This is a genomic window from Parabacteroides chinchillae, from assembly GCF_900108035.1.
GTDB classification, from domain to species: domain Bacteria; phylum Bacteroidota; class Bacteroidia; order Bacteroidales; family Tannerellaceae; genus Parabacteroides; species Parabacteroides chinchillae.
In genome coordinates this window covers 115,344-173,014 of sequence record NZ_FNVS01000005.1, presented here as the reverse complement: position 1 = coordinate 173,014, position 57,671 = coordinate 115,344, and the positions used below count along the sequence as shown (strand labels likewise).

Sequence of the window (57,671 nt, the reverse complement as noted above, 5' to 3'; positions counted from 1 at the left end):
CCTACATTTGTGTCCAATACAAAATAGGGAGCATGGATATTTTAACAAAAGCGATTTCACTATTTTTTCTACAACGTCAGAAAAATATTGAGAAGTTTGGGCAGGATACCGATATAATCCAGCGTAGACAGCTGCATGCTCTTCTAGCCGGTGCCAGATGTACCGAGTGGGGAAGAAAATACGATTATAAAAGTATACGCAGCTATGAAGATTATCGTCAACGGGTACCTTTGCAAACGTATGATGATATCAAACCTTATGTTGAACGGATGATAAATGGAGAAAGAAATATTCTTTGGCCCTCTATCATTCGATGGTATGCCAAAAGCAGCGGTACAACGAATGATAAAAGCAAATTTTTACCTGTAACAAACGAAATACTGCGGGGATGCCACTATAAGGGAGGTTTTGATTGTGTAGCCCTCTACCTTCGCAATAATCCCGAAAGCCGCTTTTTCTCTAAGAAAGACCTGATACTAGGAGGCAGCCATAGTCCGTCACCACTTAATGCACAAGCTCATTGTGGCGACCTGTCGGCCGTTTTATTACAGAACCTTAGTCCGCTTGTCAACCTGATGCGGGTTCCGAGTAAACGCGTTATACTGATGGACGAATGGGAAAGCAAAATAAAAGCAATTGTAGAAAACACCTGGAATAAGGATGTAAACAGCCTTTCCGGTGTACCTTCATGGATGCTGGTACTGATTAAAGCTATTCTTCAAAAAGCAGGAAAAGAAAACTTAACCGAAGTATGGCCTAACCTGGAAGTCTTTTTCCACGGCGGTATCAGCTTCGAACCTTACCGCGACCAATACAAGGCATTGATCCCTTCCGGCAAAATGCATTATGTTGAAACCTATAATGCGTCCGAAGGTTTTTTCGGGATACAAGACGATCCCGATAACCCCAGTCTGCTGATGATGCAGGATTATGGTATATTTTACGAATTTATTCCCATGAACGAAGTAGGAACCTCTAATCCCACCGTTTTGCCGCTGGAGGCGGTAGAGACCAACAAAAACTATGCAATGGTTATCTCTACAACCGGAGGATTATGGCGTTATCAGATTGGAGATACCGTACGCTTCACCTCGCTTTTCCCTCATAAATTCGTCATTTCGGGAAGAACCAAACATTATATCAACGCATTCGGTGAAGAATTAATGGTTGATAATGCAGACAAGGCTCTTAGTCTCACTTGTAGAGAAACCGGAGCTAAAGTAAATGAGTATACAGCCGCTCCTCTTTTTATATTAGACAAAGCCAAAGGCCGTCACCAGTGGTTTATCGAATTTGAAGAAATGCCTCCATCAATCAGTGAATTTGCAGCATTGTTGGATAAACACTTGCAGGAACTCAACTCAGACTACGAAGCAAAACGGTATAAAGACATTTCCCTCCAGCCTCTGGAAATAATAATATCAAAAGAAGGCGTATTTTACGACTGGCTCAAGCAGAAAGGCAAACTAGGAGGGCAGCATAAGATTCCACGCCTGAGCAACGACCGTACTTACTTAGAAGAGTTGCTGGAAGTGAACCAAAGAGAGCACTATAATTAGTCCAAACAGTTTGGAGTTATGCTTGCAAAGTGTCTGCAGGCATAACTCCATAGCGTATGCAGCGGTAACTCTACAGACTTTACAGCGATAACTCCAGACACTCTGCAAGCATAACTCCAAAGTCTCTGGAATCCGGTTTGCATTTAAAAGGAATAAGAAAGATACAAACCTCCCCCATATTCATTCACGACGGGCGACAGCACCAGGCTATTCGTCTTTTTAAGGTTAATTTTACGGGCGATGGCATTCCGTATCGGAAAATAAATCAAATAAGACAACTCTACAGATAAGATTCCAAATCCGGCACCTGCCACCACATCCGCCACCCAATGACGATTATTGTACAAACGGGAACATGCTACGAAAGTAGCCAGGGCATAACCGGAATAGGCCAGCCAGGCATTACTATCCTTAAACTCCTTATATGCCATATGTGCCCCTAAAAAAGCATTTGCCGTATGACCGGACGGGAAGGAGTAAGCTCCTCCGTCGGGGCGCGGTTCTTTCACCGTATATTTCAGAGTACGGGTCATACCGGCATTTAAACCTTCGGCCAGCACAACAAGGCAAAGCTGATCTGCCCAGTTATGCTTCTCTTTTCCCATCAAGTCACATAAAAAAGGCCAGGCCAGCATCCCCCACTCCATATAATCGTCTATATGTATCTTCTTCACCGACTCTTTGCGGGTAAACAGATGGAAGTCGCTCATGCCGTCGATAGCCGTACCAACGGCACCTACTGTTATTAAAGAGGCCGGAAGGATCAATGATTTGGGATTGAACTTATACTCTACAACAGGAATTCTCTTCCCGGCACTATCACACACAGCCACATTGTCCTGCGCCGTCATCTGCAAAATGCAAGATATCATCAAAAATAAAACTGTCAATGCACGTATCTTCATTCTCTATAAAAAACGATTACATGGCAAAGGTACCACTTTAATTTCAACATCGTCTGCAATACGGTTCCGGCAGCAAACTAAATTAACGTAATACCGCATAAACAGGTTGCCATACAGGGAGATTATTCCTATATTTGCGACTCTTAAAAACGTATAGATATGGAACATCCATTGCACATTTACAACACGCTTACACGAAAGAAAGAACAATTCGTACCCCTGCACGAACCGCATGCAGGCATGTACGTTTGCGGTCCTACCGTATATGGAGATGCTCATCTGGGACATGCGCGTCCGGCTATCACCTTCGACCTCTTGTTCCGCTACCTCACCCATCTGGGCTATAAGGTACGGTATGTGCGCAACATCACCGATGTAGGCCATTTGGAACATGATGCCGACGAAGGCGAAGACAAGATTGCCAAGAAAGCCCGTCTGGAACAACTGGAGCCAATGGAAGTGGTTCAATATTATCTGAACCGTTACCATCACGCCATGGAAGAATTAAATGTTCTTCCGCCAAGCATCGAACCACACGCCTCCGGGCATATCATCGAACAGATCGAACTGGTAAAGAAAATACTGGACAACGGCTATGCCTACGAAAGCCGGGGTTCTGTTTACTTCGACGTAGAGAAATACAACAAAGACCATAACTACGGTGTACTCTCAGGACGCAACATCGAAGATATGCTCAACACAACCCGTGCACTGGACGGACAAGACGAGAAGCACAATGCGGTAGACTTCGCCCTCTGGAAATGTGCGCAGCCCGAACATATCATGCGCTGGCCCTCACCCTGGAGCAACGGTTTCCCCGGCTGGCACTGCGAATGTACAGCCATGGGTAAGAAATATCTGGGCGAGCACTTCGACATACATGGCGGCGGCATGGATCTGATCTTCCCCCACCACGAATGCGAGATTGCACAAGCCGTAGCCTCGCAAGGCGACGACATGGTACACTACTGGATGCACAACAATATGATTACGATCAACGGGCAAAAGATGGGCAAATCGCTAGGCAACTTCATTACACTGGAAGAATTCTTCACAGGCAACCATAATATGTTGCACCACGCCTATTCTCCGATGACGATCCGCTTCTTTATTCTCCAGGCACACTACCGCAGCACGGTAGACTTCAGCAATGAAGCGTTGGAAGCATCCGAAAAGGGGCTAAGCCGTCTGATGGAAGCTTACAGCCATTTGCAAAAGCTGCAACCATCGGCCACCTCATCCGTAGACGTAAAAGGACTGCGCCAGAGATGCTACGAGGCGATGAACGACGACCTCAACTCACCAATCGTCATCTCCAACCTCTTCGACGCCTGCCGCGCCATCAACTCCGTAAAAGACGGCAAAGCAACCATCTCTGCCGAAGACCTGGAAGAATTGAAAGATGTATTCCACACATTCATCTTCGACATTCTGGGAATGAAAGACGAAGCGTCTGCCGGAGGCAACAACTACGAAACGTTTGGCAAAGCGGTAGACCTTTTATTATCCATCCGCCAACAGGCCAAAGCAAACAAAGACTGGGCAACTTCGGACAAGATACGCAACGAACTGACCGCCCTCGGCTTCGAAATAAAAGACACGAAGGACGGCGCAGAGTGGAAGCTAAGTAACTGATTTCGCAGCTGCGGCTGCGAAGCCTCCGTAGGGCTACAGAACCTTCACCGGAGCTCCGGCGGATGTTTTGTAGCCCTACAAATGTTTCACCCGAGCAGCTGTGAAGGCTTTGTAGGCCTACGAAAGGACTACCCACGCGTTGGTAACGGTTTTGCAGGCCTACGGAGGCTTCACCGTAAGGGCGGTAATGGTTTTGTAGGCCTAAAAAGGAAATATCAAAGCAAAAACATTTCAAAATAACACTGAATAAACCATATAACATATCAAAATGACAATAAACGAATTCCTTCAAGGAGATAAATTTGCCCTTCTGGCAGGTGTAGAATTGACAGAAACAGGCAATGGTTACGCTAAAGCCCGTATGGAGATCAAACCGGAGCACCTGAACGGAGGCGGAGTATGTCAAGGCGGTGCAATCTTTACCCTGGCCGATCTGGCCTTTGCAGCAGCCACCAACAGCCACGCCCGGCTAACGCTCTCCATCACCTCCAGCATCAACTTCTTCAAAGCCGAGAGCCGTGGCTACCTGTATGCCGAAGCACGTGAAGTGTTCAGCCACAAACGGCTGGCCAATTGCGAAGTCAGCATCACTAACGAAGCCGGCGAACTGATTGCCACCTTCAACGGCACCGGCTATCGCAAAGACACAGAACTCCCCTTCCCCCCCTATTGAATAATATACAGAAATGAAAACAGCAAAAATACTTTTCCTTCTCCTGCTACTCGGAACCATGCCCCATCTTACGGCACAAAAACAGGCAAAATACGCAGATCGTGGCGATGCGCTTATCTATTATGAAGTATCCGGGCAAGGAAAACCTGTTGTCATATTACATGGCGGCTTAGGAAACATAGACGGATATACTTCTCTGGCGGACAGCCTGAAAAAGGCACACAAAGTAATTGCAATTTCATTTCGCGGACATAACAGGTCTACGTTAGGAAACCGCCCTTACTCTTTCGGCTTATTTGCAGAAGACATAATAGCCGTATTAGACAACGAGAAAGAAAGAAAGGCTTCGGTTGTAGGATTCAGTGACGGAGGAGTTACAGCCTATTGTTTAGCCGCCCTTTATCCTCAACGTATAGACCGTATTATTTCGCTGGCCGGTTGTTTCCGCTATTCCGACTACAAACCGGAAGGCGTAAACTGGATAAAAACGGTAACAGGCAAAGACCGCTTGGGAGCGGATGCGTCCCCTAATGACCTTGCAAGAATGGATTCCCTGATAACTTACATGCGCCCATTATGGCAAACAGAAGTATATCTTTCCAAAGAGGCGGCGGCAACTATCCAATCTCCAACCCTCATTATAGGAGGAGATAAAGATTTCTTCTTCGAAACAGCTTGTTTCGAAGAAGCACACTGCACAATTCCCAATTCGGAATTAGTAATCTTGCCCAACACCGGGCACAATCTGAACCAGCCGGAAATTATACATAAACATATAGTACCGTTCCTGAAAGAATAATGCTTTCGTCTGTACATCTTCTGTTGTGAAGACCATGGATAAATTCTCTGTCTTAATCATATTCTGTTTTTTATTTAATTATTCATTCCTTAATATGCACATCGGACGCAGGCGGACAACACGCCATACCTGACGGACAATCGTAATAAAAGTTAGCCACCTCCACACCCGGCACCGCCCCCGAGACAGAGACCTTGCGTACGTCCGGTATCTTTTCCAGTTGCTTCTTAAAGCTCTCCATCTTGGCCTGTATATCTTCCGTATATGACGGATATAAGCCAGTGTAAAAAAGATTTACACCCGGGCGTTAGCCTGGATAATGGGAAATGTTACTCTTTTTATCGGCATCTTCTATATTTTTCCCCTCGAACTATCAATCGTCCTCTGGACGTCGGACAGTCGTTCACCGTCCAGAGGACGATCGTTCTACGGGCGGCGGACAATCGATTTACGTACGTCGGACGACTAGTTGTTAAGGAGAAACGGGCTAACCATTGCCGGACATTCGGCTACTAGTATACGATGCAGACATCAGGATGATGAATTTCTTTAATTCAGGGCATAGGCGTTTGCTTCCGCTGCAAAGCACCGGAAGAATTATGACCGTATATGAAGGGATGGGAAGGTTTTCGGTTATTTGAATTTATCTATAAGGCGGATTGGGTTTTGGCAGCAATCCCACAACATGGCAATCTTCACCACATTATTTTTGATATAGTAAAAAACCTTATAATCTCCGCATACTAAATAACGATACTGTTGGGATGGCCTTTTAATTTCAACCGCATCTTTCCCTAAAAAAGGGTTCGCTGAAAGACAAGAAATAGATTCCGTAATCTTTCGTATACGCTTACCTGTACTAATAAGCCCGGCATTATCAGTATAATAAGCCCGTATCTTACGTAAATCATCCAAAGCAGGTTTTAGCCAAAAAATCTTCATTTCTACCACAATTCCATTTCTTTAAGTACATCTTCATGAGTTACATAATCACCTGCTTTATCTGCCTTTACAGCTTCATCCAACCGCTCCTCCACTTCTTCAAGCGTATAGGTGCAAGGACGTTTTGCAGCAGGCGAGGCAGACTTCTTGAGGCGCTTATAAGCAGCTTCCAGACGGCTCATCAGCTCTTCATTATCAATGGTGTTGATGATGTCTTGTATCAGGTTGAGTTTCCGTGCCTGTAAATCTAATTGCGTCATAATAAATCTTTTATTGATAGTTACTACCCTACAAAGATATGGAATCGATATTAATTCCCTACTGCAACCGTCAAATATTTTTACACTTGCTTGCTAAGTAAACGGATACCTGTAGACATACGCCTCATAGCGGCAACCAACCGTAATCTACCTGATATGGTAAAGCAGGGACTATTCAGAGAAGACCTCTTCTACCGCATCAATACGATACAAATAGAGATACCACCTCTCCGCAACCGCAAAGAAGAGGATCTATTTCCATACATACCGGCAATCAGGGAAAAAACATTTCGCTAGCGTTTAGGAAAAACGACGCGACAGTCTAACGGATAGCGTAAATTATAAGATGAATTATAATAGACTTCGGCTGCCCCTATCTTCAGTTTTGCCCGTATTTTAATGGGAAGATGATTCTGATCGTCGCCTATCCAGACTTCGGCTGCTTCTTTATTCTGAGTAAAAGCCTCATCAATAATATCAATATAAAAATGACGGGTACGGTATTTGGCATCGCCACGTTCTACAATCTGTTGTCCGGAATAACGGTAACTCACATTAACCAGATCGCGCCCGATAGCTATCAAAAAAGGAAACGTATCACCATAAGACATCTTGTCCCAATCCAAAGCCCGCAAATACATGGTCGCCCCAAGCATATCGAACATACGTCCCTGAGCTGTTAATATGGTATCAATCTTCGTCGTCTTCAAATTATATCTGTGCGAACGGACAGATACATTTCCTTCATTATAAGAGAAACTCAGATTATCAATTAAATAATAATCACCTTCATTTGTCCGTTTGGAACTAAACAATAACCTAGCATCATCATAAGAAAAATGGCAATCTATCGTATCACGCATCTTAAAAACCTTTTCCATCATACCCGATGTACGAAAAAGTAACCGATAATGCCACGATGAATTTCCTTCATACTTGGAATCTTTAATAGAAAGTGTTGCAAGCCCCGCTTTTGGCATCAGAATGCCCCATTTAAAATAGAGATCATAGTCTACCCGTTCACCATGAGTGAAATATCTGTTTGTAGGTAAACCCTGTGCCCGGATATAACCCACCCCTCCTATCAGCAAAAGAAGCAGTATATAAAGATAAACCCTAGAACGGCATTCCGGCACGTCCTGAGTTTTGCGATGACGATTGTCTTCCTTCATTCTTGTAATCCCTTTTCTTCTTGGTTAATTCTTTCGGCTTATTCTTCGTTATATCCAAAGGTTTCTGACGATTAAAGGGAGCAGCATGGATATCCCAGGTTTCTTCTACTTCCCAATTTTGCATAACATTAAGTTGTTTCGGACAATAGAAGACCATTTCAGGCTGCTGTTTATCGGAATATTTTCCTGTATCCCATTTCCCGTTTCCATTCACATCCAATACTAAACGGGCGTAATACTTATCTGGTTTCAAGTCCATAAATAAAGCACCTCCGTCTTTTACTTTCGCTTTCCGCACAGGTTGGTCGTTACCATTCAAAAGCTCTACATAAGCCGTTGTGTCTACTCCGATTATATTTATATACAAATGTCCATATTCATCTTTCTTCTTAATTTTAAACTCACCGGTAAAGAAATCATTCCACTTGCCATATATGCTTTGTATGGTAGCAGAGTCTATTTCCAAACGATATTCTTCTCCATACTTCCAGGGGCGGTTAATAAAGAAACCGAGCGCATTGGTCGTATCGGGTACAAAATCAAACTCCACCGGCTTCCAGAGCGTATCTACTTTCTGATCCAAGAAGAAAACCTCTTTCTTTAAATCGACAACCGGTTCATCAAATACAACGGATATTGTATCGAATAAGTTCATCGAGCCTTGTAAATTAATGTTTAGGCCAAGAAGAGGAGGCGTATCTGCATCGTCACCTTTTTTCTTCTTTTTCTTATCAGGACGATGGCGCATCAAGAATTGAACCGTATCTGTTTGTGCCTGCAAAACATTTACCGAGTCACTTTTCGGATAAGTTACGGAAACAAATAAGGTATCTTGTTGCCAGACAAGAGGATCCGTCAGCCAATAATGAATAGCCGTTTTTCCATCTGCCTCCTGTACCAGATACCAACTGCTATCAGCCGGAGCAAAATTTACAGGTACAAGAGCCGGAATTGTATCCAAAGCAGAGTTAAAGCGCAATGACAGTTTATTTTCCTGTGTACGCTCAGGTTTAAGCATATATTGCCGGCCGAACTTTTCTTTGAAAAGACGAAGCTCTATATTATCGGGCAAGAAGTGCGTATAACCTACGGTAAGTATAGTATCAATCGTCAAACTGTCTTTCCATATTGTATCTTGCCGGGAAGCAAATTCAAATGTAGGAACAATAACGGAATCGAGAAAAGCAATATCTTCTCCCGGCTGATCAAATTTATAATCGCGGTTCACATCATTTAAAGCAAATACGTGATATTTGCCCGGAGAAATATTCCGGATTGTAAACTGTCCTTTATCGTTTGTGCGCGAAGTACGTACAAACGGAAGTTTCACAAATGCAGAATCTTCAAGATTATCATGCAAGCCTATCATTATGCCAGGCATAGGTTCCAGATTTTCAGCATTCAATAATGTACCGGCAACCTCTAATGTATCGATTATATCTCCGGTAGAAAAAGCAAAAGAGAAGTTCTCGAATACGTTCTTTTCGTTATTATCGGAAATAGAGTTGGTAAAGTCTATCGTGTACGTCGTGTTGGGCTTTAATGTATCCATCAATTCAACCACAGCCTTACGGCCTGCAGTACGTACAATAGGCAGTTCCATCTGAGGTGGGGTGATGATTACGTTTTCGGAAGGTTTATCTATCTGTATCAACTCATCAAAAAGGATTTCTACCTTCTTGCCTTTATAGTTGGTCTGATTCGGAACAGGTGTACTACTTATAAATTTAGGAGGATTCTCATCATAAGGACCGCCGGTAGGCGTAGCCATGTTCGCACATGAATAAATTGCTACCAGCAGGAACAAACCGGCAAATAGCTGTAAACTGTTTCTTATATATTTGTCATTCATTTGATCTGACTGTTTATAGCGGGGACAAAAATAGGCAAATTACTCCGTTTTATCAAACGAAAACCAATCCTGCAATACAGGCATTTCTTTTTCTCACAATATTCCCGTTTAAGTTGGATAAGCGCCTGTGTATCTCCTGCATTACGAACTAACATTCCCGCATTCGTAAAAATTGCAACAATATGGTTCCGTTCCGGAGGAATGCTTTCGAGTAAACGCATTGATCTTTCACAGTATTCAGGAAGTTTATTGCGCTTTCCGTATGCAAACAACATCGGGACAACCGTATTGATCAAAAGAATATTCAGTGCATTTTCGCCCATCGGTTTCTCTTTTTCAGGAGAAGCATAACGGAAATGATAATGTGTCCTCCAATAATCAGACGGACTAATACGGAAGTATTTTTTTATTTCTCCGGTACTATATGCATCCAATATTGCTGAGAATAAAGTATCATGTTGTACCCATATTGCCGCGAGTTGAGCAAGTTTCAGATGAGGGAAATTAACCGGACGGATACGTAAACTCTTAAACAATGATTCGTCTAACGGTTTCAATCCGAATTTATGTCGCAAAAAACGATATTCCCTTTGCAATAACCGGTAATAATGGCAATCATTATCCTCCTCCAACATTCCTGCCTGGCCAAACAACAAGGCTTCGATCTGTGAACTGCTACTCCTTTGTTTTTGAATATAACGTAACGGCAAGCTCTTTGCCAACCATTCAAAGGCATCGTTATTAACCCCAAAGCCGAAATTACGCGTTAAAGTAACATAAAAAACTTCATTCCAATCATTATTATGTTGTTCCAAAAGCAACTCTATATCACGTGTTTTACGCTCTAAACGTTCACTAAGCAAAGCATCCGTCCAAATCGAAAGATGCAAGGGTTCTATCATCTGTATACAGGAAATACAGGGAACCGGAATATCGCGAAGCAAAAGCCATTCTATATTTTGCCTGACATTATCCGGAACAGATAAAACAAATTGAGGGACAGGTTCGCCATTCATACGATATATAGTCGCATCATCACAGGCCGTTACATGAAGAATTACCGAATCATAAGCCTTATCCTTATCATGCTTATGAAGAAACCAATCGGAAGCTTTATCGTGTATCTCAACACTTCCTGCCCAAACAGTATCATCCATTTTCACTTTGGCATTGAAAAAATCTGGGCCGGCATTTGTATTAAGAGTACCGGGGTCTAGTACCTCGATGGAAACCCCACCGGTAGTAACTAAAGGAGCAGAAGGATATAGCTTATATTTCCAAACATAGTGTAATAAACGTTCCATATTCTTTCAGAGTTAAGATTTATGCTACAAATCTAATCCATTTTCTATATATTTGCAGCATTAATTATCAAACATTTGACTCGAATAGTTTCAAATACAATTACCAAAATATGAAAATTGCACTTATCGGTTACGGCAAGATGGGTAAAACCATTGAACAGATTGCACTTGACAGAGGACATCAGATCGTGTCTATAGTAGATGTAAACAACCCTGAAGAAATACATTCGGACGCTTTTAAAAGTGCAGACGTGGCAATAGAATTTACCACTCCGGCAACTGCTTTCGATAATTACATGAAATGTTTTGCAGCAAATGTCCCGGTTGTTTCGGGAACTACAGGCTGGCTAGACCACATAGACGAAATAAAAAAGATATGCGCCACAGAAGGCAAGACTTTTTTCTACGCTTCCAACTTTAGCATTGGCGTGAATATCTTCTTTGCATTAAATAAATACCTTGCCAAAATAATGAACAACTTCCCTTCATACGATGTTAGCATGACGGAAACTCACCACATTCATAAACTGGATGCACCGAGCGGTACTGCTATCACTCTGGCAGAAGGCATAATTGAAAACATAGATCGTAAAGAACGTTGGACGTTGGAGACTGCAGAAAAGCCTTCCGACCTCCCTATCCATGCCATCCGGGAAGGCGAAGTACCAGGCATACACGAAATAGTTTACGATTCGGAAGTAGACTATATCAGTATCAAGCACGATGCCAAGAGCCGTGCCGGTTTTGCTTTAGGAGCTGTAATAGCTGCTGAGTTTACTGCAGGCAAACAGGGTTTTTTAGGAATGGACGATCTGTTTAAATTTTAAATACCGATAATAATAAAATGAAGAAGTTCACTAAAAAGCAATGGATTAAATTCGGCATTGCAACCATATTATACGCCTTATTTTGCCTTTGGATGCAAAATGCATGGCTTTTATTGGGTATTATCGTACTAATCGACATATTCCTGACACAATATATTCCATGGGGTGCCTGGAAACGTTCCAAGAATCCGAAAGTACGCAATATATTAGAATGGATAGACGATATACTGTTTGCTTTAATTGCTGTCTATTTCATCAACCTGTTCGTTTTCCAGAACTACCAGATACCTACATCTTCACTTGAGAAATCATTGTTGGTAGGCGACTATCTATTCGTTAGCAAACTGAGCTATGGCCCCCGTGTACCAAATACCCCGGTTTCTTTTCCGTTAGTCCAGAATACATTGCCAATCCTGAATACCAAGTCATATCTGGATTGGCCGGAATGGGGCTACAAACGGGTAAAAGGTTTCGGAAACGTAAAACGTAACGATATCGTAGTGTTTAATTTCCCGGCCGGTGACACTGTTGCCCTGAAAGTGCAGAATCCCGATTATTATACATTGATAGAAGAAGTAGGACGCGATCGTATACACCTGGACAAAGCTACTTTCGGCGATGTCATCTATCGTCCCGTAGATAAGCGGGAAAATTATGTGAAACGATGCATCGGTATGCCGGGTGACACAATTGAAGTCCGCAACAACCAGGTATATATAGACGGCAAAGCTGCGAAGAATCCTGAAAAAATGCAGTTTAACTACTACGTTGAAACAAACGGATCACCCATTACCGAAGATCAGTTCCGTTTAATGGATGTCAGCAAAGACGACCGGATGATTGTCTCCAACGACAAATTGCTTTCATTCCTTGGCTTCACACCGGGCCAGGGCGGACAATACAACCCGGTTTACCATTTACCACTTACAAAGAAAGCGCTGGCCATTGCAGAAAAACTTCCGAATGTGAACAAAGTTGTTATTGAACCGGATGATTTAGGTGGCTCTACTTACTATCCGGCAGGATATAACACAGGATGGACGCGCGATAACTTCGGCCCGTTATGGATACCGAAGAAAGAAGCTACAATTCCTTTGACGGAACGTAATCTGGCATTATACGGCCGATGCATCAAGAACTATGAAAACAATACGCTGGAAGTAAAAGACGGCAAAGTATATATAAACGGTAAACCGGAAACATCTTACACCTTTAAGTATGATTACTACTTCATGATGGGCGACAACCGTCACAACAGTGCCGACAGCCGTTCATGGGGCTTCGTACCCGAAGATCATATTGTTGGTAAGCCTATCCTTATCTGGTTATCTTTAGACAAAGACCGTAGCCTGTTTGACGGCGGTATTCGCTGGGACCGTCTGTTCCGCTGGGTACATCCGGATTAACAGAGAAAGAGCAAAGCACATATGAAACATACGATCCTTTCCATCCTGAAATGGCTGGTAGCCTTTGCACTACTGGGAGGGATTGTTATGTTAATACGTTTTTACTGTATCGGATCATACCGTATATCGACCGATGCCATGGAGACATCGCTTCATCAAGGCGACTACATACTCGTAAATAAATTGCCTGTAAAAGGCAATCCGGGACGCAATCGGGTAGTATTATTCACCAGTCCTTTGCTGCAAGACACAACAACGTCTCCTCTTTTTATCAGCCGTTGCATAGGAATGCCGGGCGATACGATTCATGTAAACTACGACAGCTACAATGTAAATGGTAAACAAATACCCCGTTCTCCGCGGACGCTTACTACTTATTTTGTTACGGCAAGTGCGGAAAATGAATTTATACAAGCTTTGCGAAAGCTGAACATTCCTCAAAGAGACCTGAAAAAGGAGGCGTATGGATTCACGCTACGTCTTACCACTTTTGAAGAGTATCAGCTTAGAGAAGAGCTGACCGACGATACAAACCTCCGGTTTATAAACGAGCAGACCGACAACTATACGCTCGTTGTTCCACAAAAAGGGCATGCTTACCGTTTGAACAATGCAGCCCTGACGGCTTGCAAAGAGGCCATTTTAAAAGAAACGAGCGGAAAAGCCGTATTCCGCAACGGCAAACTTTACATCGACGGAAAAGAAACCTCTTTCTTTTTCTTCAAACAAGACTATTATTGGATGCTATCCGACAATACAAATGATGCGGTAGATTCACGCCACTTAGGCTTCATCCCGGCAGACCATATAATAGGCAATGCCTTAATATGCTGGTATAGCCAGGACAAACAACGAATATTAAAACCTGTAAACTGATGCAATCCGTATATCTTTCGACATCCTATCTGGGGCCAATCCAGCAATATTGCAAAATGTATTCTTTTCCTGAAGTCCGTCTGGAAATATTCGAGAACTATTTAAAGCAGACTTACCGTAACCGCTGTACCATTGCTGCAGCCAACGGGCCTTTGTCCTTATCAGTCCCCATAATAAAGCCTGACACGCTTAAATGCCTGACAAAAGACATCCGTATTTCCGATCATGGCAACTGGCGCCACCTGCACTGGAATGCAATCGTTTCGGCTTATAACATGAGCCCCTTTTTTGAATATTACGAAGAAGATTTCGCCCCTTTTTATGAAAAGCGATACGGCTTTTTACTCGATTTCAACGAAGAACTCCGGCAAACGGTCTGTAATCTGCTGGATATACAACCCAATATAATTTATACCGAAGATTACTCTCCCGTCGTACCCGTCGATTTCCGCGAATCGATCCGTCCGCGCCAACCAATGCCCGATCCCACATTCGATCCTAAGCCTTATTACCAGGTATTTCAGGCTAAATCCGGTTTCCTGCCCAATCTAAGCATCATAGACCTGCTGTTCAATATGGGGCCAGAAAGTATTGTGATACTTCGCAACTCTTCGCTTAACATCGAGCTTTAAAACGGTTTGAAACAGAAACCGGACGTCCGTTTTAACAAAAAACTTTCATGCGGTAAGGTGGAAGGAAGTCATCTTATAAGGTGAGAATGCATCACGCGGTAACGTGGTACACTCTCACGGCATAAGGTGGAAGACTGCCACGCGGTAACGTGATACACTGTCACGGCATAAGGTGAAAGACTGCCACGCAGTAACGTGATACACTCTCACCTTATCCCTTCCCTTTTTTCCGTAGGTTATTCTTTCTGGAACTTGCGGCTCACTTTAATAAGATTGCCGGTGAAAGCTACAACGTTCTGCACTTCCTGCACCATATTGAGGTATAACATACTGACTTTTGTGCTTCCGCTCTGCCCCTGAATACGTTTTAACTCTCCTTTCTTTAATGCTGTAAGTTGGTTATGCAGGCTTACCGATTCGGCAACCAATGCTTCCATATCCGTATAGTCATTCTTCTCGACCATAAGGGCACAACGGTTTTCAAAATCTATCACTTTCTTTGTCACAGCACCAAACTCTTCCTTCTGGATAGCGCCAAGAGGCGGGAAGTTGTTATCTATATGGTCTTTCAGAGGCTCGGTAAGACGGTGGATGCTAAAGATTATTTCACTGGCAAAATCATTGCACTGATAATAATATAAACCTTTCTCTACCGCTATATCATGTTCCAGCTGGGTAACACCAAGAGTACCTACACGCTTTACCTGCTTCAGGTGTACTTTCTTTTCGGCCACAGCCGCTAAAGTCTTCTTTAAATCACGCAGGTTCTCATTCATAAAACCATAAATTGCCTGCGATAACATCCCGGCAGTGAAAGTAAGATCGGTTTGCACCTCTTCGCGGCTATGTTCGCGGAATAAAGCTAACGCTTCGCGTGCATCGGTAGATTTACGTAATTTGGCAACCGTAGAGTTCACCTCTTCCTTTAAAGCCTGTTTACGCATCTTCTTCTTATAGGCAATCTGGCTGCGTACCAAAGAGTAAACAGCCAATCCTACCATACACACCATAGCCGGTATGCCTCCGAAATAGATCATCAATGCTACGACGAAACAGATCGTAAAGGCAGCTCCCGCAGTGATAAACCAACCGCCAATAACAGAAAGCACCCCTGTGATACGGAATACGGCACTCTCGCGCCCCCACGCACGGTCGGCCAATGAACTACCCATCGCAACCATGAAAGCCACATAAGTAGTAGACAAAGGCAGTTTCAAAGAAGTTCCCAAGGCTATCAACAGACCTGAAAGTACTACATTGACAGAAGCACGCACAAGGTCGAAGCTGGCACGGTCTTCCAGAATCATTTCATTTTTATTAAAACGGCTGTCGATCCAGTTTTTTACCGATAAAGGAGTAATGCTATCAATCGTAGAAGCGATGTTGCTGCATGTACGAACCAGAACACGTGCTACAGGAGAGGTTCCAAAGTTTTCATCACCTTCTGCCTGGCGGGAAAGATCGAGAGAGGTTTTTACTACGTTATGCGCTTTTTTGGATGTGGCCAAAGCAATCACCATAACCATGCCTGCGCCAATAAGGAAATAGATAGGAGTCTGTGCCGGTTCCAGCAAGGAAGACATCAGGAAAGTGTCGGTTGTTGTTGTTCCGCCCTGCGCTACATAGTCCATATAAGAAGAATAGCCAACCAAAGGAACACCGATAAAGTTAACCAAGTCATTGCCGGCAAAAGCAAGGGCAAGAGAAAATGTACCCATCAATACAACGACTTTAAACACGTTTACCTTTAGCCAGTGAAGTATTTGCATCAAAATTGTAAATACTACAAAACAAATCCAGACAATAGTTGCAGTATTACTATACACCATATTCTTAACATCGCCATCCATAAAGGAACTTTCCTTCAAACCTTTTATAAGCATAAAGTAAACAATGGCAGTTGCGGCAATACCTCCGAAAATGGCAGCAAAATACTTCATTTGCTTCTTATAATTAAAGGTAAACATAAGCCGGGCTATATATTGCACCAACGTTCCAAAAAAGAACGCTATAGCCACCGAAACGAATATGGCAAGAATCACAGTAAACGCTTTATCTGTATTCAGCAAATCTCCAAGTTGCAAAACTCCGTCGGAGTTAATTATTTTCATCATGGCAATGGCAACCGTACCTCCCAATAATTCAAAAACCAACGACACGGTAGTAGAAGTCGGCATTCCTAACGAATTAAAAATATCCAGCAGCACTACATCCGTAAGCATCACAGCCAATAAAATGCTCATAATCTCGGAAAAGTAAAAATGCTGCGGCTGATAGATACCATGACGTGCTACATCCATCATACCGTTAGAGAGTGAGGCTCCTACAAAAATACCGATGGCGGCAATTACCATAATAGTTTTAAACGAAGCTGCTTTGGAACCAATCGCCGAATTGAGGAAGTTTACCGCGTCATTACTGACCCCGACAGAAAGGTCAAACACAGCCAGAATGAACAGGAAGACCACCAGAAAAAGATAAAATGTTTCCATAAATAATTTATTCTTAATTTTGCACAAAGGTCTGAAACAGTTATTTCACTCCAATTACACACATGTTACAAACGTGTTACAAGTCCATCTGATATGTTAACTGAACAATTTGCATATAAATAAAGTTAGGCATTCGTATGGTTTTCTGAAAATATCTCTATTTTTATGCAATAAATAAGGAATATAACGTGGACAATAAGGATTTCGACAGTATCTATAACCGGAATTATAGACGCTCTTTTCTGTTTGCCAAATCGTATGTACACGATGACATGGCAGCAGAAGACATTGTTGCCGAATCATTGGTAAAATACTGGAAGCTGATTTCTTCCGGCGAAACCGATATTTCCGATGCTTTATTACTAACCATCCTAAAGAACAAGTCTTTGGATTATCTTCGTCATCAAGCCATCCAACATAATGTAATCGAGAATATGGCGGATATCATGAATAGAGAAATAAATCTCCGCATATCAACGCTGGAAGCTTGCGATCCATCGGAAATCTTTTCAAAAGAGATTAGAAAAATAGTCAAAGAGACACTTCTTACTTTACCTGAACAAACTCAACATGTATTCCGGCTAAGCCGTTTCGAAAACAAATCCGTAAAAGAGATAGCAGAGATTACAGGTCTTACAGTTAAAGGGGTGGAATACCACATCACCAAATCACTGAAAATAATGAAATCAAACCTAAAAGACTACATGCCATTATTAATGTTTTTAATGGATTAACCGGATAAAAAAGCCCCCAACACATAAATGCGCCGGGGGCAAACGGGGATGCAAAGAGAGCATCCATGTGCGGAAGGTGTATTATTTAATAATACTACGTCCTATCCACACTTGAGGCTGTTGCAGGCCAAAAATCCATGCGACGGTGGAGGCTACATCGAACTGCATCATACTTTCTTCAATGACATGTCCTTTTTTAATGCCTTTACCAGCAATGATAAATGGGGTTTCCATTTCCTGCATGGTTTTACCTCCGTGGCCCTTTCCAATACCACCATGATCGGCGGTTACAATTATAATAGTTTCATCCCATATCCCAGCATCTTTCACAGCCTGCACAATTTGACCTATATAACTGTCTAGCTCTTTCAATTTTGTATAATACGCCGGAGTATCATGGCCTACTGCATGGCCTACATGATCGGGCTGATCAAAAATAACAGCTAATAAATCCGGCTTTTCCTGCTTGATGTACTCTACTGCAAAACGGGCAGTAGCCGTAGAATCAGCCGAAGCCTCAACAACATGTTTATCATAGCTCAAAGCCAATGTATCTACTAAATAACGAATTCCATCCCATTCGTAAATACAACCAATCTTTGCTTTCGGATCAGCACGATGTAATAAGCCAAATACAGTCGGAAAAATACCATCCTCATCTACAATTCTCGATGGCAACTCCGGTACCTGCGAACCCCATTCCGTATATCCGTGCAACTCGGGGCCTGCTCCCATAAACATAGAAGCCCAATTCACTGCACTTGATGATGGCAAAACAGAACGTTTATTCAGCGTATAACACCCTTCTGTCATCATTTTTTTAACATTAGGCATTTCGGCCTTTCCGATACTGTAAGAACCCCAACCGTCAAGTCCGATCAATATCACATGCTTGGCATGATTATCAACAGCAGACAGGTTGTTAACTGCAAATATCGTACAAAAAACAATTATAAGAAGATTTTTTTTCATAAAGCTATATTTTTAAGGTTAATTTCCGAAATCCCTTATTTTACAAGTTTCAATTCATCAATAAGACGAGAACATTTGCCCCACTTATCCACGACAAATAAAACATAACGGATATCTACACCTATACAACGCTGCAAATCCGGTTCAAAAGCAATATCGCCACTCATAGCTTCCCAGTTCCCATCAAATGCCAATCCTATCAAGCGGGCATTCTTATCAAAAACAGGGCTACCCGAATTTCCTCCGGTAATATCGTTATTCGTAAGGAAACAAAGTTGAAGATCTCCATTTTCATTCGCATAAGGACCAAAGTCTTTACTGCGTATCAGATCAAGATACTCGGGTTGTACCCAAAACTCATCACTGGCAGGATTCTCTTTTTCCAGGATACCTTTCTCGGTAGTATAAAAATCATACCAACCCGCATCATAAGGTTTATATCCGCCAATTGATCCATAGCTCAGACGCATAGTAAAGTTCGCATCAGAGGACAATGCTTCATCCGGATGCATTTCTTTCAAACCTGCAAAATATAAACGCTCTCCTTTGGATATATCATATTCCGCATCACTCATGAATTGTTGTAATTCAAAAAGGGAAATCAAGACAGAAAGGCTTAATTCGGCCGCAGGATCTTTTTTAAACTTATCGTATTGTTTACGATTTTTTATAATAGACTCGATTTGATCGTACGAAAGCAGTTTCGTTTTCTTAAAAACATCAGCCGTATATTTTTCGTAATCTCCTTTATACTTCTTATCTATTTGCTTATAAATATCAGGAAGGAATTGTTCGGGTACACGCTCTTTTACTACTTTCATCATAGCGGTTAATACCTTTTGATCGAGAGCCGGATCATAATCCTTAAAAAAAGACTCAATACGTTCTTTCATAAAAGCGTCTTTCTCTTCGGAAGTTGAGCCATCCACATCTACTGATTGTATCATACGGGCTAAACGTACAATTTCAGCTCCACTGGAGAAAGCCTCCATCAAATAAGTAGCCGCTTGTCTATATTCGTTTGTAGAGGTATAACCTTTCTCTAACAGTTCAAGTACATTACCATATTTTTCTTTACGCTGTTCATCTTGTGCAACCCATGCAGCAAAATCCGCTTCTTCTTTCTTCTTACGTTCAATTACATTCAGGTTTGCCAATCCCCGATTCATTCCAATCGAATTTTTCCAATAATTGGAACTTCCCGCATATTTCGATGCATATTTAATACGGATTTCATCGCTAGCCAACATAGCATCTTTCCAGATAGCCTGTTTGATTCCACGCACTTCTATGCGTGGTTTATTCGAATTTTCAATACGTTGCTGTACTCCCCACGAACTAAGATAACGGTCTGTACTTCCCGGAAAGCCTATAGTCATGGCATAATCTTTATCCTGGTAGCCCTGCAATGAAACTTCTGCTACATATTTAGGCTGATAGGGTTTATTGTCCGCATTATACTCAGCCGGCTTATTATCCTTACCGGCATAAACACGGAAAATAGAAAAGTCACCCGTATGGCGCGGCCACATCCAGTTGTCTGTATCGCCTCCAAATTTTCCAATTGAGCTCGGTGGAGCAAATACCATACGCACATCACGGTACACATCATATACAATCAAAAAATATTTATTATTATTATAAAAAGGGATTACATCGGCCGATACAAACTCAGTATTACCGATAGAATCGCAAATAACACGTCCAATTGAGTCTGCTGCAGCCAAACGCTTAAACTCATCACTGATCCCTGATATTTCACTATTGATACGGTCGCTTACATCTACCGTTTCATGTAAATAACGAACCGATAGTCCCGGAACCGGCAATTCTTCAGACAAATTTTGCGAAACAAAACCGTCTTTCAAATAGTCATGTTCCACACTACTTAATTGCTGGATAGCACCAAATCCACAATGGTGGTTCGTAAAAATTAAACCTTGGTCGGAAACAGTAATACCTGTACATCCACCGCCAAAAATAACAACAGCATTAGCTACGCAAGGGTCTGTTTCACTATAAACCTGTTTGTACGAAGGAGTAAAACCCAGTTCCTTCATACGGGCTAAATTCTGTTTATTCAACTCCTTAAGCACCCACATCCCTTCATCAGCATAAGCCTGTCCCGCAACAACAAAAAGCAGCAACAAGGCACATACTCTCTTCTTCAAATTCATTCTCTCTCTTTTATTCAATTAATAATTTTACATTACCAACACCCGCTCGTGCAGATAACCATTCACGTATTTTTTTCTTTTCTTCAGCGTTAATGCGTTCTCTATCCTTACATTTCAAATAAACTAACATTACAGTATCTTGCTTTTCTGTCGATGCTTTCATGATGTATGTATTAGAACATGATGCCTCTTCCACAAAAGGGAAAAGAACTTTCATCTCCGGCATAACCTCTTCAGTAATACGCGATGAACTACGGCAAACATCAAGTTTATGCTTCAGCGAATCTATTTGTATTGCCTGTACACGCAATACCTCTTCATGATTCTTATACAGGTCTTGCATAAGCAAACTTTTTAACTCATTTATATCGGTAGATTCTTGCCCGAATCCTTGCTGTACAACAAGTGAAACATCTTTCAACCCGTACTTAGGCATTTTTGAACGGACATTTGCAATCATCGTTTCAGGAACAGTTTCACCGATCAATACGACTTTTACTTCTTTTTTATCACTCGTATCGGTAATTGTTTTACTCAATATCTGGGTATTCGGAAAGTTCAGTTCTTCGGATACAAACGAACGTACTCTTTCATTAAAGTAACTTGTACGGATTAAATTATAACTAAGAAAGAGACTCGGAACAATTGTAAAAAAAACGATTATACCGACATAACGGGTTACTATTTTCTCACGTTGTTTATCAAGAAATACTTTTTTGGGGTATTTCAGCAGCCTTACAACCACATAAGTAGCCAAACTGATAAAAACCGTATTGATGAAATACAAATAAAACGCGCCGAAAAAATAATACAAATTGCCACTGGCTAATCCAAAGCCTGCCGTACATAAAGGAGGCATCAATGCTGTTGCAATAGCAACACCCGGTATCACATTTCCCTTACTTTTGGTAGAACTCGCTACAATTCCGGCCAATCCACCGAAAAAGGCAATCAACACATCATAAACGGTAGGTTGCGTACGTGCTAACAATTCGCTTTGAGCTTCACTGATCGGAGAAATCAAAAAATAGAGAGTAGAAGTTATAACACTAAATACAGTAGCCGTAGCAAAATTACGGAAAGAACGTTTGATTAACTCGAAATCGGATATGCCTAATCCTAAACCAAAACCCATTATCGGCCCCATAAGCGGAGAAATAAGCATTGCACCGATAATGACAGCAGTAGAATTCGTGTTCAACCCTAAAGAAGCCACAAACGTGGCAAAAATAAGTACCCAAAGATTTGTTCCTTTAAACTCTACACCCTTCTTAATAGATTCAATCGTTTCCTCTTCGTCTTCTTTCTCCTGACGAACATCGAAATTTCTAATAAAAAAATTCCTGACCAGTATGTACAATGCTCCTTTTGCCATATTTCAAAACTATCTATCTATTGCCTACAAAGATAGGAATAGAATAATTAATACTAGAAGATTAGAAGCATTTGTTTGCAGTTGTTATGAAAAATGATACATTTACAGAATCTCAAGCACACTCAATGGATCTTCAAGCTCTGCATCTTCTTCTAATAGCTGAATTACATTTACGTATGCAAGCTTTTTCATGATAATTTGATTTTCATTCTACAGTAAAATAAATTCTAAACTTCATTTCATCCGTGATGGCATTTTTGTAATACTCATCTTTAGTATTTGACAAGTCAAATCTGAAAGTAAAACCTATATAATAATTACCGGGAGGCAATGGATGTTGTTCATTTATATCATCTCTTATCCACGGAAAAACACCTATATTACTTCTTCCCGGATAATATATAGAAGGTATATCTACCCAATTTATAGGAAATCCATCTGCCACTCCAACAAATGTACCATCAGATTTATAGACTTTACCTATTTCATCAGGAGGAAAATGATCGTACATTAAGAACTCTGTTTCTCTAAAATTCTCTATCGAACAACAAATAGAAAAGTTTTCTCCTTCTTTAAAGGTTGTAGCTGGCTCTCCTTGTTCGTTCTGCAAGTAGAATTTAAGACCAACATCGTACATTTTCACTTCAATTACTTTTTCATTACCTCCTGGAGATATCAGTATCAAGTCCTCCTTATCACAACTTCCCATACAGAAAATAAAGGAAAACAGTAATAAATAATAGAATGTCTGATTCATAAGCACATAGATTTAAAGTTAATTTTAAACAAACACAAGTATTCGTTATTAAGAATACGACAAGAAAAATCTTAATGACTAAGATAAGAATATATACTTATTCTAAACTAATAATTATAATATTTTAATGACATTTCCTAGCAAAATATCAGAAAACTATAATACTCTATATTTTTGCGCTATTTATACCATTTACAATAATCAACCATATTTCAGTATTTATAAAAACATTCTCCCAAGCTACCGGTTGGCATAAATATAAGTACTCTCCAGACTGTCATAGTTATGATTTTTACAACTCATAACTATAAATTTCTAAAATCATAACTATGACTTCTTTACTTCTTTATTCTCCTAATTGGTATAAGAATAAATTATTACCTTTGCCTGTCAAGATAAAAAGATATTATGGAAGACGATTTTGATATACGCGATGCAAAAATACCGGAAAACGAACGGGAGTATGAAAACGCTCTCCGGCCTCTTTCGTTTCATGATTTTAGCGGGCAGGCAAAGGTTGTTGAAAACCTGAAAGTGTTCGTTATGGCGGCACGTATGCGGAAAGAGGCATTAGATCATGTTCTATTACATGGACCTCCGGGACTAGGCAAAACAACTTTATCAAATATTATTGCAAATGAGCTGGGCGTAGGTTTTAAAGTAACCTCCGGTCCTGTTTTAGATAAACCGGGAGATTTAGCCGGCATTTTGACCTCTTTAGAGAAAGATGATGTCCTATTCATCGATGAAATTCACCGTTTAAGTCCGATTGTTGAAGAATATCTTTACTCTGCAATGGAAGATTACAGAATTGACATCATGATTGATAAAGGTCCGAGTGCACGTTCCATCCAAATTGATATCTGCCCTTTTACACTTGTAGGGGCAACTACCAGAAGCGGCTTGCTTACAAGCCCCCTTCGTGCCCGGTTTGGTATCAACATGCACCTGGAATATTACGATGTAGAGACATTAACAAAAATCATTCTTCGCAGTGCCGACATACTGAATGTCAAATGTGATCTGAGTGCAGCCCGCGAAATCGCGTCCCGCAGCCGGGGAACACCACGTATCGCAAACGCCCTGCTCCGCCGCGTAAGAGATTTTGCCCAGGTGAAAGGATCAGGGTCGATAGACAAGGCCATTTCCTGTTACTCATTGGAAGCCCTGAACATAGACCGTTACGGACTTGATCAGATAGATAACAAACTGCTTACAACGATTATAGATAAATTTAACGGTGGTCCGGTGGGGTTGACAACAATTGCAACTGCACTGGGAGAAGATCCGGGAACTTTGGAAGAAGTATACGAACCTTTCCTTATCAAAGAAGGCTTTATCAAACGAACACCGCGGGGACGTGAAGTCACAGATTTAGCTTATACCCATCTGGGGAGAAACAAAGGAAGTGAACAGGGGTTCCTATTCGATTAATAAACGGAGTAGCCGTCAAAGAATAACGGCTTAAATCAAATTATATGGCGCAAGGAATGAAGCGGTTGGCTAAAGAGACAGCCGTATATGGAGTTAGCAGTATTTTAGGCCGTTTCCTCAACTGGATGCTAGTGCCTATGTATACGCGCGTATTGGCAAGCACTGCCGATTTTGGGATTGTAACCAATGTTTACGGATGGATAGCCCTGTTGCTTGTATTACTTACTTACGGGATGGAAACGGGTTTCTTCCGTTTCATCAATAAAAAAGAAGAACAGGAACCGATACGTATTTATTCGACCGCTCTATTCAGTTTGGGCATAAGTTCTATTGCATTCATTCTTCTGTTACTGCCATTCTATGGAACCATTAGTAACACGCTTGGATATGCAAACCATCCGGAATATATCCTGATGATGGGAATCACAGTTGGAATAGATGCTTTCTGCTGCATCCCTTTTGCCTACCTCAGATACAAAGGCAAGGCCATACGCTTTGCTTTCCTTAAACTGCTGGCCATTTTCCTCAACATTGCACTGAATATCTTTTTCCTTATCATCTGCCCGTGGCTTATGAAACATTATCCTTCAGCGGTGGATTGGTTCTTTCATGCAGATTACAGTGTCGGTTACATCTTTATTTCAAATGTGATAACAACTGTTGTAACATTACTTATGCTGCTTCCCGACATGATACCCGGTTTCCGGCATAAACCCGACCTGCAAGTCTGGAGGCAGATGCTGCGTTATTCATTCCCGATCCTGATATTGGGAATAGCCGGAATCTTTAACCAGACGGCCGATAAAATCCTGTTTCCTTTTCTATTTGCCGACAAAGAATATGCAAACGAGCAGCTCGGCATTTACGGTGCCTGCTTCAAAATAGCGCTGGTTATGGTTATGTTCACCCAAGCCTTCCGCTACGCCTACGAACCATTCATCTTCGCCAAGAACAAAGAAGAGGGGAGTAAAAAAGCATATTCGGAAGCGATGAAATACTTCGTTATCTTCACGCTCTTTATCTTTCTCTTCGTTACGTTCTACATAGATATTTTCAAGTATTTCGTAGACAAAAGCTATTACCCCGGTCTACGTGTCGTCCCGATTGTAATGCTGGGCGAACTTTTCTTCGGTATTTATTTTAATCTTTCATTCTGGTATAAGCTAATCGACCAGACACAATGGGGAGCCTATTTTTCAACTATCGGATGTATTGCTACCGTATCCATCATACTCTTTTTCGGGCCAACTTACGGATATATGGCTTGTGCTTGGGCATCCTTCTGTTGTAATCTGTTAATGATGCTTCTTTCATACTTCATCGGACAAAAGAGGTTTCCGATACAATACGATTTAAAATCGGCAGCCCTGTATGCAAGCCTGGCTACAATTCTATATTTGGCAGGAATGCTCCCAAAAATAGATTCGGAAATTATACGATTAGTTTACCGCAGCACATTATTACTCATTTTTATCGTATTCACCGTAAAAAGAGATTTGCCGTTGAAAGAACTCCCGTATATCGGCAAATATTTCCAATAAATATATTCTTGCCAAATAATTCCGGAATCCATGCTTTAGAAATTGTACGGCTATTAAAGCTAAATAGCCGCAAATTTACGGGTATTTTTATCCCAGGAAGGCATAGAATAAATCAATTCAACTGCCTGTTCGGCTGTTTCGGCTACAGCCCACATGGCAGCGTGCTGAGGACGCATAAAATGTTCGTCCATACATCTCTGAAGCATTTCAAGCAAAGGATCAAAATAATGATTGGTATTCAAGACCACAATCGGATTGAGATACAAACCTAATTGTTTCCAGGTTATCACTTCCAACAGCTCTTCCAATGTACCACAACCACCCGGAAGTGCAATCACCGCATCAGACGTATCAGCCATCAGTTGCTTACGCTCATGCATTGTATCGACCTCGATTAATTCGGTCAATCCGGTATAATGCCAATCCTGTTCCACCATAAACCGGGGAATTACGCCTGTTACTGTACCGCCGGCTTCCAATGTGGCATCCGAAACAGTACGCATCAATCCTATAGAACCCGCACCATTAACCACCCTAAGTTTCCGTTCACCCAACAAAGTCCCTAATTGCTTCGCTGCCTCAAAATAGACAGCATCTATTTTTGTACTCGATGCGCAATACACGCATACGGAAGAGATCGTATTCATCTGTTCTTATTTATTAATATCATATCCAAACAAAGCAAAATCACCCAGACAAGGGTCACCGGGAAAGACTGTATTCAAGGCTTCTGTAATCTCATAGGCTGCCTTCATAGAAGCTGTCTTCTGCTTTGTCAAGCCCAGTTCTATCGATATCTGGTAAACATGTGTATCTAAAGGAATAAGCAATTGGTGTGGCTTAACAGCAGATTGCCATATACCAAAATCTACGATTCCATCCATCCTAACCATCCAGCGCAAAAACATTGCCAATCGCTTGCAAGCCGAATTGCCACTTATTACAGGAATGCCATTCACATTATAAAATAACTCTTGTAGCCTGGGAATAGGTGCAAGATGCGGAATGTCGTGCAAGGCATCTTCCAAAGAGTCATACCTCAAATATATTTCTCTCAGACGCAAACAAAGCCCCTCTAAGTCCGAATAAGTATAAAAGCGATAGAAAGTATCACGTATGGCCGGATCATTCGTTTTAAACGATGAAATGGCAGATATACCGTCATTCATCAACCATTCATATGGACTTGATCCCATAATCAGATGTAATTCTTCGGCCTTCTTCAGGATATTCGGCCTTCTACCATAAGAAATCCAGGCAGTGAGAAAGGCCGAAATCTCAATGTCTTGCTTTTTGTGGAAGCGGTGGGGAAATTGGACAGGATCATCCGTTATAAATGATTTTGTATTATATTGCTTTGCCCACTTTTGGAGTTGCTTTTTCACCGTCTCGTTCATTTAATCATTTCTTCTTCAAAAAATATTGCCGCTGATCTTCCGGATAATGCTCGATTGCGTAACGCAAAGCTGTACGGGGTAAACAAGTAGCATACTTTTCCAGGAAATCGGTCAATGTATTCCGGTTTTTCTTACCAACCTCACGCAACATCCAGCCTACAGCCTTATGCATCAAATCATGCTTATGTGTCATTAATCGTTCCGCAATAGCCAATGTATCGGTGAATTCGCCTTTGCGTATAAATGCAACAGTAGATACCATGGCAATACGTTGTTCCCAAAGGTTATCGCTCTCTGCCAGTTCATACAGGCGCGAACGGTCTTTATCCAACAAATAGACACCAACCACATGAGGACAAGTTACATCCACCAAATCCCAATTATTAATATAACGGGCATTCTTCAAATAAAACTTATAAAGAGCATCCCGTTCTGCCGGAGAAGCCTTCTTAAACCGTTCCACTACGATCAATAGGGCACAAAGACGGGCTTCATGGTACTTACTTTCCACTAGTACCTGCAATTCGGACAAAGGGGTTTGTTTATTTGCCTTAGCAATATTCCGGGTAAGAGGAACCACTAACCCCAGAAAGATATCACCTTCGGCATACTGTCCGGGGCCTGTTTAAAAAAATCGTTGTAAGAAAACGGCTTTCTCAGGGTTTGCAACAGACAACAACTCATTCAACACAAATTCCGCTGTCATGGTTTCAATACCCGTGACACAGGGCGGTCGCCTTCCAGAAATCCGATTACATTATCCGACACGGCACGTGCCATCTCTATACGGGTAGCTGTTATCTGTGTCCCGATATGTGGAGTAAGTACTACATTATCCATCCCGAGTAACTCAGGTAACGGATAGTCGCCAAATTCAAATACATCCAATCCGGCACCATAAATAATGCCTTCCTGCAGCGCCTTCACCAAAGCATGTTCATCCACCAAAGGGCCGCGCCCCGTATTAATCAGGATAGCAGTAGGTTTCATTCTTTTTAATGCGGATTCATCGATGATATGATATGTTTCAGGAGTATACGGTGCATTCAAAGAAACAAAATCAGATTGTGCCAGCAAGTCTTCAAACGAAACATAAGTCACCCCCAGTTTGGTTTCATCCTCGATACAAAGCTGGCGGCGGTTATGATAAACGACCTCCATACCACAAGCCCGGGCACGCTTAGCCAACGCTTTCCCGATTCGTCCCATACCTACTATTCCTAATGTTTGTCCGGTAATAGGCATTCCGAGATTCTCGAGTACACCAACTTTCATCTCTTTTCCCAATGTACGCAACTTACGATCGCATTCGGTAATACGACGGGCTGTATCTAATATTAATCCCAAAGCAATATCAGCAGTTGGGGCCGTCACAGGACCGGGAGTATTAGACACGACAATTCCTTTCTCTACCGCATAAGCTACATCTATATTATTATAGCCAACAGCATAATTGGCAACCATCTGTAACTTCGGTGCATGATCAATAAGTTCCTTATTCACCGGAAAATCGAACATGGAACAAAGCACGTCATATTCAGGTATCATTTCAAACACCTCTTCATACGTAAAGTCCCGTCCATCAGGAAAGGTAACCTCGTATTTGCTCTCCAGCTCCGCAAATCCTTCGCGAAACATGTCATAGGTAACTAATATCTTCTTCATACCTCTTACAATTATTAGGTAGCAAAAATACAAATCTATTGGCAATTAATTCGTATTTTTGTCAAATGCAACTTATTTTAGGTTCTTATTTTATCTTCCGAAAAGATAAAGATTAACATTTCTATTTCAAACTATGGTACTAAACTATATCTGGATTGCTTTCTTTCTTATTGCATTTGTAGTTGCTTTAGGTAAACTGCTGATAGGTGGAGACACAACAATTTTTACCGAAATTATTAATGCTTCCTTCGATTCTGCCAAAACAGGATTTGAAATATCGCTGGGACTTACCGGCATACTTTCCTTATGGTTGGGAATAATGAAGATAGGAGAAAAAGGCGGATTAATACAATCTTTTGCACGGATGGCATCGCCCGTATTCAGCAAACTGTTTCCTGATATTCCGAAAGACCATCCCGCTACCGGATCTATATTTATGAATCTGTCAGCCAACCTGTTAGGACTAGACAACGCCTCAACTCCCATGGGATTAAAGGCTATGCAGCAGCTACAGGAACTAAACAAAGACAAGGATTCGGCCAGCAATTCAATGATTATGTTCCTCTGTGTCAACGCATCAGGTCTAACACTTATCCCTATAACCATTATGATGTACAGGGCACAACTCGGGGCGGCCAACCCTTCGGACGTGTTCCTGCCTATCATGCTGGCAACATTTACCTCCACATTAGTTGCAATACTGGCTGTTTGCCTGAAGCAACGCATTAATATCCTGCAAAAGAACCTTATACTATTCTTTGGCGGAATGGGCCTATTCATCGGAGGATTAGTGTGGTTATTCAAGTCATTGAACCAAGAACAGGTGTCTCTCTATTCCACTTTATTTGCCAACACATTGCTGTTTACCATTATCTGCGGATTCATTATAAGCGGCATACGCAAGAAGATAAACGTATACGATACCTTTATCGAAGGAGCAAAAGAAGGATTTCATACGGCTGTTACCATCATACCTTATCTGGTAGCCATTCTGGTGGGTATAGGCGTATTTCGTGCATCAGGAGCAATGGACTTCATAATTGAAGGCATTCGTATAGGAATTAATTCATTGGGGATAAACACCGAATTTGTAGGAGCTCTGCCAACCATGCTGATGAAACCGCTCAGTGGAAGCGGAGCCAGGGGAATGATGCTGGACGCAATGAACACATACGGAGCCGACTCTTTTGTTGGGCGTCTGTCATCCATTGTACAAGGTTCGTGCGATACGACTTTCTATGTCGTTGCTCTATACTACGGAAGTGTAGGTATCCGGAATACGCGCTACACCGTACAGTGCGCTTTACTGGCAGATTTGGCCGGAGCTATTGCCGCTATCGCAATGGCATATCTGTTCTTCGGGTGATTGCAGGGCAATAAAACGGCATTGCGTATAACCGAATCGGAAGAATATCGTACTTTTGCAAAAAAAGAAACAATGATAGCTTACTTTGCCGAAGACATAAATTTGCCATCCATCCATCAGGAAGCCGTAAGCGGATGGGTGCGTGAAGTTGCTAAAACATATGGTAAAACCGTGGGGAATATCAGTTATATCTTTTGTTCGGACGAAAAGATACTGGAAGTAAACCGCCAATTCCTACAGCACGATTACTATACCGACATCATAACATTTGACTACACAAACGGGAACCGCATATCGGGAGATCTGTTTATCAGCCTCGATACGGTCAAGACAAATGCAGAAACTTTCCACACCAATTATGTAGAAGAACTTCACCGGACTATTATTCACGGGATACTGCATCTTTGTGGCATCAATGACAAAGGGCCAGGCGAGCGCGAAATCATGGAAGCCAACGAGAATAAAGCACTGGCAATCCTGCCCAAGGAATGTCATATTTCATAACCTAACGTCTCTTTTATACAGCAACTACTTCTTTATAACGGCTAAACAAACCGGTATAGCCTTCTTACACTGTTGATTATACTCACCGTTACGATTTACTAAATTAAAACACAGCACTATTTAAGAAAAAGATCCTGTATAATTATTCTTTTGACCCGGGTCAAAATTAATTTCTTCCCAGGACAAAATTAATTATTAGCTTGGTAGAAATTAAATTCCGGCTGCTCAAAAGAATAAATTATCCTATACTTTGAAATAGATTCTCCTATATGCAAAAAGAAAAGTATAGATGTCTAAACCTACCCGAATCTGACTATCTTTGCAAAAGAAATATAGAGATTTACGACAATGACTTTTAATTATGACGTAATTGTAGTAGGTGCCGGACATGCAGGCTGTGAAGCGGCGGCGGCGGCGGCTAATCTGGGATCGAAAACGCTGTTGATAACAATGGACATGAATAAGATCGCCCAGATGAGTTGTAACCCTGCAGTAGGAGGAATAGCCAAAGGGCAAATCGTTCGCGAGATAGATGCCTTGGGTGGACAAATGGGAATAGTGACGGACAAAACCGCCATCCAGTTCCGCATGCTGAACCGAAGTAAAGGACCGGCAATGTGGAGCCCACGCGCTCAAAGTGACCGTGCACGCTTTATAGACTGTTGGAGAAGTATTGTTGAGAATACCGACAATTTGTTCATTTGGCAGGATATGGTAAACGAACTCATCGTAGAAAACGGGCGTGTATGTGGAGTACGCACCGGCATGCATGTAGAATTTAAAGCAGGAGCGGTAGTCCTTACAAACGGAACCTTCCTGAATGGCTTATTACATATCGGCCGTACTCAGATAAGAGGAGGACGCATTGCGGAACCGGCTTCAAAAGGTATCACCGAACAACTGGTATCGTTAGGCATAAAAGCAGAACGAATGAAGACCGGCACACCGGTACGCATTGATGGCCGGAGCATACACTTCGATGAAATGGGCGAACAGCCGGGCGAAACCGATTTCCATAAATTTTCATATCTTGACACGCCCCACCAAGTATTAAAGCAACTAAGCTGCTGGACAACCTATACAAACGAGGCTTGCCACGAAGTACTTCGCCAGGGGCTTCCCGATTCGCCACTATACAACGGGCAGATTCAAAGCATAGGGCCGCGTTATTGCCCCAGTATCGAGACAAAGATCATTACTTTTGCGGATAAAACGCAACACCAGCTATTCCTGGAACCGGAAGGAGAGACAACACAAGAATATTATCTGAACGGTTTCTCATCCTCTTTGCCTTTGGACATTCAGCTACGTGCTTTACAGCAAATACCGGCTTTCCGCGATATACAGATATATCGTCCGGGATACGCCATAGAATACGATTTCTTCGATCCTACACAGCTTAACCATAATCTGGAAACGAAGCAAATCAAGAATCTGTTCTTTGCCGGACAAATCAACGGAACCACCGGATATGAAGAGGCAGGCGGACAAGGGCTGATAGCCGGGATCAATGCGCACATCAACTGCCACGGCGGTGACTCGTTTATATTGGGACGAGACGAAGCCTACATTGGCGTTTTGATCGACGATCTTGTAACCAAGGGTGTAGACGAACCTTACCGCATGTTTACTTCGAGAGCAGAATACAGAATCTTGCTTCGTCAGGATGATGCCGATATGCGCCTTACCGAAAAGTCGCATAAGTTGGGACTGGCTACGCAGCACCGCTACGACCTGTTAAAAGAAAAGAAAGACAGCCGGGATGCTATTATCCAATTTTGCGAGAATTATTCCGTAAAGCCTCAATATATAAATGAGGGATTAGAGAAATTGGGGACAACTCCCCTAGCCCACGGTTGCAAACTGATCGATCTGATTGTGCGTCCTCAAACGACATTAACCAATATTGCAGAACTGGTTCCTGCTTTGCGTTCCGAATTGGACAAAGTTCCTGCTTCACGAAAAGAAGAAATTATCGAAGCTGCCGAAATATTAATTAAATACAGCGGCTATATCAAACGCGAACAAATCATAGCAGATAAAATAAACCGCCTGGAAAACATTCGTATCAAAGGTAAGTTCGATTATAATTCCATACAATCTCTATCCACAGAAGCACGCCAGAAGTTAACAAAGATAGATCCGGACACCATTGCTCAGGCAAGCAGGATTCCGGGAATATCGCCAAGCGACATCAATATTCTGCTGGTGCTTTTGGGAAGATAAGAAAAATATGCAAATTGTTCCACGTGAAACATTACTTCAGCAAACGTAGCTAAAAGACTGGGTTTGCGGAAGACAAAGGCAATAACAATGGCAATAGATAAAGAAACACATATTAAAACGATCCTCTCTGTCATCCCGGAAAAACCGGGATGCTACCAATACTTTGACGAAAAGGGAACTATAATATATGTAGGCAAAGCCAAAAACCTGAAACGCCGCGTATCTTCTTATTTCAACAAGGAACACGACAGCAACAAAACACGCGTACTTGTAAAGCAAATACGCGACATTAAATATATAGTGGTAGATACGGAAGAAGATGCTCTTTTGCTTGAGAATAATTTAATCAAGCAATATCGTCCGCGCTACAACGTTTTGCTGAAAGACGACAAAACCTATCCTTCTATCGTAGTAAAGAATGAATATTTTCCACGCGTATTCCAAACAAGAAACATTATACGTGACGGATCGCAATACTATGGCCCCTATCCTTCCCTGTTTACGGCTAAAGTAATGCTGCAAATGCTAAAGGAACTTTATCCGATACGCACCTGCAAATATCCCCTTACACCGGAATCTATTCGCGAAGGACGCTATAAGATTTGCCTGGAATATCACATCAAACGCTGCAAAGGCCCTTGTGAAGGACTACAAAGCTGGGAAGAATACCAAAAGAATATCTCCGAAATAAAAGAAATATTACGCGGAAATATTTCGCAGATAAGCAAGATGCTATATGAAGAAATGCAGACACTTGCCGGAGAATTGAAGTTTGAAGAAGCTCAGAAGGTAAAAGAAAAGTACGAAGTTATAGAAAATTATCGGGCTAAGTCTACCGTTGTAACACCTATGTTGCACAATATAGATGTATTTTCTATTGCAGAAAACGAAAATTCGGCTTATATCAATTTCATGCATATCGGCAACGGTGCAATAGTCCAAGCTTACACATTTGAATACAAGAAGCGGCTGGATGAATCGAAAGAAGAGCTTCTAAGTTTAGGCATCATAGAAATGCGGGAACGATTTAAGAGCACAGCACGCGAAATAATTGTACCTTTTGAATTGGAAATGGAGCTTGGCAACATAACCTTTACTATCCCACAGCGGGGAGACAAGAAGAAACTGCTGGAACTATCAGAAATGAACGTAAAACAATTCAAGGTAGACCGCCTGAAACAATCCGAGAAACTAAATCCGGAGCAACGTACTACGCGCATTTTAAAGGAGATTCAGGATGCTCTGCATCTGCCCAAATTACCTGCACACATCGAATGTTTTGACAACTCCAACATACAAGGAAGCGATGCAGTTGCAGCTTGTGTCGTATTTAAGATGGGAAAACCTTCAAAAAAGGATTATCGTAAATACAATATCAAAACAGTTGTTGGCCCGGACGACTACGCTTCCATGAAAGAAGTTGTACGCCGCCGTTATCTACGTGCCAAAGAAGAAAATACTCCCCTGCCCGACCTGATTATAACAGACGGAGGCAAAGGGCAAATGGAAGTTGTACGTTCCGTTATTGAAGACGAACTACAGCTTACTATTCCAATAGCAGGATTGGCAAAGGACGGAAAACATCGTACATCGGAACTGTTATTCGGATTTCCACCGGAGACGATAGGCATGCAGCTAAACAGCCCTCTGTTTCATCTTCTGACGCGCATGCAGGACGAAGTACACCGTTTCGCCATCTCTTTCCATAAAGATAAGCGAAGCAAAACCCAGGTCGCCTCAGAATTGGATAGTATAAAAGGCATCGGTGAAAAGACAAAAACCGTACTTTTACGTCAATATAAAAGTGTAAAACGCATCAGGGAAGCCGATTTTGAGGAGCTAAAGAAGCTAATAGGCGAAGCCAAAGCAAAGATTTTAAAGGAAGGATTATTCGTAAATCAATAAAAAGAGAAAAATATATAAGATGAGAACAGTAACACAACGCGTACAATATGCTTCGGTAACGATTGACGGGCAACTGAAATCGAAAATCGGAAAAGGATTGCTAGTCCTTGTAGGCATTGAAGATCGCGATACGCAGGAAGACATTGAATGGCTTTGCAAAAAGATAGCAAACCTGCGCATATTTGATGATGAAAACGGAGTAATGAACCATTCAGTAACAGAAATTCAGGGAGAAGTCATGGTAGTAAGCCAGTTTACACTGCATGCGTCTACAAAAAAGGGAAACCGCCCCTCCTACATCCATGCTTCCAAACCAGACTTTGCCATCCCGATGTATGAGGCTTTCTGTGCCGAAATGGGTATCCAACTGGGCAAAGAAGTAGCCACAGGGACGTTTGGTGCCGACATGAAGATTGAACTATTAAACGACGGGCCTGTTACTATTCTTATAGACTCGCAAAACAAAGAATGACAAATGGCGGAAATAACTATACAAGAAGCTCAACAAAAGGTTGACAATTGGATTAAGACTTACGGAGTTCGCTACTTCAATGAGCTTACCAACATGACGATTCTTACCGAAGAAGTAGGCGAACTGGCACGTATCATGGCACGTACTTATGGCGAACAATCGTTTAAGGAAAGCGACAAGCACCGGGATCTGGGCGATGAAATGGCCGATGTTCTTTGGGTACTACTTTGCCTGGCCAATCAAACGGGCGTAGATATGACTGCAGCCTTCGAGAAGAATTTACAAAAGAAAACCAATCGCGATAAAGAACGACATATCAACAATAAAAAATTATAATTTATGGCACACGAACATACCCACGACTGTGAGTGCGGACACGATCATGAAACCTCTCACGCAGACAAGTATCACGAAGCATTCAATAAGTTTGAACCGGCTCAACCGGAGGAACAGATTAAAGCAACTATAGATAAACTGATTGAAAAGAATTACAAAGCCAACTTCACCCCTGAAGTGTTAAAATTCATACACGGTTGCATCGATCTCACCTCTCTTACAAGCTTAGATACAAAAGAAAGCATCTGGCAGATGGTAGAACAGGTAAATGATTTTGAAGGAACCCGGCCCGATGTTCCGAATGTAGCAGCCATCTGTACCTATCCCCTGTTTGTTGAGACTGTAAAGCAAGCACTAACAGCACAAGAGGTAAAAATAGCTTCTGTAGCCGCTGGTTTTCCCGCTTCACAGACCTTTGCAGAAGTAAAGATTGCAGAGGTTGCCATGGCCGTTATGGAAGGAGCTGACGAAATAGATGTAGTACTGAATCTGGGGTATTTCATGGAAGATAATTTCGAGGAACTAGCAGAAGAACTGCAAGAAATAAAAGAAAGTTGCCGAGAAGCTCATCTGAAAGTTATTCTGGAGACTGGTGCTTTGGCAACAGCCGATAACATCCGGAAGGCATCCATATTGGCCATTTATAGTGGTGCTGATTTCATTAAAACATCAACAGGCAAAGGATATCCGGGAGCAACCCTGGAAGCTGTATATACGATGTGCAAAGTCGTAAAAACATACGAATCTATCGCCGGAAAGAAGGTCGGAATTAAAGTATCAGGTGGTGTACGCACTTCCGAAGAAGCCGTTAAATATTATACCATAGTAAAAGAAATATTGGGAGAAGAATGGCTCACCAAAGATTTATTCCGTATCGGAGCCAGTAGTCTGGTTGCTGATATACAAAAGCATTTGATTTTAACATAAAAAACTATATTACAAACATTTAACACACAACAAGGCTAAAACAACCCCTTGTCTGCATTTAAACAAAAAAAGGTCGGCAACTTCATCAAAAAAGTTGCCGGCCTTTTTCATTTTCCTTGCCTCCCCTTTTAGAGACAGGCAAGCATCTTATTTCTTTCCGAACCGGAACTTATATCCAACCGATAGAGAGAGCAGAAAATTCTTTGTTCCTTCTGCATTCAAATTATCCGTACAACCTTGCATGTAGCCCAAGGAAGCCAAATACTGACCATATTCAACACCAAGTTCCAGGGCAACACCTAAATCCTGGCGGGTAGCAACTTCTCCACGGATATAATCATTATCCGGTTTTCCAAAGGTATTAACCGACACGGATATACCATCCATTTTCACCGTTGTTTTACCGAATAATCCGACTCCATAATAAGGGCCCGCATTAATTTTGAGAACGGTATTAGTAGCACATGGTATGCGGAAAGAAGCATAAAGAGGAATATCCAGCCAATAACCGGTAACAGACCCTTTGATTCCTGAATAGACTTTAGTATTTGCCCCACGTCCATTCAGCAAAAGTCCAGGTTGCAAATGAAAATAACGGCTTAGCTTAATATCTCCCAGAACACCCAGATTTGCTCCCGGCCTTATACGCGATCCTTCAGCATTCAGATAAGTAGAAAGATTCAGACCGGCACGTACATCTATTCCTTGTGCCTTTATTAATTGGGAACAAAACAGGCATATTATTAGCCCTACAAATAATTTTTGCCTCATAAATAAGTAAACTAAAGAAAGTCAATTTTATTTTTTTCGATTCATCACATAATCGGCCAAAAGGAATAACCCGTCGCGGGCTGCTGATTCAGGTAGTTCATCCAGAACGGAAACAGCCTTTTCGTGAAACTCCTTCATGCGTTTTCCGGCATATTCAATACCACCGTTTACTTTAGCAAAATCGATCAAAGCATCTATGTTTTTCGCAGAAAAATCCTTTGATAAGATTATCCTTAAATAAGGAGCAGCTTCTTTTTCATTTGTCCGCAAAGCATACAATAAAGGCAATGTAACCTTTCCTTCGCGGATATCGTTACCTGTAGGTTTTCCGATATTAGCTTCTTTAAAATAGTCAAATATATCATCCTTAATCTGGAAACAATAGCCCAGATATTCACCAAAACGACGACAAATTGATATGGTCTCAGCGGATGCACCGGAAGAAATTGCACCGATTTCGGTACAGGCAGAAAGTAAAGTTGCCGTTTTCTTTTTAATAACCTGCATGTAGCAAGCTTCATCCAGTATACTCTCTTCCGCAGTTTCGAGCTGTTTGATTTCCCCCTCCGACAAGTCGCGTCCAAGATTAGAGACAATGCCGATTATACGAAGATCACCGGTTTGGATAGAACGGATCAAGGCCGTAGAAAGAACATAATCGCCTACAAGTACAGATATGCGGTTGTCAAAAATTGCATTCAGCGACGGCACTCCCCTACGTTGTTTCGTTTCATCTATTACATCATCATGAATAAGGGTTGCCGTGTGGAGCAGCTCCAGTAAAACAGCAGAGTTAATCGTGTTTTCGTTTACTTGTCCGCAAGCCTTGGCAGCAAGAAGCACAAGTAAAGGGCGGACATGCTTACCGGTAGAATTCAATATTGTATCAATAGCCGACTGCAAACGGCGGGTTTCACTGCATAGTGAAGCGGCAAAGTCATCATTAAATTGTTTAAACTCGGTCGCAACTGGTTCTGCTATTTTCCTTATATCATCCATAATCTGTTCAAAGATTCGCAAAAGTAACAAAAACTATCGAGTAAGCGACTTTTTTCGTACATTTACCAAGATTTTGTCCCACTAAAACGTGTTAAAAGCAATGAAGTTATTCCTCATAGATGCATACGCATTGATTTATCGGTCGTATTACGCTTTCATAAAGATTCCGCGCATTAATTCCAAGGGAGTTAATACCTCCGCTATTTTCGGTTTTATAAATAGTCTAGAAGATATTTTGAAGCGTGAAAACCCAACCCATATAGCAGTAGCATTCGACCCACACGGACCTACATTCCGGCACGAAGCTTACGAACAATACAAAGCGCAACGGGAAGAAACGCCAGAAGTAATCAAGCAGTCTGTGCCCATCATTAAGAATATAATCAAGGCATACAATATCCCGATCCTGGAAGTAGCCGGTTATGAAGCAGACGATGTAATAGGAACAATTGCCAAACAAGCAGCCAAAGAAGACTTCGATGTATATATGATGACACCGGACAAAGATTATGGACAGCTGGTAGAAGATCATATTTTCATGTACCGTCCCCGTTTTGGAGGCGACTACGAAATAATGGGAGTGCCAGAAGTGTTAAATAAATACGGGCTCACTTCTACTGAACAGGTCATTGATTTGCTGGGGCTCATGGGAGATACATCGGATAATATTCCCGGATGTCCGGGCGTTGGAGAAAAGACTGCCCAAAAACTGCTTACCGAATTTGGTACTATAGAAAACCTGCTTGCCAATACCGACAAGCTAAAAGGTGCACAAAGAATAAAGGTGGAAAAAAATGCAGAGCAAATTCGTTTCTCAAAATTCCTGGCAACAATTAAAACGGATGTTCCCATTCAATTTGATGCAAATCTATATATTCGCGAAAAACCGGATGTAGAACAACTGACGAAAATATACACCGAACTGGAATTTAGGACCTTTATCAACAAACTTTCCGAAGAAGTTAAAAAACCTTTACCAAAACAACCTCTTCAAGGCGATCTCTTTGGCTTATTTGAAGTCGAGACTACGAGTGCTTCAAAATATTCAACTCTCGCAGACTTAAGATCAATCTCCCATAAGTATTATATTGCTGATACAGAGCAAAAACAAAACGATTTAGCAAGCTTTTTAGAGAATCAGGAATTTTTCGCATTTGACACGGAAACAGATAATATCGATCCTCTAAACGCCGGGCTGGTAGGCATGTCGTTCGCAGTAAAAGAAAATGAGGCATGGTATGTCCCTGTTCCGGAAAATTCCATTGAAGCTGATAAAGTAGTAAGCCGCTTCTCCCCTGCCCTGGAAAATGAAAAAATACAAAAGATAGGACAAAATATCAAATTCGATATTCTGGTACTTCGAAAATACAGAGTAAAAGTAGCTGGTCCGTTATTCGATACAATGATAGCCCACTACTTATTAAATCCGGAATTGCGCCACGGCATGGATTATCTGGCAGAGACCTATCTCAAATATAAACCGATCCCCATTGAAGAACTGATAGGTACAAGAGGCAAGAAGCAGCTATCCATGCGTGACGTCCCTCTCTCCAAAATATCCGAATACGCAGCCGAAGATGCTGACGTTACACTTAAACTCCGCAACTATTTTGCTCCCGAGCTAAAAAAGGAAGGTATCGACTCATTATTTTACGATATAGAAATGCCTCTAATATATGTATTAACAGATATGGAAGCAACAGGAGTAACGATAGACACCATCGCATTAAAGCAATCTTCGGAAGAGCTTTCTATTGTCATGGTAGCATTGGAAAAGGAAATATATGAAATGGCAGGCAAAAAGTTCAACATTAACTCTGCCCGTCAGGTAGGAGAAATCCTTTTCGACCATCTGAAAATAGAAGAAAAGGCAAAGAAGACAAAAACCGGTAACTACAGCACCAGCGAAGATATATTGGAAAAGATGCGTGGTAAGCACCCTATCATAGGTAAATTACTTGAATACCGGGGACTGAAAAAGCTACTTAGTACTTATATAGACGCCCTACCCGAGCTAATCAGGCCCACATCAGGGAAAATACATACATCCTATAATCAGGCAGTAACAGCTACAGGGCGCCTTAGTTCCACCAACCCAAATCTCCAGAACATACCGGTTCGCGACGAGTTGGGACGTGAAATCCGCAAGGCCTTTACCGCGGATAATACGAACTGTATTTTCTTTTCTGCCGATTATTCACAGATCGAATTACGTATTATGGCCCATTTAAGCAACGATCAGCACATGATTGATGCTTTCTGCAGCGGAGCTGATATTCATGCTGCTACGGCCGCTAAAATATACGGAGTACCCCTTGAAGAAGTTACCAGCGATATGCGCCGCAAAGCAAAAACAGCCAACTTCGGTATTATCTATGGAATTTCCATATTCGGTCTATCAGAAAGACTAAACATTCCGCGTGCGGAAGCAAAAGAACTGATTGACGGTTATTTCCAGAGCTATCCCCGTATAAGAGAATACATGGATGAAAGTATTGCCAATGCGAAAGAAAAAGGATACGTAGAAACAATCTTCAAGCGTAAACGTTTCTTGCCGGACATAACCTCTCACAATGCTATTGTCAGAGGTTATGCCGAACGAAATGCCATCAACGCTCCTATCCAGGGAAGCGCAGCCGATATTATAAAGGTAGCAATGATACGTATATTCAACCGCTTTGAGAAAGAAAAACTCAAAAGCAAAATGATCCTTCAGGTACATGACGAACTTAACTTCAACGTCTACAAAGACGAATTAGAAACAGTAAAACAAATCGTACTGGAAGAAATGGAGGGTGTTATCAAACTTCAAGTTCCTCTCATAGCAGACTGTGGAGAAGGCACAAACTGGCTGGAAGCACATTAATATTATCATTACAACAACACAATTATATAAGTATACAAATACCCTGTCTATGTTCGTTACACCTCACAGGCAGGGCTGGTGCTTCGTATCAATCACGAAAACTACATCAAATCACCAAGAAACACACTTTTCCTTATGATGAACTTTGACAAATAATCTGTACATTTGCAGCCTCAGATCAAGATTATTAAATAATTAAATTACAATAAATGGCATTACAATGTGGTATCGTAGGTCTTCCCAATGTAGGGAAATCTACTCTTTTCAACTGCTTATCAAATGCAAAAGCACAATCGGCAAACTTTCCGTTTTGCACAATAGAACCGAATGTAGGCGTTATTACCGTTCCTGATGAACGTTTGAATAAACTGGCGGAACTGATCAACCCGAAACAGATAGTTCCCACCACAGTAGAAATCGTAGACATTGCCGGCCTCGTAAAAGGAGCCAGCAAGGGTGAAGGGTTGGGTAACAAGTTTCTGGCTAATATACGCGAAACTGATGCCATCCTTCATGTATTGCGCTGCTTTGACGACGAAAATATTGTACATGTAGATGGTACTGTAGATCCTGTACGCGATAAGGAAATTATTGATGCCGAACTGCAAATAAAGGATTTGGAAACCATTGACAGCCGTATTGCAAAAGTACAGAAACAAGCTCAAACAGGTGGCGATAAGCAGGCTAAACAGGCCTACGAAGTACTTCTAAAATACAAGGAAGCACTAGAACAAGGCAAAAGTGCCCGCACAGTCACTTTCGAGACTAAAGACGAACAGAAAATTGCCCGCGAACTGTTCTTGCTAACCAGCAAACCGGTTATGTATGTTTGCAATGTAGACGAAGCCAGTGCCGTAAACGGTAACAAATATGTAGAGGCCGTACGCGAAGCTGTAAAAGACGAAAATGCAGAAATACTAGTAGTAGCAGCCAAAATTGAGAGCGAAATAGCTGAATTCGAAACGTATGAAGAACGCCAGATGTTCTTACAGGAAATCGGCCTGGAAGAATCGGGTGTTAACCGCCTGATCAAAGCCGCCTATCACCTGTTGAACCTACAGACTTACCTGACTGCAGGTGTACAGGAAGTACGTGCCTGGACATTCGAAAAGGGATGGAAAGCCCCACAATGTGCCGGTGTTATCCATACCGATTTTGAGAAAGGTTTTATCCGTGCAGAAGTAATCAAGTACGACGACTATATTTCATACGGATCGGAAGCCGCAGTGAAGGAAGCCGGAAAAATGAGCGTGGAAGGCAAAGACTACGTTGTACAGGACGGCGACATTATGCATTTCAGATTCAACGTCTGATAGCTCGGCAAAACTGACTAGTCCTAAATAACCGTAACGGTTATTTAGGACTAGTCAGTCATTCATAGTTATGATTTCATCAAACCATAACTATGATTCTAAAAAATCATAACGGAGATATTAATCGACCAGTTCCCCGGATGCTATATGATAGAAGTAAAAAAGAAACCAACCATGTCAATTACTTTCTATATTCAGACGGCATGACACCCGTACTCTTTACAAATGCACGTCTGAAGGTACTTATTGAATGAAAACCCGAACGTTCGGCTATCTCCTGGATACTGGTCATAGGCTCGGCTTCCAGCAAACGTTTACTCTCTTCTACCCTGAACCTATTTACATAATCGGAAAATGAACAGCCCAATTCTTTATTGAATAATTGAGACAAATAAGAACGGCTAATCGGAAATACACGTTGGAGGTCTGTAAGGCGTAAATCTTCCCTTAGATAAGGTTTTTCTTTCTCAAACCAGATATTCACCTCTTCAACATAACGTTTATTCAGTATTGAATGTTGGTCGTCGTCCTCTTCTTCATCATAGGGAATATCCCAACCTTTTTCAAAAGAATGATCTAAGTGAATAACTTTAAGAAATAATGCTTTATAAAAGAAATAATACCATACTATAAGAAGTACCGCTTTATCTATTACATACAATACAGGTCTGTCTGTTAATAAAAGAATCAAATAAAAGACATATAAAATAACCAATATGAACATAATTTTCTTTAGCCAATTCAGATCATATTCTTCCGGGTCGGCAACATTCTCACTTAAATATTTTGTAAACCCTTTGCTGTATTTTAATACAAGATAAATAGGTAAAGCCATATAGAACAGCGTAAACAATAATAGTAGTATCCTTAAAACCATATCTATATTAAAATGGATAAATACATCTTCCAATGTATAATAGACATGTATTTCACTTCCGGACAATCTGTAAATAAAAAAAGCCAGACCTCCCGTAAAAACAGGACTAATAAAGTAAAGAATACGTCTTAAAGTCAAATAACCAGGACGGAGAACTTCTATCACATAACAAGCCAAGCTTGCACTTACCAAACAGCCGCTAAAAAGTATATCCGGATCAAATACCTCTTTTGCATTATCTACATACAAATTCACAGATATGCGAACAGCTGCCAAAAAAGCCCAAAGAAACATACTCCATCCCAAAATACGCTTTGCACGGTTATCACGGGCTCTCAACAATAAAGTAAATCCTCCAAAAATGCAGAACCCCAATATTTGCAAACTTAATAAGAATTGAATTTTATCCAACATAATAGTAACTCCCTCTTGCTATTTAAACAAATTAATCCATTAAATGTTTGATTTGCACTCTAATCAGACAATATGAAGCTTCCAGATTATTTGAACCATTCTTTTTTATACCATTTCATCGTCAATTTATATTTATTGCTCCTCCCTTTTATCTGGACTACCCGAAATTTGCATTCGTAACAATTACGCAAAAATAGAATAAAACAATGAAAAAGTTACTATTATTTATGATCCTGGCAATAGGTGTTTTCAGTTGTTCGGAAGACAACAATCTGATACCTGCAGATCGTCTTGGGTCCAAAGAAAAGCCACTAAATATTTATACAACTGTATTAACAACAAAAGCTCCATATTTAATACAAGAGTTCAAAGATAAAACGGTCATCGGGTTGCATGTAACAGACGGTAACGTAAATAATGTATATCGTAAAATAACCGACTATAAAAATGTGAAAGCAGTAGCAAACATGGAAAACAACAAATTGTTTTGGAGACAGGATCCTGAAATATTTCTTAATAAGGAAGAAACAACCGTATATGCTTATTATCCTTATATGTCTCAAAGCAATTTTGATGCAACACGTATTCCTGTAAAAATTTGTCCGGATGCTTCCCAGACCGATGATTACATGTATGGTACACATGCAACCGGGCAAAAAGCTGTTAATAGCGTATCTCCAATAGCTATGTTAACCATGAATCATGCCTTATCTCTTATTTCTTTTGAGGTAAAGCTCAATAAAAAGACAGATTGTTACCTGCTAAGTGCCATTCAATTAGGCAACAAAGCAGGAGGAACAAGCTTTTACAGCGAGGGAACTATGGATATAGTGTCCGGTAAAATCACTGGTTCGGCAGGTATAAACGCTTCCACCAGATTAACTTTAGCTTGTCCGACAGAACTAACAACAACATTTTCTAGTCCGGTGCAACTGATGGTAATTCCAACCTCCGAAACCATTCTCAAAGGAGACATTGAAGCATTATTTATAATTAACAATAAAACCTATAAATATCAGATACCTACAGAAACTAAGTGGAAAAAAGGATATAAATACCTATATCAAATGATTTTCGACGGAAAATCTATAGTGCTTGATAAAATTTCAAATGACAACTGGATTCCGGGAAAATAATGTTGTTTACATAAACCGGCTTTGTCCATATTTTTAATTTTAGGTTATCACACTCTCTCAACTTATCGCCAACACACTCTTCTATTTGACTATAGCTTGGACAAAGCCGGTTCTTATACCAAGAAAATCAAAACATTTACGATTTACAACCCAAAAACTTGTTATTTTCACAATTTAATTAAATGACAATCCATACTTTAACAAAATGTCATCAAAAAGTCATTTCAACAGAAGTCTTATTATTCAAGCTCTTATTCGTCAATTCGACATATACAACCGTCTATCATACTATTTGATAGAAACATAGATCACATTTAAATGTTAACTATAATGTGAAAAGTTCTGAAAAACCCCAATAAAATGAACAAATTATTATTAATAGTCTTATTACTGACTATAATTACCAGTTGCTCTGATGAGTACAATCTTTCATCTTATGCCAAAGGTACGCACCAGAAAAAGCTCTGTATTACTACAAAAATTCTTTCGACCAAGTCTATTACTCTTACAGAACAGTTTTCTGCCGGTTCAACCATGGGACTTTACATCACATCAGAGAAAAAAGAGGATTTACGTACAGGAAATTGTAAATTCAAAAATGTGAAAGCTTTGGCCATCAATTCTACAGACAAGGCTATAAAATGGAAACTTCTCCCGGAGGTTTACCTGAAAGATACTGAAATGCTAAAAATATATGCTTATCATCCTTATCAAAATAATCATCTAGCAACACACATACCTATTTATATTTCCCCTGTAGCCTCATTAACAAAAGACTATATGTATGGAAAACTGGCAAAAGGACATAAACCTGTAAACATTTATTGTCCTTATGTTTTACTTTCCATGCGGCATGCTTTATCGCTGATAGAATTTCAAATCAAACTGAATAAAAATATTTCCGGTTTGCAGAAACTTAATGCTATTCAAATCGGTAATAAAGCCGGAGGTAATATGTTACACAATAAAGGAACATTGGATGTCACAACAGGAAATATTACTTATTGTAACAACTCATCTAATGTATCAACCATTTTAAGAACAGACCATTTTATTCCATTAAAGCATGAATTATACGAAAAACATAAAATATTAGTCATGCCTACTGATCATCCTACAATTAATAAAGGGGATATAGAAATACTTTTTATCATTAACGAAAAATCATATAAATATCTGATACCGGAACAAACCCAATGGAAAAAAGGACACAAATATTTATATGAATTTCTGTTTAACGGAAAAGATATAGTATTAGAAAAACTGACAATTACAAATTGGCATTTTAAATATAATAAGGACTCTCTTTTTCCTACAAATAACAGATAATTAAACTATTTATCAATCTGGAACTTTTCAAAAATACCCGGATAAAGATACTACTATATCCGGGTACAAAACATATATTATCTATTTACTGCAAAATTCCGGATCAGATATTCCGTCTCTGTAGCAGTTTTCTATTCCTGTTCCATAATTATTTCCCTGTAATAATCTTCTTTATTTCGCTCAATTTATTCAAAGCTTCCAATGGGGTAAGGTTGTTCACATCCAAGTTTTTAATCTCATCCCTCACCTGGCTTAAAACAGGATCATCCAATTGGAAAAAGTTTAGTTGGTATCCTTCCGCAGCCGAAGCAATTTCTTTCACCGGTTTTCCGCTTATGCCATCCTGGCGATTTTCGGTTTCCAATTGTTTCAATATCTCATTGGAACGTTTAACAATACTTTTTGGCATACCAGCCATTTTGGCTACATGAATACCAAAACTATGTTCACTCCCACCCGGTACCAACTTACGTAAAAATATAACTTTATTACTCACTTCCTTAACCGAAACATTGTAGTTTTTAATACGCCTGAAAGAACGTTCCATTTCATTCAATTCATGATAATGGGTAGCAAATAAAGTTTTGGCACGGGTATTCGGATGTTCATGAATATATTCGACAATAGCCCATGCTATCGAAATTCCATCATACGTACTTGTACCACGTCCCAATTCATCAAATAATACCAAACTACGGGATGAAAGATTATTCAAAATATCGGCAGCTTCGTTCATTTCCACCATGAATGTAGATTCACCTACAGAAATATTATCCGAAGCCCCCACACGTGTAAATATTTTATCAACAATACCGATCAAAGCACGTTCTGCAGGTACAAAACAGCCAATCTGAGCCATTAATGTTATTAATGCCGTCTGGCGAAGCAAAGCTGATTTACCGGCCATATTAGGTCCCGTAATAATAATGATCTGTTGTTTTTCATCATCCAGATAAACATCATTTGCGATATAAGGTTCTCCTAACGGCAATTGCTTTTCAATTACCGGATGACGTCCCTGTTTGATATCAATGACATCCGAATCATTTACTATCGGGCGAATATACTTATTACATTCTGCAACCTTTGCAAAAGATAATAAACAATCTATCCGTCCGATCAGATTTGCATTTACCTGAATAGGCGGTATATATTCTGTCAATGCCAATACCAGTTCATTAAAAAGGCGACTTTCCAATGAAAGTATTTTTTCTTCCGCACCCAGTATTTTCTCTTCGTACTCTTTCAGTTCTTCCGTGATATAGCGCTCGGCATTTACTAAAGTCTGTTTACGGATCCATTCCGCCGGTACTTTATCCTTATGGGTATTGCGCACTTCTATATAATAGCCAAAAACGTTATTAAAGGCTATTTTAAGGCTTGGTATACCCGTTTTCTCCACCTCACGCTGCTGTATCTTCAACAAATAATCTTTTCCCGAATAGGCAATAGAACGAAGTTCATCAAGTTCTTCATTAACACCTTTGGCAATAATACCTCCTTTATTAATTAACGATGGAGGATCGTTATTTATCTCTTTCTCTATTCTATTCCGAATCAGAGCACACGCATTCAATTGTTCTCCTATACGGCATAAACTAGGCTCTTCACTTCCCATACAAGCCTCTTTAATCGGCTCAATCGCACGTAAAGCGACTTTTAATTGAACAACTTCACGCGGAGAAACACGTCCAACAGCTACTTTGGAGATAATACGTTCCAAATCTCCTATTTGTTCCAATTGAGTATCAAATAGCTCTTTCAAATCCGGATGACGGAAAAAATGCTCCACTACATCCTGGCGCTCCTGAATAGGTTTTACATCTTTCAATGGAAATAAAATCCAACGGCGAAGCATACGTGAACCCATAGGAGAAACTGTTTTATCAATTACATCCAACAAGCTTGTACCTTCATCATTCATGGTACTTGCCAACTCAAGGCTACGAACTGTAAACTTATCCAATCGTACATAACGATCTTCTTCTATACGCGAAAGAGAGGTAATATGCGAAATATGTGTATGTTGGGTTTGATCAAGATAATACAAAATTGCTCCCGAAGCTATTACTCCAAATCTCAAATGCTGAACACCAAATCCTTTCAGATTTTTCGTTTCAAAATGTTTAAGCAAACGATCTTCTGCTGCTTCCTGAGTAAATATCCAGTCCTCTAATTCGAAAACAAAAAAACGAGGGCCAAAACATTCTTCAAAATGCTTTTTATTATTCCGTTCAATCAAAACTTCTTTGGGAGAAAAATTATTCAGTAACTTATCAATATAATCCGGCGTACCTTCTGCAGTAAGAAATTCACCTGTAGATATATCTAAAAATGCTATACCACATACATCTTTATTAAAATGAATGGCAGCTAAAAAATTATTTTCCTTATGATTTAAAATATTGTCATTGATAGAAACGCCTGGAGTTACCAGTTCGGTAACTCCACGTTTCACCAATTTTTTAGTCATTTTCGGATCTTCCAACTGATCACATATAGCCACTCGTTTACCGGCACGAACCAATTTAGGAAGATATGTATCTAAAGCATGATGAGGAAAACCAGCCATTTCCACATGCTGACCAACCCCATTAGCCCGTTTTGTCTGTACAATTCCCAATATTTCGGAGCCTACAACCGCATCTTCTCCATACATTTCATAAAAGTCGCCTACACGAAATAAAAGAATTGCATCCGGATGTTTTGCCTTTACATCAAAATACTGCTTCATCAACGGGGTTTCCACTATCTTTGCCACTGCCATTTATTTTTAGACATTTGTTACGAATGCAAAGGTAGCATTTTTTAGAATAAGGTTAATTCTATTTATTATTATCCGTTTACGCGTTTATAATCAGCAAGGAAAGTAGCCAATCCACTATCCGTAAGCGGATGTTTCAGCAGACCTTTAATAGCTGCCAAAGGACAGGTAGCTACATCGGCACCCGCTTCCACACACTGAATAATATGTTGAGTGTTTCGAATAGAAGCTGCAAGAACTTGCGTTTCATATTCATAGTAAGTATACATCTCCACAATCTTGCGAACCAATTCTATTCCGTCACTCGCAATATCATCTAATCTGCCCACAAACGGAGACACATAAGTAGCTCCCGCTTTAGCAGCAAGCAAAGCTTGTCCTACAGAAAAGACTAATGTACAATTTGTTCGTATTCCCCTTTCACTAAAATACTTTATAGCTTTAATACCATCTTCTATACAAGGAACTTTTACCACAATGTTAGAATGAAGAGAAGCAAGTTCTTCTCCTTCCTTTACCATTTCCCCAAAATCTGTAGAAATAACTTCGGCACTTACATCTCCATGTACTATTTCACATATCTGAAGATAATGTTTTCGTTGATTTACTACTCCTTTGATACCTTCTTTGGCCATCAACGAAGGATTAGTTGTCACACCATCCAATACTCCTAATTCATTAGCTTCCCTTATTTGATCTAAGTTGGCCGTGTCAATAAAAAATTTCATAGCATTTCAATTTATATGTTATTTTATATATAACCCGCCTAAGTTATCATAAGTTTCTGTATAATTGACAAAAAACGACCTCATATTTATCTTACCAATGATATTCTTTCTAAAGAAATAAAAATCTACTGCAACGAAACCACGTACACAGATAGGCTATATTAAATAAATAAAATAACTAACTTTGTGACCTCAAACAGAAAAAGATAAATAAACAACAACATATTATGGAATACAATTTCAGAGAAATCGAGAAAAAATGGCACGAGTACTGGATTGCCAACGAGGTTTATAAAGTCAAAGAAAATGATAATAATAAACCTAAAGGTCATTATTATGTATTGGATATGTTCCCCTACCCTTCCGGTGCAGGGTTACATGTAGGCCATCCGCTCGGTTATATTGCTTCTGATATTTATTCACGTTTTAAAAGATTACAAGGTTTCAACGTATTACATCCCATGGGATATGATGCCTATGGATTACCTGCGGAACAATATGCTATCCAGACAGGACAACATCCGGAAGTAACCACAAAAAATAACATTGCCCGTTATCGTGAACAAATGGACAAAATAGGCTTTAGTTATGATTGGAATCGTGAAGTACGCACCTGCGAACCGGGTTATTATAAATGGACACAATGGGCATTTATTCAAATGTTTAACAGTTACTATTGTAATGATGAAAAACAAGCCCGGCCTATTTCTGAATTAATTGAAGCTTTTGAGGCTGTGGGAACCGACGGTATGAATGTTGCCTGTAGCGAAGAACTAAGTTTTACAGCAGATGAATGGAAAGCTAAAAGCAAAAAAGAAAAAGAAGAAATATTAATGAATTATCGTATTGCCTATCTGGGTGATACAATGGTAAACTGGTGTCCCAAGTTAGGAACAGTATTAGCTAATGATGAAGTAAGCGAAGGTCTTTCTATTCGCGGTGGTTATCCTGTAGAACAAAAAGTAATGCGTCAGTGGTGTTTGCGCGTATCAGCTTATGCGCAACGTTTATTAGATGGATTAGATACGATAGACTGGACAGATTCATTAAAAGATACGCAACGTAACTGGATAGGTCGCAGTGAAGGTACAGAAGTACGTTTCAAGGTAAAAGACAGCGATCTTGAATTTACTATTTTTACTACCCGTGCCGATACGATGTTTGGTGTTACTTTCATGGTATTAGCTCCCGAAAGCGAATTGGTTGCACAAATGACTACCCCGGAACAGAAAAAAGCTGTAGATGAATATCTGGATCGTACGAAGAAACGTACCGAACGCGAACGCATTGCCGATCGTCAGGTAACCGGTGTATTCAGCGGTTCTTATGCTATCAATCCATTTACAGGTGAAGCCGTTCCGGTTTGGATCAGCGATTATGTACTGGCAGGTTATGGTACAGGTGCTATTATGGCCGTTCCGGCTCACGATAGCCGCGACTACGCTTTTGCTAAACATTTCGGCCTCGAAATCCGTCCGTTAATTGAAGGATGTGATGTTAGTGAAGAAAGTTTTGATGCAAAAGAAGGTATCGTATGCAACTCACCAAAAACCAGCGTAAGGCCATATTGCAGCTTATCGCTAAACGGATTAACCGTGAAAGAAGCTATTGCTGCAACAAAAAAGTTTGTAGAAGAAAATAATCTGGGACGTATAAAAGTAAACTTCCGTCTGCGCGATGCTATTTTCAGTCGCCAACGTTATTGGGGAGAACCATTCCCTGTTTACTATGATGCCGACGGAATGCCACAAATGTTGCCCGAAGAAGTTCTTCCGTTACAATTACCGGAAGTAAGTAAATTTTTACCTACCGAAACAGGAGAACCTCCATTAGGGCATGCTACCAAATGGGCATGGGACAGTGCAAACAAAGCAATTGTAGAAACTACAAAAATAGACAATAAAACCATCTTCCCTCTCGAATTATGTACAATGCCTGGATTTGCCGGTTCATCAGCGTATTATTTGCGTTATATGGATCCACATAACAATAAGGCTTTAGTAGATAAACAAGTAGATGAGTATTGGCGTAATGTAGATTTATATATCGGTGGTACTGAACATGCCACCGGTCACTTAATTTATAGCCGTTTTTGGAACAAATTTTTATTTGATCTCGGACTCATTTGCGAAGAAGAGCCATTTAATAAACTAATCAATCAAGGTATGATCCAGGGACGCTCAAACTTTGTATATCGTATTAAAGATACGAACACATTTGTTTCCCTGAATTTAAAAAATCAATACGAAGTTACTCCGATTCATGTAGATGTAAATATCGTAAGTAACGACGTTTTGGATATTGAAGCTTTCCGCAATTGGAATCCTGAATACAAAAATGCCGAATTTATCCTTGAAAATGATAAATATATCTGCGGATGGGCTATTGAAAAGATGTCAAAATCTATGTTCAATGTAGTAAATCCGGATATGATTGTAGATAAATATGGAGCCGACACTTTACGTTTATATGAAATGTTCCTGGGTCCATTAGAACAATCCAAACCTTGGGATACAAACGGTATAGACGGTGTACATCGTTTTCTAAAAAAACTTTGGTTCCTGTTCTTTGGAAATACCGATAATTTGCAGGTTACCGATTCTGAGCCCACAGCCGAAGAATTAAAGTCATTGCACAAACTGATAAAAAAGGTAACATTTGATATTGAACATTTCTCTTATAACACATCTATAAGTGCCTTTATGATTTGTGTAAATGAACTAAACAGTTTAAAATGTAATAAACGCGCTATTCTTGAACCGCTTATTATCTTACTTGCTCCGTTTGCACCTCACATTTCGGAAGAATTATGGCATGTATTAGGACATAATACGACAATATGTGATGCTCAATGGCCCGAACATAAAGAAGAATATCTGAAAGAAAATTCTGTTACCTATGCTATTTCATTTAATGGAAAAGCACGTTTCAGTATGGAACTTCCGGCAGATATGCCTCGTGAAGAAGTAGAAAAAGCTGCTTTGAACCATGAAAGTTCTTCAAAATGGATGGAAGGTAAAACTCCCAAAAAGGTAATTGTAGTTCCGGGAAAGATCGTTAATATTGTAATTTGATGAATATAAAGAATTTTAATAAAATATACTATTCGGTACAGGACTACTTGATGATTATAGTCGGAACTCTATTATATGGTTTCGGCTTCAACGCTTTCATTCTTTCCAATGAAATCGTAACAGGTGGTGTAAGTGGTATTTGTGCTTTAATATTTTTTGCCACAAAAGGACTTATTCCTGTATCAGCTTCATACTTTGTTATCAATATTGTATTATTGATCGCCGCCTTAAAAATACTGGGATTCAAATTCCTTGTAAAAACCATATTCGGAGTATTTTCCCTATCCGCTTCATTGTCCTTTTTTGAATGGTTATTAGCAGGCAACCCTTTGTTGCATAACCAACCGTTTATGTCTATTATCATTGGTGCATTTCTATGCGGTTCAGGATTAGGACTTGTATTTTCAGCTAACGGGAGTACAGGAGGTACGGATATAATAGGGGCAATTGTCAATAAATACAAGAATATTTCTATCGGACGTGCTTTATTGTTTTGCGACTTTATTATCATCAGTTCATCTTATTTATTATTCCATGACATAGAAAAAATTGTATTTGGTTTTGTCGAAATGTTTGTAAGTAATTACATACTCGATCTTGTTTTAAATGGTAACCGGCAATCCGTACAATTTCTTATATTCTCACAAAAATATGATGAAATAGCCGATCGCATTATTCATGATTTAGGTCGTGGATGTACTATTTTAGATGGTGTTGGAGGTTATTCCAAAAAACCCGTCAAAGTAGTCGTCTTGTTAGCCAAAAAGTCTGAATCTGTTTCGATATTCAGGTTAGTGAAAGAAATAGATCATCAGGCATTCATTTCGCAAAGTATAGTAAGAGGAGTATACGGTGAAGGATTTGATCAGATAAAAACATAAAACAAATATCTTAAACAATTTAAGGCACTTCCATACGTTATATTGCTACATGGAAGTGCTTTTTTATTTATATCTGTAAATATATGAAACTAGTTTTTGCAACCAACAATTTACATAAGTTAGAAGAAGTCCGCAAAATAACGGATAATAATATAGAAATAGTTAGTCTGGCTGATATTAATTGTCATGATGATATCCCTGAAACAGCTGATACATTAGAAGGTAATGCCTTGCAAAAAGCCCGTTATATTAAAGAAAAATATGGCCATGATTGTTTTGCCGACGATACCGGATTGGAAGTAGAAGCATTAAATAATGCTCCCGGCGTATATTCTGCCCGGTATGCCGGATCAGAACATGATGCAGAAGCAAATATGAAAAAACTATTATATGAAATGAATAACAAAACAAACCGAAAAGCCCGTTTTCGTACAGTTATAGCACTTATTTTAAACGAAAAAGAATATCTTTTTGAAGGCGAGATAAAAGGTTCCATATCTACCGAAAAGAAAGGTATAAACGGTTTTGGTTACGATCCCGTATTTATTCCTGAAAACTATACACAATCTTTTGCTGAAATGGGTAATGAAATAAAAAATTCCATCAGTCATCGTGCCGAAGCTGTTAAGAAATTAAGTGTATTTTTGTCAAACGGTATATTATAATTCATATATGAACTTCAGATATATTATTTTACTACTTTTAATTATTGGATCGGACATAACTTTTGCCGACAACACATCCGTTAGCAAATGGAATATATATGCTTCCTATTATAATACACGTATTGTAGAAAAAGCATCCGATAAAGTATATGTTATTGCCGAAGGTGCTTTATCCAATAAAGAAAAAGAAACAGATGTAAAACCCAGAGGGGCCTTGTTTTCTTATATGAAAGAAGACAATAGTATAAAAGAATATAACAAGCTTACCGGTCTGAATGATACACAAATATCATTCGTAAAATATAATACGAAGACAAAATCAGTGCTTGTAATTTATAATAATTGGAATATAGATATTATAGATAACAATGTGGTGACCAATTTACCCTATCTTTATAATAATACAACAATAACCAATAAAGACATCAACTCTGTATTCATATATAATGAGTACGCTTATTTAGCAACAAATTTTGGAGTTCTTGTTGTCAATATGGAAAAAAAAGAAATAACTGATACATATAACCTTTCACTAATTACAACCTCTTGTCTTATCAATAACGACATTATATACATATCTACCACCAGCGGACTATTTCAAGCTTCCTTAAATGATAATTTATTAGACAAGAATAACTGGAAAGAGTATTTTATCAACTCCTCTTTTTTTACCGGCAATGAGGTAAATTCTTTATTTTATTTTGATAACAAAATGTGTTTCTTCATAAAAAATAAAGGAGTTTATTATGACAATAACAGTACGATTACTCCTTTGTTGGCTGAATCTACGCTTATTTATGTTAAGCAAATGGATAATAAATTAGCTTGCATTTGCTCAAATAAACTATATATATTTTCCGATTCAACTACTTACGATCAAATAAATAATGTTGCTATAAAAGATATATCACCGGCTGATAAAACAGATTCGTATTGGATAGCAACCGGTACCGAAGGATTAAAGTATATAGTAAAAAGCAATACGGGAACTTATGCAATAAACGGAGATCCTATTGTTTTAGATGGTCCCAGATTTGATAGTCCATATAAGCTTTTGTATAATAATTCAAAACTGTATGTTTTGCCTGGCGGAAAATCTTCAAGCGGAAATCCGTTGAATTATAGGGCAGAAATAATGGTATACGATTATACTAAATGGACAACTTTAACGCCTAAAACAGCTATGCTGAACTTTACAAGCATAGCTATCGATCCGAAAGATCCTGAAAACATATTTCTAACAGCATATAACTATGGCGCTGCTCAATTCAAAGGTTCCGATTATTATAAGTATTACACTGCAAACAGTACTTTAGAAAGTGCCATCAGTGTTCCTTCCAGTAGTAGTTATATGAATATAGACGGAGCTGCTTTTGATAAATACGGTAATATATGGATGAATAATTCGGAAGCTAACTTGCCTGTCAAGGTATTAGCTCCAGACGGAAAATGGTATAGCATTCCTTGTTCTCCACTCTATAATCAATATACATTAAACAATACGTTGATAACTTCTACAGATAAAAAATGGTTCAACATTCCAAGAGTAAAACCAAAGATCGTTGTTCTGGATACAAACGGAACGATGGACAGTTCGGATGATACCTACATGGAATATACTTCTTTTACAGACCAGGATGGAAATAATTTTAATCCAAGTAGCTATCATTGTATGGCTGAAGATAAAACCAACCAGGTCTGGATAGGAACAGGCAAAGGTGTTGTTTATATAAGTAATCCGGATAAGGCTGCTGTTTCCGCTGTTCGTTGTACCCGTATAAAGTTATTGAATGAAGATGGTGATGCTTATTATTTTTTGGATAATATAAAAGTTACTGCTATCACTATAGACGGTGGAAACCGAAAATGGATAGGAACAGAAGGTAAAGGTGTTTACGTATTATCTTCCGACAACCAGCAGATTGATCACTATTTCAATACGAGCAACAGCCCTCTCCTTTCAGACATCATTTATTCTATCGAAATAAATGATGATAACGGAGAAGTATTTATAGGTACAGACAAAGGACTTATTTCCTATAAAGGAGAAGCTACGAAAGGAAAAGAAGATTATTCGGATGTATATGTTTACCCAAATCCGGTAAGACCTGATTTTGATGAAAAGGTTACAATAACCGGATTAATGGATAACTCGAATGTAAAAATTACCGATATAAACGGAAACATTCTTTATCAAACCAAATCTATAGGTGGGCAAACTACGTGGAACTGTAAAAATAAATCAGGCCGCCGTGTTGCCACCGGAATATACCTTGTGCTTGTATCTACCGATAAAGGGGCAGAAAGTGTAGTTACCAAAATTGCGGTTGTCAAATAATATCAGAATGATTTGATAACCATATCCGTTATCTTTTCTGCTCCGCTGTTGTTTGGATGGATGGCATCATAAAAATCTTCGGGTCGCAACAAATTAAAACAATCTATAAGAAATATATCATTAAATTGTTTTTTAAACAGACTCAGGGCATATTCTTTTTCTTCGTTTGTGGAAGAAATTATGTCCGGATTATAAGGCATAATCAATAAACAATAACGAATATTTCTTTGTTTAAAGTAGATATATGAAGTATCTATCAATTTTTTCCATTCAGGTAATATCGTATACAAAGCAAACATGTTATTTTTATTTTTTTCCTCTATTTCCTGCTTGTAGATAATATCGTTCCGAAGCGACTTATGTGAACTGGGATAACGTAAGTCAAGTGCAAAAA

General features: G+C 40.1%; 46 protein-coding genes and 2 pseudogenes (1 of these 48 only partly in view). 27 read left to right on the top strand and 21 right to left on the bottom strand.

The features are described from left to right. The first annotated feature begins 32 nt into the window (after positions 1–32). Complete coding sequence (locus tag C4S38_RS05610) at positions 33–1,559, top strand: GH3 auxin-responsive promoter family protein (protein ID WP_103982896.1); 1,527 nt, start codon at positions 33–35, stop codon at positions 1,557–1,559. 143 nt (positions 1,560–1,702) lie between these two features. On the opposite strand, the gene C4S38_RS05605 is transcribed toward C4S38_RS05610, so the two are convergent. Next, positions 1,703–2,410 carry a phosphatase PAP2 family protein gene (locus tag C4S38_RS05605; RefSeq protein ID WP_234999298.1) on the bottom strand — a complete coding sequence of 236 codons (708 nt, stop codon included), beginning with the start codon at positions 2,408–2,410 and terminating at the stop codon, positions 1,703–1,705. 213 nt (positions 2,411–2,623) lie between these two features. Here C4S38_RS05605 and cysS point away from each other — a divergent pair, with 213 nt between their 5' ends. The 3 genes from cysS (at position 2,624) to C4S38_RS05590 (ending at position 5,571) form a co-directional block, all read left to right on the top strand. Then, positions 2,624–4,099, top strand: a complete 1,476-nt coding sequence (cysS, locus tag C4S38_RS05600; RefSeq protein ID WP_103982894.1) for a cysteine--tRNA ligase — start codon at positions 2,624–2,626, stop codon at positions 4,097–4,099. A 268-nt stretch (positions 4,100–4,367) separates the two neighbouring features. Then, entirely contained in the window at positions 4,368–4,772 is a 405-nt protein-coding gene (locus C4S38_RS05595; protein WP_103982893.1) for a PaaI family thioesterase, read from the top strand. A gap of 13 nt (positions 4,773–4,785) precedes the next feature. Next, positions 4,786–5,571 carry an alpha/beta fold hydrolase gene (locus tag C4S38_RS05590; RefSeq protein ID WP_103982892.1) on the top strand — a complete coding sequence of 262 codons (786 nt, stop codon included), beginning with the start codon at positions 4,786–4,788 and terminating at the stop codon, positions 5,569–5,571. Positions 5,572–6,204: 633 nt separating this feature from the next. On the opposite strand, the gene C4S38_RS05585 is transcribed toward C4S38_RS05590, so the two are convergent. Next, positions 6,205–6,513, bottom strand: a complete 309-nt coding sequence (locus C4S38_RS05585) for a type II toxin-antitoxin system RelE/ParE family toxin (RefSeq protein ID WP_103982891.1) — start codon at positions 6,511–6,513, stop codon at positions 6,205–6,207. A 2-nt stretch (positions 6,514–6,515) separates the two neighbouring features. Continuing rightward, a complete protein-coding gene (locus tag C4S38_RS05580) occupies positions 6,516–6,773 on the bottom strand; it encodes a hypothetical protein (RefSeq protein WP_099464739.1) in 258 nt (85 codons plus the stop codon). Positions 6,774–6,869: 96 nt separating this feature from the next. Here C4S38_RS05580 and C4S38_RS05575 point away from each other — a divergent pair. Next, positions 6,870–7,022 (top strand): annotated as a pseudogene (locus tag C4S38_RS05575) (sigma 54-interacting transcriptional regulator); the annotation flags it as partial. Between the two features lie 44 nt (positions 7,023–7,066). On the opposite strand, the gene C4S38_RS05570 reads toward C4S38_RS05575, so the two are convergent. Genes C4S38_RS05570 through C4S38_RS05560 form a run of 3 tightly spaced genes read right to left on the bottom strand, consistent with a single transcriptional unit; the run spans position 7,067 to position 11,101 of the window. Continuing rightward, the gene (locus tag C4S38_RS05570) at positions 7,067–7,945 is read right to left on the bottom strand and encodes a DUF3108 domain-containing protein (RefSeq protein WP_103982890.1); all 879 of its coding nucleotides are present in this window, start codon (positions 7,943–7,945) and stop codon (positions 7,067–7,069) included. Beyond that, entirely contained in the window at positions 7,890–9,797 is a 1,908-nt protein-coding gene (locus C4S38_RS05565; RefSeq protein ID WP_103982889.1) for an Ig-like domain-containing protein, read from the bottom strand. Before C4S38_RS05565 ends, C4S38_RS05570 begins: the two co-directional genes overlap by 56 nt. Continuing rightward, positions 9,794–11,101 (bottom strand): DUF2851 family protein, encoded by a 1,308-nt coding sequence (locus C4S38_RS05560; RefSeq protein ID WP_103982888.1) that lies wholly within the window; start codon positions 11,099–11,101, stop codon positions 9,794–9,796. The genes C4S38_RS05565 and C4S38_RS05560 overlap by 4 nt, the downstream gene beginning before the upstream one ends. A 110-nt stretch (positions 11,102–11,211) precedes the next feature. Here C4S38_RS05560 and dapB point away from each other — a divergent pair, with 110 nt between their 5' ends. From dapB to C4S38_RS05540, 4 genes are read left to right on the top strand one after another with little or no spacing between them, the layout of a single operon-like run. Next, positions 11,212–11,928 carry a 4-hydroxy-tetrahydrodipicolinate reductase gene (dapB, locus tag C4S38_RS05555; RefSeq protein WP_103982887.1) on the top strand — a complete coding sequence of 239 codons (717 nt, stop codon included), beginning with the start codon at positions 11,212–11,214 and terminating at the stop codon, positions 11,926–11,928. Positions 11,929–11,945: 17 nt separating this feature from the next. Beyond that, positions 11,946–13,334, top strand: a complete 1,389-nt coding sequence (lepB, locus tag C4S38_RS05550) for a signal peptidase I (protein WP_103982886.1) — start codon at positions 11,946–11,948, stop codon at positions 13,332–13,334. A gap of 21 nt (positions 13,335–13,355) precedes the next feature. Then, positions 13,356–14,210, top strand: a complete 855-nt coding sequence (gene lepB, locus C4S38_RS05545; protein WP_099464747.1) for a signal peptidase I — start codon at positions 13,356–13,358, stop codon at positions 14,208–14,210. Then, positions 14,210–14,842 carry a WbqC family protein gene (locus tag C4S38_RS05540; RefSeq protein ID WP_103982885.1) on the top strand — a complete coding sequence of 211 codons (633 nt, stop codon included), beginning with the start codon at positions 14,210–14,212 and terminating at the stop codon, positions 14,840–14,842. The genes lepB (C4S38_RS05545) and C4S38_RS05540 overlap by 1 nt, the downstream gene beginning before the upstream one ends. Before the next feature lie 236 nt (positions 14,843–15,078). Here the strand turns inward: C4S38_RS05540 and C4S38_RS05535 are convergent, their stop codons facing one another. After that, on the bottom strand, positions 15,079–17,334 hold the full coding sequence (locus tag C4S38_RS05535; protein WP_099464749.1) for an inorganic phosphate transporter: 2,256 nt from the start codon (positions 17,332–17,334) through the stop codon (positions 15,079–15,081). 188 nt (positions 17,335–17,522) lie between these two features. On the opposite strand from C4S38_RS05535, the gene C4S38_RS05530 reads away from it, so the two are divergent. Next, a complete protein-coding gene (locus tag C4S38_RS05530) occupies positions 17,523–18,068 on the top strand; it encodes an RNA polymerase sigma-70 factor (protein WP_103982884.1) in 546 nt (181 codons plus the stop codon). A gap of 81 nt (positions 18,069–18,149) precedes the next feature. Here the strand turns inward: C4S38_RS05530 and C4S38_RS05525 are convergent, their stop codons facing one another. The 4 genes from C4S38_RS05525 to C4S38_RS05510 all read right to left on the bottom strand — a co-directional run bounded on the left by C4S38_RS05525 (position 18,150) and on the right by C4S38_RS05510 (position 23,349). Continuing rightward, positions 18,150–19,040 carry an alkaline phosphatase gene (locus tag C4S38_RS05525; RefSeq protein ID WP_103982883.1) on the bottom strand — a complete coding sequence of 297 codons (891 nt, stop codon included), beginning with the start codon at positions 19,038–19,040 and terminating at the stop codon, positions 18,150–18,152. Positions 19,041–19,075: 35 nt separating this feature from the next. Next, positions 19,076–21,217: a S46 family peptidase gene (locus C4S38_RS05520; RefSeq protein WP_103982882.1), complete on the bottom strand. Its 2,142-nt coding sequence runs from the start codon at positions 21,215–21,217 to the stop codon at positions 19,076–19,078. Positions 21,218–21,227: 10 nt separating this feature from the next. Then, positions 21,228–22,592 carry a TIGR00341 family protein gene (locus C4S38_RS05515; RefSeq protein WP_103982881.1) on the bottom strand — a complete coding sequence of 455 codons (1,365 nt, stop codon included), beginning with the start codon at positions 22,590–22,592 and terminating at the stop codon, positions 21,228–21,230. Positions 22,593–22,797: 205 nt separating this feature from the next. Beyond that, a complete protein-coding gene (locus C4S38_RS05510) occupies positions 22,798–23,349 on the bottom strand; it encodes a hypothetical protein (protein ID WP_103982880.1) in 552 nt (183 codons plus the stop codon). Between the two features lie 408 nt (positions 23,350–23,757). Here C4S38_RS05510 and ruvB point away from each other — a divergent pair, with 408 nt between their 5' ends. Beyond that, positions 23,758–24,783 carry a Holliday junction branch migration DNA helicase RuvB gene (ruvB, locus tag C4S38_RS05505; RefSeq protein WP_103982879.1) on the top strand — a complete coding sequence of 342 codons (1,026 nt, stop codon included), beginning with the start codon at positions 23,758–23,760 and terminating at the stop codon, positions 24,781–24,783. 44 nt (positions 24,784–24,827) lie between these two features. Beyond that, on the top strand, positions 24,828–26,324 hold the full coding sequence (locus tag C4S38_RS05500; protein ID WP_103982878.1) for a lipopolysaccharide biosynthesis protein: 1,497 nt from the start codon (positions 24,828–24,830) through the stop codon (positions 26,322–26,324). Positions 26,325–26,383: 59 nt separating this feature from the next. Here the strand turns inward: C4S38_RS05500 and C4S38_RS05495 are convergent, their stop codons facing one another. The 4 genes and pseudogenes from C4S38_RS05495 to C4S38_RS05480 all read right to left on the bottom strand — a co-directional run bounded on the left by C4S38_RS05495 (position 26,384) and on the right by C4S38_RS05480 (position 29,386). Then, on the bottom strand, positions 26,384–26,971 hold the full coding sequence (locus tag C4S38_RS05495) for an LOG family protein (protein WP_103982877.1): 588 nt from the start codon (positions 26,969–26,971) through the stop codon (positions 26,384–26,386). Between the two features lie 6 nt (positions 26,972–26,977). After that, positions 26,978–27,721, bottom strand: a complete 744-nt coding sequence (locus C4S38_RS05490; RefSeq protein WP_103982876.1) for a TIGR02757 family protein — start codon at positions 27,719–27,721, stop codon at positions 26,978–26,980. Between the two features lie 4 nt (positions 27,722–27,725). Beyond that, positions 27,726–28,427: pseudogene (locus C4S38_RS05485) on the bottom strand (DNA alkylation repair protein). Then, on the bottom strand, positions 28,424–29,386 hold the full coding sequence (locus tag C4S38_RS05480) for a 2-hydroxyacid dehydrogenase family protein (RefSeq protein WP_103982875.1): 963 nt from the start codon (positions 29,384–29,386) through the stop codon (positions 28,424–28,426). Before C4S38_RS05480 ends, C4S38_RS05485 begins: the two are co-directional and overlap by 4 nt. Before the next feature lie 133 nt (positions 29,387–29,519). On the opposite strand from C4S38_RS05480, the gene C4S38_RS05475 reads away from it, so the two are divergent. The 7 genes from C4S38_RS05475 (at position 29,520) to deoC (ending at position 37,122) form a co-directional block, all read left to right on the top strand. Beyond that, positions 29,520–30,752 (top strand): nucleoside recognition domain-containing protein, encoded by a 1,233-nt coding sequence (locus C4S38_RS05475; RefSeq protein WP_103982874.1) that lies wholly within the window; start codon positions 29,520–29,522, stop codon positions 30,750–30,752. Between the two features lie 72 nt (positions 30,753–30,824). Continuing rightward, entirely contained in the window at positions 30,825–31,256 is a 432-nt protein-coding gene (gene ybeY / locus C4S38_RS05470; protein WP_103982924.1) for an rRNA maturation RNase YbeY, read from the top strand. Positions 31,257–31,604: 348 nt separating this feature from the next. Beyond that, positions 31,605–33,482: a tRNA uridine-5-carboxymethylaminomethyl(34) synthesis enzyme MnmG gene (gene mnmG / locus C4S38_RS05465; protein WP_103982873.1), complete on the top strand. Its 1,878-nt coding sequence runs from the start codon at positions 31,605–31,607 to the stop codon at positions 33,480–33,482. An 87-nt stretch (positions 33,483–33,569) separates the two neighbouring features. Beyond that, entirely contained in the window at positions 33,570–35,387 is a 1,818-nt protein-coding gene (gene uvrC, locus C4S38_RS05460) for an excinuclease ABC subunit UvrC (protein ID WP_103982872.1), read from the top strand. A gap of 19 nt (positions 35,388–35,406) precedes the next feature. Then, complete coding sequence (gene dtd / locus C4S38_RS05455) at positions 35,407–35,859, top strand: D-aminoacyl-tRNA deacylase (protein ID WP_103982871.1); 453 nt, start codon at positions 35,407–35,409, stop codon at positions 35,857–35,859. 3 nt (positions 35,860–35,862) lie between these two features. Then, positions 35,863–36,195, top strand: coding sequence for a nucleotide pyrophosphohydrolase (locus C4S38_RS05450; protein WP_103982870.1), 333 nt, complete (start codon positions 35,863–35,865; stop codon positions 36,193–36,195). A gap of 3 nt (positions 36,196–36,198) precedes the next feature. Beyond that, positions 36,199–37,122 (top strand): deoxyribose-phosphate aldolase, encoded by a 924-nt coding sequence (gene deoC / locus C4S38_RS05445; RefSeq protein WP_103982869.1) that lies wholly within the window; start codon positions 36,199–36,201, stop codon positions 37,120–37,122. Between the two features lie 147 nt (positions 37,123–37,269). Here the strand turns inward: deoC and C4S38_RS05440 are convergent, their stop codons facing one another. Beyond that, complete coding sequence (locus C4S38_RS05440) at positions 37,270–37,893, bottom strand: porin family protein (RefSeq protein ID WP_103982868.1); 624 nt, start codon at positions 37,891–37,893, stop codon at positions 37,270–37,272. 27 nt (positions 37,894–37,920) lie between these two features. Further along, positions 37,921–38,892, bottom strand: coding sequence for a polyprenyl synthetase family protein (locus C4S38_RS05435; protein WP_103982867.1), 972 nt, complete (start codon positions 38,890–38,892; stop codon positions 37,921–37,923). Between the two features lie 100 nt (positions 38,893–38,992). Here C4S38_RS05435 and polA point away from each other — a divergent pair, with 100 nt between their 5' ends. After that, a complete protein-coding gene (gene polA / locus C4S38_RS05430) occupies positions 38,993–41,758 on the top strand; it encodes a DNA polymerase I (RefSeq protein WP_103982866.1) in 2,766 nt (921 codons plus the stop codon). 209 nt (positions 41,759–41,967) lie between these two features. Further along, entirely contained in the window at positions 41,968–43,071 is a 1,104-nt protein-coding gene (gene ychF / locus C4S38_RS05425) for a redox-regulated ATPase YchF (RefSeq protein WP_099464771.1), read from the top strand. Between the two features lie 181 nt (positions 43,072–43,252). Here ychF and C4S38_RS05420 read toward each other — a convergent pair whose 3' ends face one another. Continuing rightward, the gene (locus C4S38_RS05420) at positions 43,253–44,362 is read right to left on the bottom strand and encodes an AraC family transcriptional regulator (RefSeq protein ID WP_103982865.1); all 1,110 of its coding nucleotides are present in this window, start codon (positions 44,360–44,362) and stop codon (positions 43,253–43,255) included. Positions 44,363–44,568: 206 nt separating this feature from the next. Between C4S38_RS05420 and C4S38_RS05415 the strand changes: the two genes are divergently transcribed. Continuing rightward, entirely contained in the window at positions 44,569–45,498 is a 930-nt protein-coding gene (locus C4S38_RS05415; RefSeq protein WP_103982864.1) for a fimbrillin family protein, read from the top strand. A 360-nt stretch (positions 45,499–45,858) separates the two neighbouring features. Continuing rightward, positions 45,859–46,827: a fimbrillin family protein gene (locus C4S38_RS05410; RefSeq protein WP_103982863.1), complete on the top strand. Its 969-nt coding sequence runs from the start codon at positions 45,859–45,861 to the stop codon at positions 46,825–46,827. Between the two features lie 148 nt (positions 46,828–46,975). Here C4S38_RS05410 and mutS read toward each other — a convergent pair whose 3' ends face one another. Both mutS and fsa read right to left on the bottom strand, forming a co-directional pair. Next, positions 46,976–49,594: a DNA mismatch repair protein MutS gene (gene mutS, locus C4S38_RS05405; protein WP_234999295.1), complete on the bottom strand. Its 2,619-nt coding sequence runs from the start codon at positions 49,592–49,594 to the stop codon at positions 46,976–46,978. Between the two features lie 68 nt (positions 49,595–49,662). After that, positions 49,663–50,319: a fructose-6-phosphate aldolase gene (gene fsa, locus C4S38_RS05400; protein WP_103982862.1), complete on the bottom strand. Its 657-nt coding sequence runs from the start codon at positions 50,317–50,319 to the stop codon at positions 49,663–49,665. A gap of 227 nt (positions 50,320–50,546) precedes the next feature. On the opposite strand from fsa, the gene leuS reads away from it, so the two are divergent. The 4 genes from leuS to porZ all read left to right on the top strand — a co-directional run bounded on the left by leuS (position 50,547) and on the right by porZ (position 57,277). Beyond that, positions 50,547–53,393, top strand: a complete 2,847-nt coding sequence (leuS, locus tag C4S38_RS05395) for a leucine--tRNA ligase (protein ID WP_103982861.1) — start codon at positions 50,547–50,549, stop codon at positions 53,391–53,393. Beyond that, positions 53,393–54,274: a YitT family protein gene (locus C4S38_RS05390; RefSeq protein WP_099464779.1), complete on the top strand. Its 882-nt coding sequence runs from the start codon at positions 53,393–53,395 to the stop codon at positions 54,272–54,274. Before leuS ends, C4S38_RS05390 begins: the two co-directional genes overlap by 1 nt. 83 nt (positions 54,275–54,357) lie before the next feature. Beyond that, positions 54,358–54,939 carry a non-canonical purine NTP diphosphatase gene (locus tag C4S38_RS05385; RefSeq protein WP_103982860.1) on the top strand — a complete coding sequence of 194 codons (582 nt, stop codon included), beginning with the start codon at positions 54,358–54,360 and terminating at the stop codon, positions 54,937–54,939. Positions 54,940–54,946: 7 nt separating this feature from the next. Next, the gene (gene porZ / locus C4S38_RS05380; protein WP_103982859.1) at positions 54,947–57,277 is read left to right on the top strand and encodes a type IX secretion system anionic LPS delivery protein PorZ; all 2,331 of its coding nucleotides are present in this window, start codon (positions 54,947–54,949) and stop codon (positions 57,275–57,277) included. Between the two features lie 2 nt (positions 57,278–57,279). Here the strand turns inward: porZ and C4S38_RS05375 are convergent, their stop codons facing one another. Further along, positions 57,280–57,671, bottom strand: the end of a protein-coding gene (locus tag C4S38_RS05375) for a hypothetical protein (protein ID WP_234999294.1). Its footprint extends 577 nt past the window's final position; only the last 392 of its 969 coding nucleotides appear in the window; the start codon falls outside the window, past its right edge — the gene reads right to left on this strand; its stop codon occupies positions 57,280–57,282.

What these genes read in the sequence shown, in the direction of transcription:
- C4S38_RS05610 (WP_103982896.1), top strand. Translation starts at nt 33, where the DNA reads ATGGATATTTTAACAAAAGCGATTTCACTATTTTTTCTACAACGTCAG.
- C4S38_RS05605 (WP_234999298.1), bottom strand. Translation starts at nt 2,410, where the DNA reads ATGACGGCGCAGGACAATGTGGCTGTGTGTGATAGTGCCGGGAAGAGA.
- cysS (WP_103982894.1), top strand. Translation starts at nt 2,624, where the DNA reads ATGGAACATCCATTGCACATTTACAACACGCTTACACGAAAGAAAGAA.
- C4S38_RS05595 (WP_103982893.1), top strand. Translation starts at nt 4,368, where the DNA reads ATGACAATAAACGAATTCCTTCAAGGAGATAAATTTGCCCTTCTGGCA.
- C4S38_RS05590 (WP_103982892.1), top strand. Translation starts at nt 4,786, where the DNA reads ATGAAAACAGCAAAAATACTTTTCCTTCTCCTGCTACTCGGAACCATG.
- C4S38_RS05585 (WP_103982891.1), bottom strand. Translation starts at nt 6,513, where the DNA reads ATGAAGATTTTTTGGCTAAAACCTGCTTTGGATGATTTACGTAAGATA.
- C4S38_RS05580 (WP_099464739.1), bottom strand. Translation starts at nt 6,773, where the DNA reads ATGACGCAATTAGATTTACAGGCACGGAAACTCAACCTGATACAAGAC.
- C4S38_RS05570 (WP_103982890.1), bottom strand. Translation starts at nt 7,945, where the DNA reads ATGAAGGAAGACAATCGTCATCGCAAAACTCAGGACGTGCCGGAATGC.
- C4S38_RS05565 (WP_103982889.1), bottom strand. Translation starts at nt 9,797, where the DNA reads ATGAATGACAAATATATAAGAAACAGTTTACAGCTATTTGCCGGTTTG.
- C4S38_RS05560 (WP_103982888.1), bottom strand. Translation starts at nt 11,101, where the DNA reads ATGGAACGTTTATTACACTATGTTTGGAAATATAAGCTATATCCTTCT.
- dapB (WP_103982887.1), top strand. Translation starts at nt 11,212, where the DNA reads ATGAAAATTGCACTTATCGGTTACGGCAAGATGGGTAAAACCATTGAA.
- lepB (WP_103982886.1), top strand. Translation starts at nt 11,946, where the DNA reads ATGAAGAAGTTCACTAAAAAGCAATGGATTAAATTCGGCATTGCAACC.
- lepB (WP_099464747.1), top strand. Translation starts at nt 13,356, where the DNA reads ATGAAACATACGATCCTTTCCATCCTGAAATGGCTGGTAGCCTTTGCA.
- C4S38_RS05540 (WP_103982885.1), top strand. Translation starts at nt 14,210, where the DNA reads ATGCAATCCGTATATCTTTCGACATCCTATCTGGGGCCAATCCAGCAA.
- C4S38_RS05535 (WP_099464749.1), bottom strand. Translation starts at nt 17,334, where the DNA reads ATGGAAACATTTTATCTTTTTCTGGTGGTCTTCCTGTTCATTCTGGCT.
- C4S38_RS05525 (WP_103982883.1), bottom strand. Translation starts at nt 19,040, where the DNA reads ATGAAAAAAAATCTTCTTATAATTGTTTTTTGTACGATATTTGCAGTT.
- C4S38_RS05520 (WP_103982882.1), bottom strand. Translation starts at nt 21,217, where the DNA reads ATGAATTTGAAGAAGAGAGTATGTGCCTTGTTGCTGCTTTTTGTTGTT.
- C4S38_RS05515 (WP_103982881.1), bottom strand. Translation starts at nt 22,592, where the DNA reads ATGGCAAAAGGAGCATTGTACATACTGGTCAGGAATTTTTTTATTAGA.
- C4S38_RS05510 (WP_103982880.1), bottom strand. Translation starts at nt 23,349, where the DNA reads ATGAATCAGACATTCTATTATTTATTACTGTTTTCCTTTATTTTCTGT.
- ruvB (WP_103982879.1), top strand. Translation starts at nt 23,758, where the DNA reads ATGGAAGACGATTTTGATATACGCGATGCAAAAATACCGGAAAACGAA.
- C4S38_RS05500 (WP_103982878.1), top strand. Translation starts at nt 24,828, where the DNA reads ATGGCGCAAGGAATGAAGCGGTTGGCTAAAGAGACAGCCGTATATGGA.
- C4S38_RS05495 (WP_103982877.1), bottom strand. Translation starts at nt 26,971, where the DNA reads ATGAATACGATCTCTTCCGTATGCGTGTATTGCGCATCGAGTACAAAA.
- C4S38_RS05490 (WP_103982876.1), bottom strand. Translation starts at nt 27,721, where the DNA reads ATGAACGAGACGGTGAAAAAGCAACTCCAAAAGTGGGCAAAGCAATAT.
- C4S38_RS05480 (WP_103982875.1), bottom strand. Translation starts at nt 29,386, where the DNA reads ATGAAGAAGATATTAGTTACCTATGACATGTTTCGCGAAGGATTTGCG.
- C4S38_RS05475 (WP_103982874.1), top strand. Translation starts at nt 29,520, where the DNA reads ATGGTACTAAACTATATCTGGATTGCTTTCTTTCTTATTGCATTTGTA.
- ybeY (WP_103982924.1), top strand. Translation starts at nt 30,825, where the DNA reads ATGATAGCTTACTTTGCCGAAGACATAAATTTGCCATCCATCCATCAG.
- mnmG (WP_103982873.1), top strand. Translation starts at nt 31,605, where the DNA reads ATGACTTTTAATTATGACGTAATTGTAGTAGGTGCCGGACATGCAGGC.
- uvrC (WP_103982872.1), top strand. Translation starts at nt 33,570, where the DNA reads ATGGCAATAGATAAAGAAACACATATTAAAACGATCCTCTCTGTCATC.
- dtd (WP_103982871.1), top strand. Translation starts at nt 35,407, where the DNA reads ATGAGAACAGTAACACAACGCGTACAATATGCTTCGGTAACGATTGAC.
- C4S38_RS05450 (WP_103982870.1), top strand. Translation starts at nt 35,863, where the DNA reads ATGGCGGAAATAACTATACAAGAAGCTCAACAAAAGGTTGACAATTGG.
- deoC (WP_103982869.1), top strand. Translation starts at nt 36,199, where the DNA reads ATGGCACACGAACATACCCACGACTGTGAGTGCGGACACGATCATGAA.
- C4S38_RS05440 (WP_103982868.1), bottom strand. Translation starts at nt 37,893, where the DNA reads ATGAGGCAAAAATTATTTGTAGGGCTAATAATATGCCTGTTTTGTTCC.
- C4S38_RS05435 (WP_103982867.1), bottom strand. Translation starts at nt 38,892, where the DNA reads ATGGATGATATAAGGAAAATAGCAGAACCAGTTGCGACCGAGTTTAAA.
- polA (WP_103982866.1), top strand. Translation starts at nt 38,993, where the DNA reads ATGAAGTTATTCCTCATAGATGCATACGCATTGATTTATCGGTCGTAT.
- ychF (WP_099464771.1), top strand. Translation starts at nt 41,968, where the DNA reads ATGGCATTACAATGTGGTATCGTAGGTCTTCCCAATGTAGGGAAATCT.
- C4S38_RS05420 (WP_103982865.1), bottom strand. Translation starts at nt 44,362, where the DNA reads ATGTTGGATAAAATTCAATTCTTATTAAGTTTGCAAATATTGGGGTTC.
- C4S38_RS05415 (WP_103982864.1), top strand. Translation starts at nt 44,569, where the DNA reads ATGAAAAAGTTACTATTATTTATGATCCTGGCAATAGGTGTTTTCAGT.
- C4S38_RS05410 (WP_103982863.1), top strand. Translation starts at nt 45,859, where the DNA reads ATGAACAAATTATTATTAATAGTCTTATTACTGACTATAATTACCAGT.
- mutS (WP_234999295.1), bottom strand. Translation starts at nt 49,594, where the DNA reads ATGGCAGTGGCAAAGATAGTGGAAACCCCGTTGATGAAGCAGTATTTT.
- fsa (WP_103982862.1), bottom strand. Translation starts at nt 50,319, where the DNA reads ATGAAATTTTTTATTGACACGGCCAACTTAGATCAAATAAGGGAAGCT.
- leuS (WP_103982861.1), top strand. Translation starts at nt 50,547, where the DNA reads ATGGAATACAATTTCAGAGAAATCGAGAAAAAATGGCACGAGTACTGG.
- C4S38_RS05390 (WP_099464779.1), top strand. Translation starts at nt 53,393, where the DNA reads ATGAATATAAAGAATTTTAATAAAATATACTATTCGGTACAGGACTAC.
- C4S38_RS05385 (WP_103982860.1), top strand. Translation starts at nt 54,358, where the DNA reads ATGAAACTAGTTTTTGCAACCAACAATTTACATAAGTTAGAAGAAGTC.
- porZ (WP_103982859.1), top strand. Translation starts at nt 54,947, where the DNA reads ATGAACTTCAGATATATTATTTTACTACTTTTAATTATTGGATCGGAC.